The following is a 56,061-nucleotide window of genomic DNA, read 5'->3' as shown; positions in this document are numbered from 1 at the left end:
TGCGCGCGCTCACCGCGCCGCTCGGCATCGAGGAACTGGTCCTGGACCCCCGGCTGGTCGCCCCGCCGGTGGGCGCCGCCGGCCCCGGCGCCCGCCCGGCCGCCGGGCGCACCGCTCCCCGCCCCGGCGCCCGGCTCCAGCGCCGGTGAGCGCGCTCCACCTCGTCCCCGGCGCGCCGCAGCCCGAGCCGGCCCGCCCGCTCCACGCCCTCGCCCGGGTGAGCTACGGCCCGGTCCCGCTCGACTTCGACCGGCTGGCCGCCGAGCTCCCGGCGGTGCAGAGCGGCCTGGCGCTGGCCGGCGACGCCGACCTCGAACTGCGGCTCGCCTGCACCGGCCCGGAGGAGTTACGCGCCGTCTCCGCCGCGCTGCTGCGCGCGGGCGCCGCCCACGTCCACGTCGACCTGGTGCTGCGCGCCCTCGTCCCCGCCCAGCCGACCCTGCGCCCGGTGCCCTGACCGGACGCGGCCGCGCGGGCGCGGGCCGGACCCCGGCGGGCGCCTTGCGGGCCGGGCCGGGGCCGGCCCGACCCGCAGGACAGGCCCCAGGGGTCGTCTTCACACCCCCACCGTCCGCCCGGAGGGCGGGCCGGGCGGCGTCCGGGTGCGTGCATCGCAAGGCGGAGGAGGGAGTCCATGCGGTGGGGGCACCTCCCGGCCGCCAGGCTGGGGGCCATCGGCGACCGACGACAACGCGGCGCGGGGGTGCCTCCCGGCCGGAGGCCGGGGGCGTGCGTGCCCAGGTGTCGCCCGGCAGGCGGGGGTGCGGAGACGAGCCCTAGCGGCGGGTGAGCGCGGCGATGGCGGTCAGCAGCAGGGCGGAGCCCGCCAGCAGGGCGAGGGTGAGCGGCTCGCCGAAGAAGGCCACCCCGAGGGCCGCGGCGGCGGCCGGTTCGAGCAGGACCAGGACGGCCGCGGTCGCCCCCGGGACGACGGTCAGGCCGGCGAAGTACCAGCGGTAGGCGAGCAGGGTCGGCACCGTGCCCAGGAACAGCAGGGCGGCGGCCGTCGGCAGCGGCGCCCCGGCGGTCGGCAGCACACCGCCGTCCACCGTGAGGGCGAGCGGCAGCAGGCAGAGCAGGCCGGTGGCGAACGCCCCGGTCGAGGCGCGGGCCGTGCCGCCCGCCCGGGCCCACAGGGTGAGGCCGCTCTGCCCGGCGCCGGCCAGGGCGGCGAGCGCCACCCCGAGTGCGGGCCGCGGGCCGCTCGCCGGGCCCGCCACCAGCAGGACCAGCCCGCCCAGGGCGAGCAGGTTGGCGGCCGCCGCCCGGCCGGTGAGCCGTTCGCCGAGCAGCAGATGGGCGCCGAGGCTGGTGAGCACCGGCCCGGCGCCGATGGTCACCAGGGTGCCGAGGCCGAGCCCGGCGTACCGCACCGAGCCGAAGTAGGCGCACTGGCTGACCGCCAGCCCGAGCCCGGTGAGCACGGCGGCGCGGCGAGACCCGGCGGCGGCCCGGGCGGGCAGCAGGGCGAGGCAGCCGGCGGCGACGGCGAACCGCCAGGCGCAGACGGCGACCGGGCCGAGCCCGGCGGCGCCCATCAGCAGGGCGGCCACGGCCCCGCCCGCGCCCCAGGCGACGGCGGCGGCCGAGATGGACAGCAGGCCGTGCCGGAACGGCACGGCGGCATGAGTGGTCATGCGTTCGATCTCCACGACGGGGTGCCGGGCGGGGCCCGGCCGGATGAGGTCCACCGGCGCAGCGGGCGGCACTCGTCGGCCCGGGAACGGCGCGGCCGCCGGGCTGGGTGCGTGGAGTGGGCCGCCCGCTAGCGGACGGGCGGCGGCAGGATCCGGGAACGCATGGGGCCACCCTACGTGACACCCGGAACGGGCTGCATCTCTATACGAACAGCCTGATTTTCATCACCGGTTCCGCCTTATCATCCCGCGCCGGGACCAATCAATGCTCAAATCTGGCTCAAATGCCGAAACTACTCATCCGTCACGTAACGGGTGCATGAACAGATGGCCGCCTACCTGCGGAAATATCCTGCGAAGTAGGTAAACATTCAGTAATGAAATCTGTGCAGATGTCCCTGAATCCGCCTACCGTGTGTCAACTCTCCGAGCTCCGCACGACCGGAGCCCCCACAGCACAGAGAGATTGCGCATGGCCTCCCTCAACCAGCTCTCCCCGCCCGGTTCGGGCACCGGTTCCGGCACCGGAACCACCACCCACCGGTCGCTGCGCCGCGAAGTCGGTCTCATCGGCCTCATGTGGGCCTCGGTCGGCTCGATCATCGGCTCGGGCTGGCTCTACGGCGCGAAGAACGCCGTCGTCGTCGCCGGACCGGCGGCGCTCGTCTCCTGGGGCATCGGCGCGGTCGCCATCGTGCTGCTCGCCTTCGTGCACGCCGAGCTCGGCGGCATGTTCCCGGTCGCCGGCGGCACCGCCCGCTACCCGCACTACGCCTTCGGCGGGCTGGCCGGCATGTCGTTCGGCTGGTTCTCCTGGCTCCAGGCCGCCACCGTCGCGCCCATCGAGGTCGAGGCGATGATCGGCTACGCCGGGCACTGGGAGTTCGCGCAGGGCTTCCTCAACGACAACGGCACCCTCACCCCGAGCGGCATGGTCGTCGCCGTACTGCTGATGGCCCTGTTCGTGGCGGTCAACTTCCTCGGCGTCCGGGTGCTCGCCCGCACCAACAGCGCCGCCACCTGGCTGAAGATCTTCGTCCCGCTGTTCGCGATCTTCGTGCTGTCCGTGAGCAACTTCCACGGCTCCAACTTCACCTCGCACGGCTTCGCCCCGTTCGGCATCAAGGGCGTGCTCACCGCCGTCAGCGCCAGCGGCATCATCTTCGCCCTGCTCGGCTTCGAGCAGGCGATCCAGCTGGCCGGCGAGAGCCGCAACCCCAAGCGCGACATCCCGCGCGCCGTGCTCGGCTCGGTCGCCATCGGCACCGCGATCTACGTGCTGCTGCAGGTCGTCTTCATCGCCGCGCTGCCCGCCTCCACCTTCGCCGGCGGCTGGGACAAGCTCGACTTCCCCGGCATCGACGGCCCCTTCGCCGGCCTCGCCACCCTGGTCGGCCTCGGCTGGCTGGCCTGGGTGCTGTACTTCGACGCCATCGTCTCCCCCGGCGGCACCGGCCTCATCTACACCACCTCCACCTCCCGCATCGCCTACGGCCTCAGCAAGAACGGCTACGCGCCGCAGCTGTTCGAGCGGGTCGACAAGCGCGGCGCGCCGTGGTTCGGCCTCCTCATGTCGTTCGTCACCGGCGTCGTCTGCTTCATGCCCTTCCCGAGCTGGCAGGAGCTGGTCGGCTTCATCACCTCGGCCAGCGTGCTCATGTACGCCGGCGCCCCGCTCGCCTTCGGCGCCCTGCGCCGCCGGCTGCCGGCCCGCGAGCGCTCGTACCGCCTGCCCGGCGGCGCGATCATCTCCCCGGCGTCCTTCATCGTCTCCAGCCTGATCATCTACTGGTCCGGCTGGCACACCCTGTCCCGCCTGGGCATCGCGATCGTCATCGGCTACCTGCTGCTCGGCAGCTACGCCACGTACGCGATCCGCAAGGGCCTGCCGAACGCCCCGCACATGGACTGGCGGGCCGCCCAGTGGCTGCCGGCCTACCTGCTGGGCCTGGGCCTGATCTCCTGGCAGGGCGGCTTCGGCGAGGGCACCGGCCGGATCCCGATGTGGTGGGACATGGCGGCGGTCGCGGCGTTCTCCCTGGTGATCTACTACTGGGCGATCCGGGTCGCGCTGCCGGCCGAGATCATCGAGCGGAACATCGAGGACGTCGAGGTCGTCGACGAGGGCGGTCACTGAGACACCGTCCGACACCGCGGAAGGGGCCCGCCGGCCGTGCGGCCGGCGGGCCCCTTCCGCGTCGCGCTACAGCGACAGCACCGACCGCAGGGCGTGCTCCACGGCGGCCTCGGGGTCGTCGGCGGGGTGCTCGGACCGCCAGGCGACGAAGCCGTCCGGGCGCACCAGCAGGGCCCCGTCGGGGCGGACGCCGTGCAGGGCGGCGAAGTCGGCGCCCGGCTCGGGGGCCAGGTCGTCGTCCGCGCCGTCACCGATCCGGTAGGCGTCCAGCGGGACGGCCAGCCGGTCGGCCGCCCGGCGGGCGGCGTCCCGCCAGGCGGTGCCCGCCGAGCCGGTCAGCAGCACCATCGCCTGCTCGTACAGGTCGAGGGTGGACAGCCGCACGCCCGCCCGCAGCAGCCACTGGTGCGGGGCCCGGCTGCCCGGCTCGCCCGCCGACTCGAAGGCCTCCGGGACCACCGGGCCGGCCGGGTCGGTGCCCAGCACCGCGCCCTCCCGGTAGCGGTAGCCGAGCGCCACCGCCAGCACCCCGGCCTGCCGGCCGACGCCCGGGACCACGGCGTAGCCGGGGTGGCTGTGCTCGGCGGAGCGGGCCGAGGCGCGCTCGCCGGTCACCCGGGCCACCGGCCGGCGCTCCTGCCCGTACGTCTCCAGCAGCCCCGGGCCGGCCCAGCCGCAGAGCACCGCGGCCAGCTTCCAGGCCAGGTTGTGCGCGTCCTGGATGCCGGTGTTGGAGCCGAACGCGCCGGTCGGGGACATCTCGTGCGCAGAGTCCCCGGCCAGGAAGACCCGACCCCCGGAGTAGCGCTCGGCGACCCGCTCGGCGGCGTGCCACGGGGCCTTGCCGGTCACCTCGACGTCGAGTTCGGGCATCCCGACGGCGGCCCGGATGTGCCGGGCGCAGCGCTCGTCGGTGAACGCCTCCAGCGGCTCGCCGTGCTCCGGGTGCCAGGGCGCGTGGAAGACCCACTCCTCCCGGTTGTCGACCGGCAGCAGGGCGCCGTCCGCCTCCGGATTGGTGAGGTAGCAGGCGATGAAGTGGCGGTCGCCGACCGCCTCGGCCAGCCGCTTCGCCCGGAAGGTGATGCTGACGTTGTGGAACAGCTCGCCCTGGCCGCTCTGGCCGATGCCCAGCCGGGTGCGGGCCGGGCTGCGCGGACCGTCCGCCGCGACCAGGTACTCCGCCCGGACGACCCGCTCCTCGCCGGTCTCCCGGCTGCGCAGCAGCGCCGTCACCCCGTCGGCGTCCTGTTCGAAGGAGAGCAGCTCGGTGCCGAAGCGGATCTCGGCGCCCAGGTCGCGGGCCGCGCGGCGCAGCACCGGCTCCAGGTCGTTCTGGCTGCACAGGCACCAGGAGCTGGGGCTGAACCGGGCCAGCCGCCCGCCGGGGTCGATCTCCCGGAACAGCCACTCCTGCTCCTCGCCGGTCAGCGAGGGCGCCTGGAGGATGCCGTGGTTGGGGGCCAGCACGGACGCCGCCTCGCGGATCGCCGGCTCGATCCCGGCCACCCGGTAGAGCTCCATCGTCCGCACGTTGTTGCCTCGGCCGCGCGGGTGATGCGAGGTGTCGGCGTGCTTCTCGACCAGCAGGTGCCTGACACCCAGTCGGCCGAGGAAGAGCGAGGCCGACAGCCCGACCAGCGAGCCGCCGACGATCAGGACCGGTACCCGGTCGTCCACCTTCGGATTCATCAATTGCTCCAGCCTGTACGGGAGTTCGGGGCCGAATACGAGGCTCGGCGCAGCCCGCTCGGGGGCTCGCGGGCACGGCGGCCCGGTCCTACCGTCCCCCGCGCCGGGGGCCTTGTGCCGTCTCTTCGCCCGGATGGCCCGCATATCTCGCGCCACCCGGGAGCGCCGCGCACGATCGACCTCAGGCCTGATGGCCGACCGACACCGCAGCACCCCTCCCGCCGGGGGCCGCCCGGCCCCCACCGGCACCGGCGCCGCCGCACGCGGCCCCCGACGCGCGCGGCCCAGAAGCAGAAAGTGGATCATGACGACCCTGTCCGAACCGCCCGCCCGGCAGCACTCCCCCTCCGAGACCCGCCTGCGGGTGGTGCTGATGCTGGAGATCCAGGACGGCGCCCAGCAGCGCTTCATGGACGTGTACGAGAAGCTGCGCCACCAGGTCGCGACCGTCCCCGGCCACGTCAGCGACCAGCTCTGCCAGTCGATCAACGACCCCCGCCAGTGGCTGATCACCAGCGAGTGGGAGGACCAGGAGACCTTCCTGGAGTGGGTGGACAGCCCGGCCCACCGGGAGATGGTCAAGCCGATGCACGGCTGCGTCAGCGACACCTTCCGCTCGCTGCGCTACGCCATCCTGCGGGAGACCTCCGCCGCCGGCGCCACCGGCAGCCGCGCGCCGCTGGAGGTGCCGGCCGACCTGCCGCGCTCCGCCCCGGCCGGGCAGGCCGGCCCGCCGAAGGCGGACCCGGGCCCGGACGGGGTGGTCCGGCACGCGCTCACCTTCACCGTCGAGCCCGGCAGCGAGCCCGAGGTCGCCCGGATCCTGTCCGGCTACGCCTCCCCCCGCGCGGAGGTGGACGGAACCACCCGGCTGCGGCGCACCTCGCTGTTCATGCACGGCAACCGGGTGGTCCGCGCGGTCGAGGTGATCGGCAGCCTGGGCGACGCGCTGCGGCACGTCGCGATGCAGCCCGAGGTGCGCGCCGTCGAGGAGGCGATCAACCCGTACCTGGAGGAGGCCCGCCAACTCGGCGACCCGCAGGCGGCGCGCGCCTTCTTCGCCCGGGCCGCGCTGCCGGCCGCCAACCAGGCGGTGGGCGGCTCCCCCGTCTCCGGGCGGCTGCACCGGCACGCCGTGCTGTACCCGGTGAAGCCCGGCAACGGGAAGGTGGTCACCGACCTGCTCGCCGAGTACGACCTCCTGGCCACCGCCGACCCGACCGGCCCGGTGGCCGGCAGCACCGTCTTCCACCGCGAGGACGTCGTGGTGCGGCTGGTGGACCTGCGGGTGCCGCCGGAGGCGGACCCGGCGGCGGCGCTGGGCGTGGCCGGCGAGCGCGAGGCGACCCTCCTGGGCCGGCTGCTCGACCTCGGTCCGGAGGGCGACCTGCGCACCGACGCCGGGCTGCGCGCCTTCCTCGCCGCCCGCAGCATGAACCCGGTCACCGACCGGACGTCCCAGGACTCCTGACCACCTCCCGCCCCGGCAACAGAAGGAAGAAACCATGTCCACGCAGTACCCACGGATCGTGCACGTCTCCGAGGCCCCGGAGAACCGCCGGCGCGGCGGCGACCTGCGCGCCATGCTCACCCCGACCACCTGCGGCGCCACCAGCGGGTTCATGGGGCTGGCCATCCTGCAGCCGGGCGAGCGGATCGGCGAGCACTACCACCCGTACTCCGAGGAGTTCGTGTTCGTCGTCACCGGCGACCTGGAGGTGGACCTGGACGGCGAGACCCGGGCGCTCAAGCCCGAACAGGGGCTGCTGATCCCGGTCGACATGCGCCACCGGTTCCGCAACGTCGGCGACTCGGTGGCCAAGATGGTCTTCCACCTCGGCCCGCTGGCGCCGCGCCCCGAACTCGGCCACGTCGACACCGAGGAGACCGGGCCGGTGGTCAACTCCGGCCCGCCGGAACACGCCAAGGTGGGCTCGTGAGCCGCCGTCGGGTCGCCGTCACCGGTATCGGCGTGGTCGCGCCCGGAGGGGTCGGGGTCCCGGCGTTCTGGGACCTCCTCACCACCGGGCGGACGGCGACCCGGGGCATCACGCTCTTCGACCCCGCCGGGTTCCGGTCCCGGATCGCCGCCGAGTGCGACTTCGACCCGGCGGCCCACGGGCTCGGCCCGGAGGACGTCCGACGGGCCGACCGCTACGTGCAGTTCGCGATGGTCGCGGCCGACGAGGCGGTCGCCGACGCCGGACTCGACCTGGCCGCCGAGGACCCGTGGCGGATCGCCGTCTCGCTCGGCACCGCCGTCGGCGGCACCACCCGGCTGGAGCACGACTACGCCCTGGTCAGCGCCGGCGGCGCGCGCTGGGACGTCGACCACCGGCTCGCCGAACCGCAGCTGCACCGGGCGTTCGCGCCCAGCACGCTCGCCTCCGCGGTCGCCGAACGGACCGGGGCGCACGGGCCGGTGCAGACCGTCTCCACCGGCTGCACCTCCGGTCTGGACGCCATCGGCTACGGCTTCCAGGCGGTCGAGGACGGGCGCGCCGACATCTGCGTCGCCGGCGCCTCCGACTCGCCGATCTCGCCGATCACCGTCGCCTGCTTCGACGCCATCAAGGCCACCAGCGAACGCAACGACGACCCGGCGCACGCCTCCCGGCCGTTCGACGCCCACCGCGACGGCTTCGTGCTCGGCGAGGGCGGCGCCGTCCTGGTGCTGGAGGAGCTGGAGCACGCCCGCCGGCGCGGCGCGCGGATCTACGGCGAGATCGGCGGCTTCTCGACCTTCGGCAACGCGTACCACATGACCGGCCTCACCCAGGAGGGGCTGGAGATGTCCCGGGCGATCGACCACGCGCTCGACCACGCCCGGATCGACCGCCAGGACGTCGACTACGTCAACGCGCACGGCTCGGGCACCAAGCAGAACGACCGGCACGAGACGGCGGCTGTCAAGCGCTCGCTCGGCGAGCACGCGTACCGGACGCCGATGAGCTCGATCAAGTCGATGGTCGGGCACTCGCTCGGCGCGATCGGCGCGATCGAGGTGGTCGCCTGCACCCTCGCGCTGGACCGCGGGGTGGTGCCGCCGACCGCCAACTACGAGACACCCGACCCGGAGTGCGACCTCGACTACGTGCCGCGCACCGCGCGGGAGCTGCCGCTGCGGAACATCCTGTCGGTCGGCAGCGGATTCGGCGGATTCCAGTCCGCCGTCGTGCTCACAAGAACGGGGTGAGATCCATGACGTCACGTCAGCAGAACCGCCGGGCGGTGATCACCGGCCTGGGCGTGGTGGCACCGAACGGCGTGGGGGCCGACGCCTTCTGGAAGGCCACCCGGCAGGGCGTGAGCGTCCTCGACCGGATATCCCGCGAGGGCTGCGCGGACCTCCCGCTGCGCATCGCGGGCCAGGTGCGGGACTTCGATCCGCGGGCCGCCATCGACAACCGCTACCTGGTGCAGACCGACCGGTTCACGCACTACGCGATGGCCGCCGCCGACCAGGCGGTGGCGGACGCCGGCTTCGTCGCCGACCCCGAACAGCCGTACGCGGTGGGCGTGGTGACCGCGGCCGGCTCCGGCGGCGGCGAGTTCGGCCAGGGCGAGCTGCAGCAACTGTGGGGCAAGGGTCCGCAGTTCGTCGGCCCCTACCAGTCGATCGCCTGGTTCTACGCGGCCAGCACCGGCCAGATCTCCATCCGCGGCGGCTACAAGGGCCCGTGCGCGGTGGTGGCCAGCGACGAGGCGGGCGGCCTGGACGCGCTCGCGCACGCCGCCCGGGCCGTCGAGCACGGCACCGACGCGGTGGTGGTCGGCGCCGCCGAGGCCCCGCTCGCGCCCTACTCGATGGTCTGCCAGCTCGGCTACCCCGAGCTGAGCCTCGCCGACCGGCCCGACCGGGCCTACCTGCCGTTCTCCCCCGACGCGGCCGGCTTCGCCCCCGCCGAGGGCGGCGCGATGCTGCTGCTGGAGGACGAGACGACCGCCCGCCGGCGCGGGGCCGCCGTCCGGGCGTACATCGCCGGCCACGGCGCGACGTTCACCGGGGCCTCCCGCTGGGTGGAGTCCCGCGAGGGCCTGGCGGCGGCGATCCGGATCGCCCTGGAGCGGGCCCGGATCGCGGCGGAGGAGATCGACGTGGTCTTCGCCGACGCCCTCGGCGTCCCGGCCGCCGACCGCGCCGAGGCGCTCGCGCTGGCCGACGCGCTCGGCCCCTACGCCGAGCGGGTCCCGGTCACCGCCCCCAAGTCCGGCACCGGGCGGGCCTACTGCGGCGCCCCCGCGCTGGACACCACCGCCGCCGTGCTCGCCATGGAGGACGGCGTGCTGCCGCCCACTCCCCATGTCACCGAGGTCGCCCACGACCTCGCCCTCGTGACCGGCCGGGCCCGGCCGGCCGAACTGCGCACCGCGCTGGTGCTCAGCCGCGGGCTGATGGGCTCCAACTCGGCGCTGGTGCTCCGGCGCGGCGAGCCGTCCTGAACCCGTCCCGATCCCCTGCTCCGCCCGCTCACCACCGCCCGCCCACCCCCGTCCACCCTCCCCGCTCACCACTCGCTCGCAACGAAGGGACATCCCCGTGAGCAACACCCTCAGCTATCCCGAACTCGCGGCGCTCATCCAGGCCCGGGCCGGCGTCGTGATCGACCCGGCCTCCCTGGAGCGCCCCGGCGCCGCCTTCGACGAGTTCGGCGTGGACTCCCTCGGCCTGCTCGGCGTGGTCGGCGAACTGGAGAACCGGCACGGCGTGAAGGTCACCAACGGCGCGGAGTCGGCCAAGACCCCCGCCGAGTTCCTGCAGTTGGTCAACTCCGCCGTCACCGCGAAGGCGGGTGCCTGAGATGCCCGGACACACCGACAACGAGATCGTCATCGCCGCCCCGCTCGACCTGGTCTGGGAGGTCACCAACGACCTGGAGAACTGGCCGCAGCTGTTCAGCGAGTACGCCTCCGTCGACGTGCTGGAGCGCGACGGCGACCGGGTGCGGTTCCGGCTGACCATGCACCCCGACGAGGACGGCAAGGTGTGGAGCTGGGTCTCCGAGCGCACCACCGACCGCTCCGAACTCGCCGTGAACGCCCGGCGCGTGGAGCCCGGCCCGTTCGAGTTCATGGACATCCGCTGGGAGTACGCCGAGGTGCCGGCCGGCACCCGGATGCGCTGGGTGCAGGACTTCGCGATGAAGCCCACCGCCCCGGTCGACGACGAGGGCATGGTCAACCACATCAACCGCAACTCCCGGATCCAGATGCAGCTGATCCGCGAGAAGGTCGAGAAGAAGGCGGCGGAGGTCTGATCATGGCATCCCCCGTGACCACCCCCGGGAGCGTGCCCGGGACGGCGCAGACCCACCGCGCCCTGATCGTCGCCCGGATGCAGCCGGACGCGGCCGCCGGCATCGCCGAGGTGTTCGCCGACTCCGACAACCGGGGTGAACTCCCGCACCTGATCGGGGTGACCGGACGCAGCCTGTTCCAGTTCGGCGACGTCTACCTGCACCTGATCGAGGCGGACCGCCCGCCGGGCCCGGCCGTCGCCCAGGTGACCGGCCATCCCGAGTTCCGGGCGATCAGCGACGCGCTCGCCGCGTTCGTCCAGGCCTACGACCCGGCCACCTGGCGGGGGCCGAAGGACGCGATGGCGCGCGAGTTCTACCGCTGGGACCGGCGCGGCTGAGCGCGCGCCGGCGGTGACCGGGCGGACACCCCGGGGCCTCACGGTCCCGGGGTGTCCGCCTGCCCGGCGCGCGTGCTCAGCGCGCGGCGGTGCCGACCGTCATCGCGGCGAGGACGGTCCGCCAGTCCTCGCCGGGCTCCGGGCGCAGCGGTCCGGCCAGCGCGTCGGCCCGGTAGTGCCAGGGCCGCAGCAGCTCGGGGTCGGCGTCCGGACCGTGCACGACGGGGCTGGACGAACCGAGCAGCCGGACCAGTTCGGCGGTGAACCCGGCCCAGGGGACATGGCCGGTGACCGCGTTGACGACCCGGCCGGGCGCGAGCGCCGTGCTCGCGGTGACGGCCCGGGCGAGCGCCGCGGAGTGCACCCAGCCGACGCCCGCCCGGCCCCCGTCCGCGGGTGGCAGGAGGATCCGGCGGCCGGCCAGCGCGGCCTGGTAGAGCGTGCCGGTGGCACCCCAGCGCAGCTGGTCGCGCAGCCGGCGGTGCGGGCCCCAGACGATCGGCGGTCGGACCACCGCGACCGGGCCGCGGGCCGCGGGGGCGGCGTCCAGGAGGATCCGCTCGCAGTCGAGCTTGGCCCGGCCGTACGGGCTGAGCGCTCCGGCCGCGGGGGCGCCCTCGGCCACCTCGCCCGGGGCGGGGCGGCCGTAGGCGTCGACGCTGCTGACGAAGACGAACCCGCCGGTGCCGCGCCAGCCGCCGACCAGCGCGCGCATCGCGGCGAGGTCGACGGCGTGCTCGGTGAAGGTGCAGGCGGCGTGGACGACGGTGTCCACGCCCTCGACGGCCCGGCGCAGACTGTCCGGGTCGGCGAGGTCGCCCTCGGCCACCTCGACACCGGCGGCGGCCACCAGGTGGGCCGACTCGGGGCGCACCAGCGCCCGGACGGGGCGGCCCTGGGCGAGGAGTTCCTGCAGGACCGCGGCGCCGACGCCGCCGGAGGCGCCGGTGAGCAGCACCGTCCCGGCGCGCGCGGCGGGCCGCCCGGGCGCCGAGCGACGGCCGGGGGTGGCGCGGCGTTCGGCGGCCCGGGCGGCGAGCAGGACCGCCAGGGCGCGCGGGGTGCGCTGCTCCAGCACGTCCAGACCCGTCAACGGCACACCGACCCGGCCCCGCAGCCGCTCCGCCACCTGCACCGCTGCCAGGGAATGACCACCGAGCCGCAGGAAGTCCCCGTCCGGCGACGAACGCACCCCCAGCACCTCCGCGAACACCTCCACCACCTCCGGCAGGCACATCGGGGCGGCGGTCCGGCCGGGGAGGCGGGCGGGGTCGAGGGTGCCGTCGGGGTGGCGTGGGATGCGGTCCAGCAGGGTGACGGCGAGCGGCAGCCGGTCCGTCTGCGGGAGCCGGCGGCGCAGCGCGGCGCGCAGTTCGGCGCCGCTGGGGGCGACCGGGCCGCGCACGCTCGCGTAGGCGAGGGCCGGGCCATGGCCGGCGAGGTGGAGGGCGGCGTCGGTGACCCGGGGGTCGGCGAGCAGGGCGGTGACGGCGGGGTGTTCGCCGCCGGGCGGCGTGAGGCGTTCGCCGGGCAGTTCGGAGAGCGGGCGGTCGGCGTCGGCGGCGAGGGCGGTGAGCAGGTCGGTGAAGGCGGTGTGCAGACGGCGCGCGGTGGGCTCGTCCAGCACCGCCGGGTCGTGCTGCAGCAGGCTGCGCGGCCGGGGGCCGTCCTCGACCAGCAGGCTCAGGCCGAACTTCGCGAGCCCGAGGTCGACCTCGACGGCCCGCGCCGTGAGGCCGGGCAGCGTCAGCGGCTCCGGGGGGCGGACCAGGTCGCAGCTCACGGCGAGCAGCGGGGTGCCGTCCTCGCCCCGGGCGGCGGGACCGAGGTGCTCGACGACCAGGTCGAAGGGCACCTCGTGGTGCTCCTGGGCGTCGAGCAGGGCGGTGCGCACGGCGGCCAGCACCTCGGTGAAGGCCGGGTCGCCGCCGGGCCGGGGCAGCCGGGCGCGCACGGCCAGGGTGTTGACCTGGAGGCCGATCAGCCGGCGCAGTTCGGGCCTGGCCCGGTGGCCGCCGGCGCAGCCGAGGACGAGGTCGGAGCCGCCGGTGGCGGTGCGCAGGGCGGCGAAGGCGGCGGCCAGCACGACGGTGAACGGGGTCGCGCCGTGCCGGGCGCCGAGCCGGCGCAGGCCGTCGAGGGTCCCGGCGGTGAGCGGGGCGGTGTGCAGGACGGCGCGGCGTTCGGGGGTGCCGGGCGGGACGGCGCGCAGCAGCGGCAGCGGGCGGGCGCCGGCGAGGCGGCCGGCCCGTTCGGCGGCCGCGGCGGCGAGCCGGTCGTCGCGGGCGCGTTCCCAGCGGGCGTAGTCGGCGTACTGGAGGCCCGGTTCGGGCAGGCCGGGCGGGCGGGCGTCGGCGGCGGCCGCGTAGAGCTCGGCGAGTTCGGCGGCGAGGACGGGCAGCGAGCCGCCGTCGACGGCGATGTGGTGGAGGGTGAGCAGCAGGGTGTGGTCGTCGGGGGCGTGCCGGACGACCAGGGCGCGCAACGCCGGGCCGGCGGCGAGGTCGAAGGGCCGGGCCGCCTCGGCGTGCAGCAGGGCGGTGGCGGCCTCGGGGGTGGCGTGCCGGACGGGCAGCGGGACGGGGGTGGCGGGTCCGGTGTCCTGGTGGGGGCGGTCGTCGTGGTGGCCGTAGCGGGTGCGCAGGATGTGGTGGCGGGTGGTGAGGCCGGTCAGGGCGGTGGCGAGGGCGTGGAGGTCCAGCGGGCCGCGCAGCCGGGTGGCCAGCGGGACGTGGTAGCGGGGGCCGCCCTGGCCGAGGCGTTCCATCAGCCACATCCGCTGCTGGGCGTGGGAGAGCGGGGCCGGGCCGGGGGTGCGGGTGAGGGGCGCGCCGGGGTCGGCGGACGCGGCGGCCGAGGCGCGGCGGCGGGCGCGGCGGAGCAGGTCGGCCTGGCTGGTCATCGGGCGGGCTCCTCGGGGGTCTGCGCGGCGGCGGCCTCGGCCCCGTCGTCGGCATCGGCGTCGGCATCGGCGTCGGCATCGGCGGCGTCGGCGTCGGCGGCGTCGGCGTCGGCGTCGGCGTCGGCGGCCAGCAGGGCCCGTTCGACCAGCGCGGCCTGGCCGGCCACGGTCGGGTGGTCGAGGAAGTCGCCGAGCGGCAGGTCGACGCCGAGGTCCTCGCGGAGGTCGTCGACCACCCACATGGCGAGCAGCGAGTGCCCGCCCTCGGCGAAGAAGTCCGCGTCCGGGGCGGTGACCGGGTGCTCCAGGGCGCGCGACCAGGCGGCGGCGACCACCTGCTGGATCGGCGTCAGCGCGCCGGGGGCGGGGGTGGCGCCGGGGGCGGGAGCCGGTGCGCCGTCGTCGGCGGCCAGCGCGCGCCGGTCGACCTTGCCGCTGCCGGTGAGCGGCAGCGCGTCGAGCAGCGTCCAGGCGGTCGGGACGAGGTGGGCCGGGAGCCGTTCGGCGAGCCGGCGGCGCAGCGCCTCGGGCGCCGGGCGCAGGCCCTCGGCGGGGACCACGTACGCGGTCAGCGCGGCGTCCTCCTGGCCGGCCCGGCGCACCACGACGGCCGTCTCGGCCACCTCGGGCAGGCTCCGCAGGGCGTGCTCGACCTCGCCGGGCTCGATCCGGAAGCCGCGCACCTTCACCTGGTCGTCCAGCCGGCCGTGGTACTCCAGGACGCCGTCCGGGCGGCGCAGCACCCGGTCGCCGGTGCGGTAGGCGCGGCCGGTGCCGGGGAGGACGGCGAAGCGCTCGGCGGTCAGGCCGGGCCGGCCGAGGTAGCCGAGCGCCACCCGGGCGCCGGAGATCCACAGTTCGCCGCGGGTGCCGTCGGGGACGGGGCGGCGGTCGGCGTCGAGGACGAGGGTGCCCGCGCCGCCGAAGGGGCGGCCGATCGGCACCGGTCCGGTGCGGTCGGCGGGCCGCACCCGGTGCAGGGTGGTGAAGGTGGTGGCCTCGGTGGGTCCGTAGACGTTGAACAGCCGGAGCCAGGGGAAGGCCCGCAGCACGGCGTCCGCGTGCCCGGCGGAGAGCGCCTCGCCGCCGGCCAGCACGGTGCGCAGCACGCCGAAGACCCGGGAGCGGCGGGCGGCCAGCTGGTGGAACAGCGCGGTGGTGAGGAAGGCGGTGGTGACGCCGAACCGCTCGACGTCGCGGGCGAGTTCCTCGGCGCTGGGGCGCTCGGCCGGGGACAGCGCGACGGCGGCGCCGCGGGCCAGCGGCCCCCACAGTTCGAAGGTGGCGGCGTCGAAGGCGACCGGCGAGTGGTGCAGCACGCGGTCGCCGGGGCCGAGGGCGGGGCCGTCGGCGGCGGTGACCAGGTCGGCGACGGCGCCGTGCGGGACCAGCACGCCCTTCGGGCGGCCGGTGGAGCCGGAGGTGTAGTAGACGAGGGCCGCCGCGTCCGGGGCCGGGGGCCCGGGTGTGCGCGGCGTCCCGGGGCCGGTGCCGGCGATCGTGGTGGGGCCGAGTTCGGTGAGGACGAGGACGTGCTCCTCGGGCAGGCCCGCCTCGGCGAGCAGTGCCTTGTCGCCGAGGGTGAGCCGGGCGCCGGCGTCGTCGAGCATGGCGCGCAGCCGCGGGCGCGGGTACGCCGGGTCGAGCGGGACGACGTGGCCGCCGGCCCACCAGACGGCGAGCTGGGCGACGGGCAGGCGGGCGGCGCGGGCGCAGAGCAGGCCGACGGCGCTGCCCGGGCGGACCCCGCGGGCGGCCAGTTCGGCGGCCAACCGGGCGGCGGCGGTGGCGAGTTCGCGGTAGGTGAGGGTAGTGCTGCCGTCGGTGGCGGCGAGCGCGTCGGGGCGTTCGGCGGCCTGCCGGGCGACGAGCTCGGGGACGGTGGTGACAGGGCCGGTCATGGGCGGGTCCTTCCGGGCGCCCCGGCGGCATGCCGGAGCGCCCTGCGGCGAGGGTCGGGAGGAGGGGCGGCGCGGCGCGGCGGGTCAGCCGGCGGCCCGCTCGTCGAGCAGGAGCGCCACGGCCCGCAGGTCGGGCTGGCGCAGCAGCTGCGGCGCGCGCAGCCGCACCCCGCACTCCTCCTCCAGGGCGGCCAGCAGCCGGGCCGCGGTGACGGACGTGCCGCCCGCGTCCAGGAAGTTGTCGTCGAGGGTGAGAGCGGTGTGCCCGAGCAGGTCGCGGCAGATCCGCAGCACGGTCCGCTCGGTGGGCGTCGTCACCTCCCCGGCGGCCCGGCCGTCCTGCTGGGCGGCCGCTTCCTCGGCCTTGAGCAGCGCGGCCCGGTCGATCTTGCCGTTGGCGTCCAGCGGGAAGGCGTCCACCAGCCGCAGGACGCCCGGCACGGCCTGCTCGGGCAGCCAGGGCCGCACCGCCTCCAGCAGCGGGGCGCCGTCCGCCGGTCCGGCCCCGGCGGCGGTGGGCTGGACGAAGGCGAGCAGCTGGGCGCCGCCGCCGGCCGGGGCCGGGCGGGCGACGACGGCGGCGCGCCGCACCCGGGGGTCGCGTTCGAGGGCCGCCTCGACCTCGGCCGGCTCGATCCGCACACCGCTGACCTTGACCTGGTCGTCCAGTCGGCCGAGGAACTCCAGCACACCGTCCGGGCGCATCAGGACCCGGTCGCCGGTGCGGTAGACCCGGTCGGTGCCGTCGACCTCGTCGGGCGCGGAGACGAAGCGCTCGGCGGTGAGCCCGGCGTCGAGGTAGCCGATGGCCAGGCCCTGGCCGCCGATCCGCAGTTCGCCCGCCTCGCCGAGCGGCAGCGGGTGGCCGTTCTCGTCGGTCACCAGGACGATCGCGCCGGGGATCGGGCGGCCGATCGGCGGCGCGCCGGCGCCGTGGCCGTCGCCGGGCGCCATGGTGTGCACGGTGGTGACCACGGTGGCCTCGGCCGGGCCGTAGGCGTTGTGGACGGTCGCGGTGACGTCCGGGCCGGGGGCGCGGCGCAGCCGGTCGCCGCCGACCATGAGGTGGCGCAGCGGCAGCCCGCCGGGCCACGGGCGGTCCAGGACGGGTTCGGCGAGCGGGGTGGGCAGCACGCCGACGGTGATGCCGGCGGTGCGCCACCAGTCGGTGAGCGCGGCCGGGTCCCAGCGGACGGCCTCGGGGGCGACGACGAGCGCCGCGCCGGAGGCGAGGGCGGCCCACAGCTCCATCAGGTGCGGGTCGAAGGCGACGCCGATGAGCAGGCTGTGCCGGTCGCCGGGGCCGAGGCCGGTCAGCTCGCGGTACCAGGTGAGCAGGGCGCCGAGCGCGGTCTGGCCGACCGCGACGGCCTTGGGCAGGCCGGTGGAGCCGGAGGTGAGCACGGTGTACTGGGTGCCCCTGGGGGCCTTGGCCGCGGCCTCCCCGGTGGTCGCGGGATCGGCGAAGGCGGCCACCGTCCGCCGGGCGCCGGGGGCCGCGAGCGGGCGGTGCAGCCCGTCGCGGTGGGCGGGCGGCAGCAGCTCCGGGTCACCGATCAGGCAGGCGGGGCGCAGCTGTTCGGCGACGGCCCGCAGCCGGCGCTCGCCGGGGCGCGGGCCGAGCGGGAGGTGGACGGCGCCCAGTCTGGCGACGGCCAGGGTGGCGGCGACCAGGGCGGCGGAGTGGTCGAGACAGAGGCCGACCAGGTCGCCGGGGCGCACGTGCCCGGCCAGCTGCCGGGCCACGTCGTCGGCGAGGCGGTCGAGTTCGGCGTAGCCGAGGGTCAGGTCCCCGTCGATCAGGGCGGGGGCGTGCGGGGTGCGGCGGGCCCAGCTGGTGAACAGGTCGAGGACGGCGCCGTCGCGGTGCGGGCGGCCGTGGGCGACGGAGAGGCCGGGCAGCGTCGCGGGCACGGGGCGGGCCGGGGTGGTGGTCATGTGAGTCCTCCGGACGTCGGTCGATGGTCGTCGGTACGGGGTCAGCCCAGGCCCATCGCCCGGGCCACGATCACCTTCTGGACCTCGGAGGTCCCCTCGATGATGGTCGTCATCCGGACGTAGCGGTAGAGGTACTCCAGTGGATGGCCGCGCACCCAGCCCGTGGCGCCGTGCACCTGGAGCGAGCGGTCGACGGCCCGCACGGCGGTCTCCGAGGAGGTCAGCTTGGCGAGCGCCGCGTTCTCGGGGGCCTCGGTGCCGTCGTCGACGAGCCGTGCGCAGGCGAGGGTGAGCAGCTTGGCGGCCTCCACCTCGGCGCGGGTGCGCACCAGGTGCTCCTGGACGTGCTGGTAGTCGCCGATCGGCTGTCCGAAGGCCCGCCGCTCGCGGGCGTACTCGACGCCGAGGCGCAGCGCGTACTCGGCGATGCCGTTGCACATCGCGGCGACCACCAGGCGGCCCCGGGAGAGGCTGTCCATGGCGAGCCCGGTGGCGGCGCCGACGCCCGCCTCGCCGCCGATGACCGAGGCGGCGGGGGCGTGCAGCCGGTCGAGGGTCAGTTCGAACAGCGGCTCGCCGGACATGCCCTCGTAGCGCTGGCCGATGCGCAGCCCGGGGTGGTCCATGGGCAGGACGAAGGCGGTGGCGCCGGCGGTCGGCCCGGCGCCGTCGCCGAGGTCGGTGGCGGCGACGACGAGCGCGAGGTCGGCCCGGTCGGCGTTGCTGACGAAGGTCTTGCGGCCGTTCAGAAGCCAGCCGTCGCCGTCGCGCACGGCGGTGGTGGTGAGCCGGAAGGCGTCGGAGCCGGCCTGCGGTTCGGTGAGCGCGAGGCAGCGGGTGCGTTCGCCGCGCACCAGCGGGACGAGGTGGCGCTCGATCTGCTCGGGGGTGCCGTGCCGCAGCAGCGGGCTGGGGCCGTCGGAGCCGGCCAGCGCGTAGGGGGCGAGCGGGCAGCCGCTGCGGCCGGCCGCGTGGTGGAGCTGGACGACGGCGGTGAACGGCATGCCGGCGCCGCCGAGTTCCTCGGGGTAGTCGCCCGCGTAGAAGCCGAGGGCGGCGGAGCGCTTGCGCACATAGGCCCGCAGGTCGGCCGGCGGCTGTTCGGCGCTCTCCGCCAACTCGGTGGCGAGCGGGTCGAGTTCGCGGCGGACGAAGCTCTCGAAGGCGTCGGTGAGTTCGCGGTGCCCGGCTTCGAGGACGGCGGACGGCGCGGAGAGGCGGACGGTGCCGGTGGTCACTGCTGGGCTCCGGTCAGGGCGCGGGCCTGGTCGGCCAGGACGGGGTGCTGGAAGAGGGTGCGCAGCGGGGGCCGGCCGCCGAGGCGCGGCTCCAGCCAGGCGGCGAGCCGGGCGGCGAGCAGCGAGTGGCCGCCGACCTCGAAGAAGTGCGAGCCGGCGGTGAACCGGTCGTGGCCGAGCACTTCGCGCCAGGCCTCGGCGATCAGCCGCTGGCCGGGGTCGGTGAAGGGCTGCGGCGCGGAGCCGTCACCCGGCGCGGAGCCGTCGTTCGGGGCGGAGCCGTCCGGCGCGGACCCGTTCGGCGCGGCGGGCTCGGGGGCCTCGGCGGCCAGCCGGGCGAGGGCCGTCCGGTCGGGCTTGCCGCCCGGCAGCAGCGGCATGGCGTCGAGGGCCGTCCAGTGGGCGGGGACGAGCCCGGCGGGCAGCCGGCGGGACAGCGCGGCGTGCAGGGCGGCCTGGTCGGGCTGCGGGCCGCCGTCGAGGAAGCCGAGCAGGCGCGGGCCCGTGGTGGCGTCCCGGTGCAGGACGACGGCGCAGGAGCGGCCGCCGAGTTCGGCGGAGGCGGCGGCCTCGATCTCCTCCAGCTCGATCCGGAAGCCGCGCAGCTTGACCTGGTTGTCCAGGCGGCCGAGGAACCGCAGCCGGCCGTCGAGGCCCCGGTAGCCGCGGTCGCCGGTGCGGTAGACCCGCTCGCCGTCGAACTCGGGCAGGGTGGTGAACCGGGCCTCGGTGGCGTCCGGCAGGCCGGGGTAGCCGTCGGCCAGCAGCGCTCCCCCGATGGCGAGTTCGCCGACGGCGCCGGGCGGCAGCGGCTGCCCGGCGGTGTCCAGGACGTGCACCCGGACGCCGGGCAGCTCGGTGCCGAGCGGAATCTCGGCGGCGTCCGCGCCCTCGGCGGCGAGGTCCGCGGCGAGGTCCGCGGCGGTGATCTCGTGCACGGTGGAGGTGACGGTGGCCTCGGTGACGCCGTAGGCGTTGAGGACGGTGAGGGCGGTGCCGTCGGCGCCCTCGGTCCCCGCGACCAGCCCGCGCAGGGCGAGGGCGGGCAGCCGCTCGCCGCCGAGGACCAGCAGTCGCGGGGACCAGCGGCCGTCCGCCAGCGCCTCGCGCAGATCGGCGCGGACGGCGAGGGCGTAGCTGGTGGGCAGGTTGGCGACGGTGACGCCGCGGGCGGCGAGCACGGCGGCCAGTTCGGGCCCGGTCGGCACCTCGCGCTGCGGCACCACCAGCGTGGCACCGGCCACCAGCGAGGGCAGCACCTCCTCCAGCGCCACGTCGAAGGACGGCCGGGCGAACAGCAGCACCCGGTCGGCGGGGCCGAGCCCGTAGCGGGCGGCGATCGCGGTGGTCCAGCGGGCGAGCGCGTCACGGCCGACCAGGACCGGCTTGGGCACGCCGGTGGAGCCGGAGGTGTGGATGAGGTAGGCGGCGCCGTCGAGCACGGCCGTGGGTTCGGCCTTCGGGAACGGCGGGCCGTCCAGCAGCGCCGGGGTGACGGCGGCGGGCAGGGCGAGCGCGCTCTGCCGGGTGGCCAGGACGAGCGCGGGGGCGAGCCGGTCCAGCAGCAGGGCGAGCCGGGCCTGCGGGTCCTCGGCCGACAGCGGCGCGTGGACCGCGCCGTGGCGCAGGCAGGCGAGCAGGGCGACGACGCTGTCGACGCCGCGCGGGAGCACGGTGGCGACCGGCTGGCCGGAGGTCACCCCGGCGGCGCGCAGGCGCTCGACGAGTTCGCCGACCCGGCGGTCGAGATCGCCGTAGGTCAGGCGCTCGGAGCCGGCGAGCAGGGCGAGCGCGGTGGGGTCGTGGGCGGCGGCCGGGTCGAGGCCGGCCGGCTCGGGGACGGCCGGCTCGGGGACGGTCCCGGTGGCGGGCTCCTCCGGGGCGCGGCCGGCCGCCAGGTCGGCGAGCGGGGCGTCCGGGCCGTCGAGGTAGCCGCGCAGCAGGTCGAGCAGCCGCTCGGCGAGCAGGGCCGCGACCGGCTCGCCGAAGAGGTCGGCGTCGTAGTCCCAGATCAGGGTCATCCCGGCCGCGCCGTGCTTCTCGCCGACCACCCGGCGGTCGTCGGGCAGCAGCACCACATCGAGGTCGAAGCGGGTGGTGCCGGTGTTGAACCCCTCGTACAGCGAGATCTCCAGGCCGGGCACCCGGACGTCGGGCAGCGGGGCGTCGTGCGCGCTGAACATCACGTTGAACAGCGGGTTCCCGGTGCCGTCGGTGTGCCGGCCGAGCGCGCGGGTCAGCTCCTGGACGGGCACGTCCTGGTGCGGCAGGGCGCGGAACAGCACGTCGGTCGCCTCGTCCACCGCCTCGGTGCCGGGCGCGGCCGGGTCGAGCCGCAGGCGCAGCGGCACGGTGTTGACGAACATGCCGACGGTGCCCTCGAAGCCGGGCGGGCGGTTGCCGACCGCGGTGCCGATCACCAGGTCGCGGTGACCGCTGTGGCGGCGCAGCAGTTCGGCGAAGAGCGTGAGCAGGGTGGAGAACGGGGTGTGGCCGTCGGCCTTGGCGCGCTCGCGCAGCCGCTCGGCGAGGTCCGCGCCGACCGACTGGCGCAGCTGCCCGCCGCGGTGGCGGCGCGGGGCCCCGGGGCGGGCCAGTCCGGGCAGCGTGAGACCGACCGGCGCATCGGCCAACTCGCCGGTCCAGTAGGCGAGTCCGCGCTCAAGGTCGGCCTGCCGGGCGGCGTCGGCGGCGCGTACGTGGTCCTCGTAGGAGGGGGCGGCGGGCAGCGTGACGGCGTCGGCCGTGCCGAGCGCGTGGGCGCGGTAGACGGTGAACAGGTCGCGCAGCAGGATCGCGAAGGAGTGGCCGTCGTGCACCAGGTGGTGTTCGACGTGGATCAGCCGGTGGTGGTCGGTGCCGAGACGGGCGAGGTGCCAGCGCAGCAGCGGGGCCTCGGTGGTGTCCAGCGGCTCCCCGGCTTCGGCGGCGAGCAGGGCGCGGAACGCGGCCTCCGGGTCGGGCGCGGTGCTCAGGTCGCTGGTGCGCAGCCGCGGCCCGCTCGTGGTGGCGACCCGCTGGAGCGGCAACCCCTCGGCCTGCTCGACGAGTTCGAGCCGCAGTCCGGGGTGGTGGGCGAGTACGGCGGTGAGGCCGGCCCGGAGCGCGTCGGTGTCCAGCGGGCCCCAGAGGTCGAGGGCGGCGGTGAAGTTGTAGGCGCGGCTGCCGGGCAGCAACTGTTCGTGCAGCCAGACGATCTGCTGCGAGGAGGACAGTTCGAACATGGGCAACTTCCTTGTGGTGTCAGGTGGTTGTTGGGTTCGACGGTGCCAGGGGCGGGCAGCGTGGAGCCCGCCCGGGCCGGGCGCGCCGGGGGTGGTGGCGGGCGCGGCGGGGGTGGTCGGGGCGCACCGGGAGGGCGCGCGGACAGGGCGACCCGATGGGGGGCCGGTTGGGGCGGGCCGGTCGGGGCGGCGGGATCAGGCCGCCGCCGCGCCGAGGTGGCGGCGCAGCGTGGCGAGCAGGTCCGCGAAGGCCGACTCCGCCGCGCCCTGCGGGTGGCGCTCGCGGTCCCAGGCCAGCCGGACCAGCAGGTCCTCGCCGTGCGAGGCGGAGACGGCGAGCGGTGCGGCGAGCGGGCGGCCGGCCAGGTGGACCTCCCGCCCGGTGACGCCGTCGAGCACCAGCGGCGGGCGGCGGTGCAGGTCCTCGAAGGTGAGCAGGCCGTCGAGCGTGCCGGACCAGCCCGCCCCGGCCGAGCGGGCGGCGCGCACCACCTCGTCGTACGGGGTGTCCGCGTGGTCGAGGTCGTCCCACCAGGCGGCGCCCAGCGCGTCCAGCTCCCGGGGCGGGCCGGGCGGCGCGGGGTGGACCAGGGTGTTGAGGAAGCAGCCGAGGACGGGGGCCGCGCCGGCCGGGCGGCCGCCCCAGGGGTAGCCGAGCGCGAGCACCCGGTCGCCGCCGTCGCCGAGGTGGTGCGCGGCGGTGGCGACGGCGTCCAGCAGGGCGGGGAACACCCCGCCCCGGGCGGCTCCGGTCACCGCGGGCAGCCGCTCGGCGAGCATGCCGGTCGACCGGGCGGCGCCGACCGGGCCGGCCGCGCCGGCCGCCCCCGGGGGCTCGGCGAGGGCGCCGAGCCGGGCCGCCCAGTGGGCCCGCGCGGCCTCGCCCGCGGCGTTCGCCTCCGCGGCCAACTGGCCCTCCACCGCCGCACGGTAGGCCTCGACGCCGTCGTCCCCGACGGCGCCCGGCACCTCGTCGTCCGCGGCGTAGGCGGCGCCGAGCCCCTCGGTGACCAGGCCGAGCGACTGCTCGTCGCAGGCGGCGTGGTCCAGGGCGACGGCGAGCAGTTCCTCCTCGTCCTCCGGGCCGGCGGCCAGCAGCAGGCGCAGCGCCGGCCCGTCGGCGGACCGCTCCAGCAACGCTCCGCGCAGCGCCGCCCGGGCCGGGCCGTCGGGGTGGTCCGGGGGGTGCGCCGGTCCGGCCGCGATCCGGGCCACCTCGACGGACGGCTCGCCGGGCCGCAGCACCGGGGTACCGCGCAGCACGGTGAACCCGCCGCGCAGCGCCGGGTGCCGGGCGGCCAGCCGGACGGCGGCGCGGTGCAGCCGGGCCGGGTCGACGGTGCCGCGCGGGAAGGCGAAGAACAGCGGGACGACGTCCGTCCGGGCGCGCGGGTCGCGGTGACGGGTGATCAGGAAGCGGCGCTGGGCGCCGGTGAGCGGGAGCAGGCCCGCCGGGGCGGCCTCGGGGGCGCGGGCGAGGGACCGGTAGCGGGCGAGGTAGGCGGCCGTGATACTGGGGTGCACGGGAGGGTCTCCGCTTCGGGTCGGTTCAGGGCGTTCGGATGTCCAGGGGATCCGCGTCGGCGGCGTCGTCGGCCGGGCCGTCGTCCGGGGCCCGGTCCACCGGGGCGGGCGGCAGGTCCCGCAGGCCGCGCAGGGGGGACAGCAGCAGCGGCACCGGCATCACCAGGAAGCCCGCCGCGCAGAGCCAGAGGGCGGCGCGCGGGCCGGCCGCGTCGGCGACGGCGCCGCCGAGCAGGGCGCCGAGCGGCAGGGTGCCCCAGACCAGGAAGCGCATGGTGGCGTTCATCCGGCCGAGCAGCCGGGGCGGGCAGAGGCCCTGCCGGAAGCTCACCTGGGCGACGTTGTAGACCACCGCGCCGAACAGCACCGCCACCCCGCCGACCGCGAACAGCACCGCCCCGGCGGCGCCGTCGGCCAGCGGCCACAGCAGCGCGAACGGCGCGGTGACCAGCGGGGCGAGCCGGATCAGCCGGGCCTGGCCGACCCGGGCGGCCAGGCGCCCGGCGCACAGCGCACCCGCCAGGCCGCCGACCGCCGTGACCGAGAGCAGGATCCCGATCGCGGCCGGCGAGAGCTCCAGCACCCGCACCCAGAAGACGGTCTGCACCGCCATCAGCACGGCGCCGAAGAGGTTGGACAGCGCGGTGGTGGCCGCGATCACCCGCAGCAGCGGGTGCCGTGTGACGAACCGCAGCCCCTCGGCGACGTCGGCGCGCAGCGAGCGTCCGGGCTCGGGCTCGGGCGGCGCCTCCTCGGCGCGGATCCGGGCGAGCAGCGCCGCCGAGAGCAGGTAGCCGGCCGCGTCGGCGACGATCGCCAGTGGTGCGCCGAGCAGTTGGACCAGGCCGCCGCCGAGGCCGGGCCCGGCGATCTGGGCGGAGGAGCGGACCGTCTCGATCGCGCCGTTGCCGGCCACCAGGCGCTCGCGCGGCAGCAGCACCGGCAGGAAGGACTGGTGGGCGACGTCGAAGAAGACCGTCGCCACGCCGGTGACCAGGGCCACCAGGTAGAGCTGGAGCAGGCCGAGCACGTCCAGCGCGGCGGCCGCCGGGATCGATCCGACGGCGAGGCAGCGCAGCACGTCGGCGCGCACCAGGACGGGCAGTTTGCGCATCCGGTCCAGCCAGGCGCCGGCGGGCAGGCCCACCAGCAGGAAGGCGGCGGTCTCGGCGGCGGTCAGCAGTCCGACCTGGAACGGTGTGGCGTCGAGTTCCACCACCGCCACCAGCGGCAGTGCGACCAGGGTGACCTGACTGCCCGCCTGCGCCGCGACGGCTCCGGAGAGCAGGAGCCGGAAGTCGCGGCGGGCCGGCGGACCGGTGCGGGGCGGGGAGGGCTTGTCGTTCATCGGTTCGACTCTCGGTTACCGCTTCGCTACCGGGCAACCGGCTGGCCGGATTCCGGCCCCCGTCCGAATCGACCGGATCCGACCACTGCCCCCGGCCTCCGCTCCCGTGCGGTCCGCACCACCGCTTCCGGCCCGCCGCCCGCCCCCACGGCCGCGACCAGCGGTGACGCGCCGACCGGCCGTCGGCGGCGGAATGTCCAGTGCTACGTCCGGTATGCGGACCACTGTTTTCGCGCCAGCGGACGGGCATCCTCAACTTGGCCGGAACACAAGAGGTGTTGACGCTACGTCACCTGGAGGCGGCCCGGACGTGGTACCCGCACGCGCGCGGCCCCCGGACCGCGGTCGGTCCGGGGGCCGCGGGGGCCGGGTCGGAGCCCGGCGCCGGGTCAGAGCCCGGCGTCGGGGGTGCGGCCCGCCTGGGCCTGCTCGATGCGCGCGACCAGCATCGCGGCGAGCCGCCGGGTGCCCGCCGGGTCGACCGGGCCGCCCTCGGTGGTGACGGTCGCGACCACCGTGCCCGAGCGCAGCACGACCGCCACGCCGTCGCGGCCCGCCAGCTGGCCCTGGAAGGCGCGGCTCTCCGTTCCCAGCGGGCCGATGTCCGCCGGGCCGTACTTGGTGGTGTCGCCGTAGGCGGCGTACGCCTCCTTGAGGCGGTCCTGGGCCTGCGCCCGGCCGGGCAGGGTGTCGACGCCGAAGCGCACGGTCACCTCGCCCGCGCCGAACCGGGCCTGACCGCTCAGCGGCTTGCCGGTGCACGGCGCGGCGGCGGTGCAGGTGGTGGCGTGGTCGGCGGTGTCGACCCGGCGCTTCTCCTCCTCCCAGCCGGTCATCGCCTTCTGGTCGGGCAGGAGCTGCGCGAGGAGCGCGGAGTCGAGCAGCGGGGTGTCCGAGTCGGGGCCGGTGGCCGGCTGCCCGCCGCCGGCCGTCGCTCCGCCGGCCGGTCCGCCGCCGGGGGCGGCGCCGCCCGGTGCGCCCGTCGACGCGCCCGGGCCCGTCGCGCCGCCCGCCGACGCACCGTCCGCCCCGGCAGCGCCCGCCCCGGAAGCGCCCGCCGACGCTCCGGCCGGCGGGGTGCCGCCGGCGGCCGGGGTACCGGCCGGGGTGCCCGCCGCCGGGGGCGCGGTTCCGTCCGCGGGCGCGGGAGTGCCGGCGGGTGCGGCGGCGGTGGCCGCGCCGGCCGTCGCCGCCGGGCTCGCCGACGCTCCCGCCGCGCCCTTCGCCGCGTCCCCGGAGTGCGCCGAGCCCCCCGAGCCGCACGCCGCCACCGCCGCCAGCAGCACTCCCGTCGCCGCCGCGGCGGCCACCTTCCGACCGGCCGTGCCCATGTCCCGCCCCTCTCGTGTCCGTGGACCCTCAAGATAGACGCGCCTGCCGGCGGGCGGTCCCCCGGGGCGACCGCTCGGGACCGCTCAGGGGCTGTCCGGTGCGGCGGCCCCGGGCACGCCCGGCGGCAGCGGCTCGATCCCCCGCACCCGGCTGATCCTGGTCGGCTCGATCAGCACGACCACCCGGCGCTCCCCGGGGATCCCCCACCCGTACCGCTCGACGCCGAGGTAGGTGCGGGCCAGCCGGTCCATGTTCCGTTCGGCCTCCTCGCCCTCGACGAAGCGCACCGCCCGCCCCCGGATCTGCACCCGGTCGTACGGGTCGGCGGGACCGGCCAGCGAGAGGCAGACCCGCGGGTCCCGCCGCAGGTTCCGTTCCTTGACCCGCCCGACGGAGGTGTTGAACAGCAGCAGGTCCCCCTCCAGCCCCACCCACATCGGGCTCACGTGCGGGGACCCGTCGGCGTTGACCGTGCCGACGTACCAGATGTTCCCCGCCGTGATCCGTTCCCGGACGTCCCTCGTGATCTCGACCATGCGCCAAGTGTTCCCACCCGGTCCCCGCGTACTCCGCTCCCCCGCGCGCGGACGTCACCCGGACCGCCCAGGGCACTCGGGTGAACACGCCCGGGACTTCCACCCGAAGGGCTCATCCGCCGGGCCGCCGCTGCCGCCCTCCGGTGGCACCCGCCGCCACCGTGGTTGACGTTGGATCAGGCGCCCGCCCGTGAGTCCCCTGGCCGACGACGTGTCGGCGATCGCGGGTTCCGCGCCGGAAGGATCATCATCATGCGTTCTGCACGCACGCTGCTCGCCGGGGCCGCCGTCGCCGCGGCCCTCACCGTCGGTGCTCCGCTCGCCTACGCCGATGGCGCCTCCGACCAGGGCAAGAACCTGACCTGGCAGGAGAAGCAGGATAAGGCCGCCAGCCCCGAGGGCCAGAAGACCTGGGAGGAGAAGCAGAAGAGCTCCTCCGGCACCGAGGAGCAGAAGGCGTCCGAGGGCAAGGGCTCGGAGGGCAAGGGTTCCGAAGGCAAGGGTTCCGAAGGCAAGGGCTACGAGGGCAAGGGCGAGGAGAAGGCCCCGCACGGCGGCGTGCACACCGGCGGCGGCGGGCTCGCGCTCTCCGGCGGCGGCCTCGCCTCCGGCGCGGTCCTGCTGCTCGGCGGCCTGGGGGCCGGCGCGGTCGCGCTGCGCCGTGGCCGCCGGACCGCCGGCGCCGCCATCTGACCCCGCGCCGTTCCCGCCGCCTCCCCTCCGGAGGCGCGCGGGGCGGCGCTTCGCCGTGTCGGGCCCGCGCCTGCGCGGGGCGGGCCGCGGAGAGGAGTACGAGCGACGATGGCCGGTCCGGTCCCCGGTACCTCCCGGCTGCTGCGCGCGGGCATGGGCGCGGCGGCGGTCGGTCTGCTGCTGATCTACAACTCGGTGGACACCGTCCCGGCGGACGGTTCCGTGCCGGGGCAGGCCGCTCCCCCGGCGGCCACCGCCGCGGCCGTACCGGGCGGTGCCGCCCCCTCGGGCGCGGGCGCGCCCGCCGCACCGGTCGAGGCGGCCCCGCCGCTGAAGCGCGCCAAGCCGACCAGGCTGCGCATCCCGCAGATCAACGTGGACGCCCCCTTCACCGAGCTGGCCCTGAACCCCGCCGGACAGCTCGACGCCCCGCCGCCGGACGACAAGAACCTGGTCGGCTGGTACCGCGACGGCGTCTCGCCCGGCGAGCGCGGCGCCGCGGTGGTCGCCGGGCACGTCGACACCACCAAGGGACCGGCGGTGTTCCTGCTGCTCAGCCTGATGCTGCCGGGCAACAAGGTGGAGGTCCAGCGGGCCGACGGCACCGTCGCCGTGTTCGTGGTCGACGCCGTGGAGACCTTCGCCAAGGACGCCTTCCCCGACCAGCGGGTCTACGGGAGGACGCCCGACGCGCAGCTGCGGCTGATCACCTGCGGCGGCACCTACGACAAGAAGCGCCGGGACTACCTCGACAACGTGGTGGTCTTCGCGCACCTGGAGTCCTCGCGCCCGGCGTGAGCGGCTCCGGCGTCACCGCGACCGCCGGCCCCCTCCTCGGGGGCCGGCGGTCGCGGCGCGTCCGGGGCGGGCGGGTCAGCCGCGCACCACGGCCTCGAAGGCGTGCAGGTACGGGTTGACCGGGCGGACCTCGCGGACGTCGAGCCCGGCCTCGGTCATCAGCCGGACCATGCTCGTCTCGGAGTGCTTGGCCCCGCCGACGTTGAGCATCAGCATGAGGTCCATGGCGGTGGTGAACCGCATCGAGGGGCTGTCGTCGACGAGGTTCTCGACCACCACGACCCGGGCGCCCGGGCGGGCGGCGGCGACCACGTTCGCCAGGGTGCGGCGGGTGCTCCCGTCGTCCCACTCCAGGATGTTCTTGATGATGTAGAGGTCCGCGGCCACCGGGATGTCCTCCCGGCAGTCGCCGGGGACCAGCCGGGCCCGGTCGGCGAACGCGCCGCCGTCGCGCAGCCGGGGGTCGGCGCCGGCCACCACCTTGGGCAGGTCGAGCAGGGTGCCGTGCAGCGCCGGGTGCTTCTCCAGCAGGCTGGCGAGCACATGGCCCTGGCCGCCGCCGATGTCGGCCACCGAGCCGATGCCGGTGAGGTCGAGGTAGCCGGCGAAGTCGGCGGCGGACTGCCGGCTGGAGGTGGTCATCGCCTTGTCGAAGACCTTGGCGGACTCGCCCCCGTCGCTGTGCAGGTAGTCGAAGAACTCCTTGCCGAACAGCTCGGGGAAGACGTTGCGGCCCGAGCGCACCGCCTCGTCCAGCTTGGGCCAGGCCTCCCACGTCCACGGCTCGGTGCACCACAGGGAGATGTAGCGCAGGCTGTTCGGGGCGTCCTCGCGCAGCAGCCGGGACATCTCGGTGTGGGCGAAGCGGTCGCCGTCGAGCTCCTCGAAGATGCCGTAGCAGGTGAGGGCGCGCAGCAGGCGGCGCAGCTGCCGGGGTTCGGTGCCGAGGTCGGCGGCGAGGTCGGTGACGGTGGCGGGGGTGTCGCCGAGCGCGTCGGCGGCACCGAGCCGGGCGGCCGCGCGGACGGCGGCGGCGCAGGCGGCGCCGAAGACGAGCTCCCGCAGGCGCATGGCGGCCTGCGGGGTGGTGGCGGGTGCGGTGGTCATGGACCGTTTCTCTGCTTTCTGCGGGAACGGGATGGCGCGGGGCTTCGGGGTGCTGGGGGCGGGCGGACCGGTCAGCAGTGGCCGGCCGGCTCGGAGACCGCGCACTGGTTGCGGGCGAAGGCGTTGTCGGTGCCGGTGTCGCGGTCGGCGAGGTCGGCCGGGCCGTTGCCGAGCACGAGGTTGTCGGCCACGGTGTTGCGGGCGTTGGCCACGCCGACCACGCTGCGGACGAGCACGATGCCGCCGGAGAACGGTGAGGCGCCGACGTTGTCGCGGACCTCGTTCTCCGTCACGGCCGTCTCCTCGGCCCCGGTGAGGACGATGCCGGCGCCCTGGATGTGGTCAAGCCGGGGGTTGGGCGGGCAGTAGCGGTTGTTGGCGAGCACCTGGTTGCGGAAGACGGTGAGCGCGCCGGCCCGGGGCACGCCCTCGTCGCCGACGACGAAGATGCCGCCGCAGTTGCCGTGGATCCGGTTCTGCTCGATGCTCAGGTCGCGCAGCCGGCGCACGGTGACGCCGATCCGGTTGTCGGTGAGCAGGTTGCCGCTGACCAAGGTGCCGTCGGCGGACAGGGCGCCGCCCTCGCTGTCCACGGTGTTGGCGAGGAAGACGCCGGACTGGCCGTTGCGGGCGGACTCGTTGGCGGTGATCACGCCCCGGGTGGACTTCTCCTGGCTGATGCCCTGCTGGCCGTTGTCGTGGACGTAGGTGGCGCGGACGGTCAGGCCGGTGGTGCCGGTGGCGTTGATGCCGTTCTTGCGGAAGCCGGTGACGGCGAGCGCCTCGACGGTGACGCCCTCCAGCAAGCGGTCGTCGGTGCCGGCCACGCAGAGGCCGTGCCCGGCGGCGGAGCAGGCGGCGGCCAGGTCGGCGGCGGTGGCGGGAGCGGCGGCGGTGGTGGTGGCCGCGGCGGGCGCGGCGGCGGACGTCGAGGAAGCGGGGGCGGCGGGCGCGGCGGCGGTGGCCGGGGCCGCCGCCTCGGCGGGAAGGATCACGCTCTCCGGGCCGGCGCCGCGCAGGGTGACGCCGGGTGTGGTGATCCGGACGCTGCCCCGGTACTCGCCGGGCAGCAGCTGCACGACGTCGCCCGGCCGGGCGGCGTCGAGGGCCTGCTGGATCGATCCTCCGGGTGGCACCACCTGCAGTTCCCCGTCGGCGTGCGCGGGCGCGGCGCCGACGGCGGTGAGGACGGTGGTCAGGGCGGTCGTGGCGGCGGCGGTGGCCGCGGCGAGGTGGTGGACCCGTCGCGTGGGCATGAGTGATGACCTCTTTCTGGCACGCCGCCGCGTGGGAGCCCCGACGCGCTCGTGGGGGCCATCGGCACGGTGACGCAAGGTGAGCGGGGGATGACGGCCGGTGGGTGTCGGCCGAATCGACGCTAGGGGCGCGCCGATGCCCCCGCCACCAGGGTTGGGCTGCCGGACTGACGGGGCGTCGGGCCGGGCGTGTCCGGGGCCGCGCCCGGCGGCGGCCCGGCGGCGGTCCGGCGTCCGGTGGCGGCCCGTCAGCCGGCGCGGACCCCCGGCGCCGACCCCCGGCCGGAGCGGCGGGCGGAGCGGCGGGGCGGAGCGGCGGGCGGGAACCGGCCGAAGGCCCCGGCGTGCCGTCCGTCCCGCTCCGCGTGCCATGCTCGGAGCCATGAGCACCACCAGCCCCGCCCCCGTGATCCCCGCACCGGCCGCCGCCCCCGGCCCGCCGTCCCCGGCCGCCCGCCGCAACCCGGTCGGCGCCCATGTGCCGGTGGCGGCCCGGGGCCTGGCGGGGACCGGCCTGGCGTACGCCCGCCGGGTGGGCGCCGAGACGGTGCAGGTGTTCGTGGCGAACCCGCGCGGCTGGGCGACCCCGGCCGGCAACACGGCGCAGGACGAGGAGTTCCGCGCGGCCTGCGCCGAACGGGCGCTCCCCGCCTACGTCCACGCGCCGTACCTCATCAACTTCGGCTCGGACAACCCGGCCACCCGTGAGCGCTCGGCCGACTCGCTGCGCCACTCGCTGCTGCGCGGGCACGCGATCGGCGCGCTGGGCGTGGTGCTGCACACGGGTTCGGCGGTCGGCACGGCACCGGACGGCGGCTCGCGCCGGGCCGAGGCGATGGCCCAGGTCCGGGCCGACGTCCGCCCGCTGCTGGACGAGCTGGACGCGCTCGGCGAGGACGCGCCGTGGCTGCTGCTGGAGCCGACCGCCGGCCAGGGCCGCTCGCTCTGCTCGCGGATGGAGGACCTCGCCGAGTACCTGGACGCGCTGGACGGCCACCCCCGGGTCGGGGTCTGCCTGGACACCTGCCACGCCTTCGCGGCCGGGCACGACCTGGCGGCGCCGGGCGGCGTCCGGGAGACCCTGGACGCACTGGTCGGGGCCGCCGGCCCGGGCCGGCTGCGGCTGATCCACGCCAATGACTCCGAGGACGCGGTCGGCGCGCGCAAGGACCGGCATGCCAACATCGGTGACGGCCTGATCGGCGCCGAGCCGTTCCGCGAGCTGTTCGAGCACCCGGCCACGGCCGGCGTCCCGCTGATCGTGGAGACCCCGGACCGCAAGCACGGCGGCGACGGCACCGGCCATGCCCGGGACATCACCGCGCTCAAGGCGCTGCGGGCCCGCGCCGCCGCCCTGCCCGGCGAGGTCCGCCCCGCGCCGCCCCGCCGCCTCCCCCGGTAGCACCTCCCGGGCTGCCGGTGCGCGGCCCCGATGGCAGGCTGGGACGCGTTCACGCGTCCCGAGGACGGGGGGTCTCCCGATGAGCCCGACCCGGAGGTTGGCCGAGCTGCCGTGCGGACGCCGCAGCAAGTGGGTGGTGCTGGCCCTGTGGCTGGTGCTGCTGGTGGTGGCGGGCCCGCTGGCGGGCAAGCTCGCCGACGCCGAGGACAACCAGGCCTCCAGTTGGCTTCCGAGCAACGCCGAGTCCACCCGGGTGCTGAACGAGCAGCGGGCGTTCCAGCCGGTGGACACCGCCCAGGCGGTGGTGGTCTACGTACGCGACGGCGGGATCACGCCCGCCGACCGGGCCGAGGCGGCCCGGGACGCCGAGGCCTTCGCCGCCGCCCCGCACGTGCTCGGCCGGATCACCGGACCGGTGGAGTCGGCCGACGGCCAGGCGCTGCAGACCATCGTGCCGGTCGACATCGGCACCGGCGGCTGGCAGGACCTGCGCCCGGCCGTGGACAGCCTGCGCGCCACCGCCGCCGGGAACAGCCTCGGCATGACCACCCATGTCACCGGCCCGGCCGGGGTCGGCGCCGACCAGGCGGAGGCCTTCGCCGGGATCGACTCCACCCTGCTCGCGGCCACCGTCAGCGTGGTGATCGTCCTGCTGCTGCTCACCTACCGCAGCCCGGTGCTGTGGACGCTGCCGCTGTTCTCGGCGGCCGGGGCGCTGGTGGTCGCGCAGGCGGTGATCTACCTGCTGGCCGACCACGCCGGGCTGACCGTCAACGCGCAGAGCGCCGGCATCCTCATCGTGCTGGTGCTCGGCGCGGGGACGGACTACGCGCTGCTGCTCACCGCCCGCTACCGGGAGGAGCTGCGCCGGCACGAGGACCGGCACGAGGCGATGGCCTTCGCCCTGCACCGGGCCGGGCCCGCCATCCTGGCCTCCTCGGCGACCGTGGTCGTCTCGATGCTCTGCCTGCTGGTCGCCGAGATGAACTCGACCAGCGGGCTCGGCCCGGTCTGCGCGATCGGCGTGCTGGTGGCGCTGGCCGCGATGCTGACCCTGCTGCCGGCCCTGCTGGTGATCGTCGGCCGCTGGGTGTTCTGGCCGGTGCGGCCGGCGTTCGGCACCCCGGAGCCGACCCGGACCGGGCGCTGGGCGCACGTCGGGGCCTGGATCGGGCGCCGTCCGCGCAAGGTCTGGACCGGCACCGCGCTGGCGCTGGCGGTCTGCTGCGTCGGGCTGGTCTCGCTGGACGCGACCGGTCTCAGCACGGCCGGCACCTTCACCGGCAGGCCGGACTCGGTGGTCGGCCAGGAGGTGCTGGCGGAGCACTTCCCGGCCGGCACCGGCGCGCCGCTGACGGTCGTCTCGGCGGCCGGCGAGGCCGGGGCGGTGCGCGCGGTGACGCAGCGGACGCCCGGGGTGGCGGGCACCACGGAGCCGGTGACCCACGAGGACCGGGCGATGTTCCAGGCGACGCTCACCGATCCGCCGGACAGCGGCCCGGCCAAGGACACCGTGGACCGGCTGCGCACCGCCGTGCACGCGGTGCCGGGCGCCGACGCCGAGGTGGGCGGCTCGACGGCGGTGATCCTGGACGCGGGGCGGGCCGCGTCGGCCGACAACCGGACGATCATCCCGCTGGTCCTGGGCGTCGTCCTGGTGATCCTGGCGCTGCTGCTGCGCGCGGTCACCGCGCCGCTGGTGCTGATCGCCACCGTCGTGCTGTCCTACGCGGCGGCGCTCGGCATCAGCGCGTTCTTCTTCGCGCACGTCTTCCACTTCGAGGGCCAGGACAACGCCTTCCCGCTCTTCGTCTTCGTGTTCCTGGTCGCCCTCGGCATCGACTACAACATCTTCCTGATGACCCGGGTCCGCGAGGAGGCCGCCCAGCACGGCACCCGGCGCGGCGCGGTGACCGGTCTGGCCGCCACCGGTGGCGTGATCACCTCGGCCGGTCTGATCCTCGCCAGCACCTTCGCCGTGCTCGGCACGCTGCCGATCGTCGGCTTCGCCGAGATCGGCTTCGCGGTGGCCCTCGGTGTCCTGCTGGACACCCTGGTGGTGCGCTCGGTCCTGGTCACGGCGCTGACCCTGGACCTGGACCACCGCATGTGGTGGCCGAGCAGGTTGTCCAGGCAAGTTCCTCCGCCCGAGGAGGAGTTGGCCAGACAGCTTTAAGTTACCAATGAGTTCATATGGTTATCGTTCGCCGTCTGGACGACCGTGGCCCGGCGTCGCTTGACTGCGGGCATGCCAACTCCCTCCGTGCGCCTCGCCGCCGCCTGCGCGGCCGCCGCAGCACTGATCGCCCCGCTCGCCGCCGCGCCGGGCGCGTACGCCGCCCCCGCCGAGAGCGCCTCCGTTCCCGCGCTCAAGGTGCTGACGTACAACGTCTTCCTGATGAGCAAGAACCTCTACCCCAACTGGGGCCAGGACCACCGGGCGAAGGCGATCCCGGCCGCCGCCGTCTTCCAGGGCCAGGACGTCGTGGTGCTCCAGGAGGCCTTCGACAACGCCGCCTCCGATGCGCTGGTCGCCCAGGCCTCGGCCGCGTACCCGTACCACACCCCCGTGGTCGGGCGCTCCACCAGCGGCTGGGACGCCACCTCCGGCGCCTACAGCTCCGCCACCCCCGAGGACGGCGGCGTCACCCTGCTCAGCAAGTGGCCGATCCTGCGCAAGGAGCAGTACGTCTTCAAGGACGCCTGCGGCTCGGACTGGTTCTCGAACAAGGGCTTCGTCTACGCCGTGCTGAACGTCAACGGCCTGCGCACCCACGTGATCGGCACCCACCTGCAGTCCACCGACACCGGCTGCTCCGCGGGCCAGCCGGCGGCGATCCGGGCCGCCCAGCTCAAGGCGATGAAGGCGTTCGTGGACGCCAAGAACATCCCCGCCGCCGAGCCGGTCGTGCTCGCGGGGGACCTCAACATCGACGCGCACGGCGGCGAGTACCCCGCGCTGCTGGCCAACGCGGGCGTCGCCCCGGCCACCACCCGCGACGGCTGGGCGAACTCCTTCGACACCGCGGACAACTCGATCGCCGCCTACCGCTACCCGGGCGAGCCCAAGGAGGACCTCGACCACGTCCTCTACCGGGCCGACCACGCGCGCCCGGCGAACTACGTCAACACGGTGGTCCGCTTCCACAGCGCGCCGTGGACGGTGAGCAGTTGGGGCACCAGCTACACCTACCAGGACCTGTCCGACCACTACCCGGTCACCGCGGGCTGACCGGCCGGCGGCGGCGGTTCACCGGGGTCGGCCGGCCCCGGTGAACCGGCGGTAGGCGGCGGCGAGCGCGGCGTCCGGCGAGCGGCCGCGGGAGGTGGGACCGGGCGGGCCCAACTCGTCCAGCGCGGTGGTCACTCCGCCCTCCGGCTCGTCGCCCTGGCCGGGCACCGTACCCTGCCAGAAGACGTCGAGCAGCTCGGCGAGCGGGCGTTCGCCGAGGGCGGCATCGAGCCCTGTCCCGTCGAGGTCCGCGGCGTCGAAGGCGGTCACGGTTCACTCCCCCGTCACGTCGGCGGACAGCGTCAGCAGCTCGCGCAGCCGCTCGGCCGGCAGCTCGGCCAGCCACTGCTCGCCCTCGCCCACCACCGCCTCGGCCAAGGTCCGCTTGGCGTCGAGGAGTTCGCCGATCCGCTCCTCGACGGTACCGGCGCAGACCAGCCGGCGCACCTGCACGGCGCGGCGCTGGCCGATCCGGTGCGCGCGGTCGGTGGCCTGGTCCTCGACCGCCGGGTTCCACCAGCGGTCCAGGTGGATCACCTGGTTGGCGGCGGTCAGGTTGAGCCCGGTGCCGCCCGCCTTCAGCGACAGCAGGAACACCCGCGGCCCGTCCGGCGACTGGAACCGCGCGACCATCTCCTCCCGCCGCCCGCGCGGCACCGCGCCGTGCAGATAGAGCACCTCCTCGCCCAACGTCCGCCGCAGGTAGGGCCGGAGCATGGTGCCGAACTCCGCGTACTGGGTGAAGACCAGCACCCGGTCACCCTCCGCCAGCGCCTCCGTCAGCAGCTCGACCAGCCGCTCCACCTTGCCCGAGCGCCCGGCCACCGCCGTGCCGTCGTGCAGGAGTTGGGCCGGGTGGTTGCAGACCTGCTTGAGCCGGCCGATCGCCGCCAGCACCGCGCCCTTGCGCTCGACGCCGCGCAGCCCGCCGAGCCGCTCCAGCAGGTCGGCCACCACCGCGCGGTAGAGCCCGGCCTGTTCCGCCGTCAGCAGGCAGGAGACGGTGAACTCCTGCTTGGCGGGCAGGTCCTGGACGATCAGCGGGTCGTCCTTGCGCCGGCGCAGCAGGAACGGGCCGGTGACCCGGCGCAGCCGGGCCGCCGCGTCCGGGCTCCCGGTCTGCTCGACGGGGATCGCGAAGCGCTCCCGGAACGCCTCCGGGCTGCCGAACAGCCCGGGGTTGGCGAAGTCCAGGACGGCGTGCAGATCGGCCAGCCGGTTCTCCACCGGGGTGCCGGTGAGGGCGATCCGCGGGCCGGAGCGCAGCGAGCGCAGCGCCCGGGACTGCCGGGCCGAGCGGTTCTTGATGTGCTGGGCCTCGTCGGCGACGATCCGCCGCCAGTGGACGGCCCGCAGCTCGGCGGCGTCCCGCTGGACCAGGCCGTAGGTGGTGATGACCAGGTCGGCGGCCGCGTCGGGCGCGGTGCGGCCGGGCCCGTGGTGGACGTGCACCCGCAGGCCGGGCGCGAACCGGGCGGCCTCGCGCTGCCAGGTGCCGACCATCGACATCGGGCAGACCAGCAGCACCGGCCCGCGCTCGCCGCGCTGCCGCTCCAGGGCGAGCAGGGCCAGGGTCTGCACGGTCTTGCCGAGGCCCATGTCGTCGGCGAGCACGGCGCCGAGGCCCAGCCGTCCGAGCGCGTCCAGCCAGGCCAGCCCCCGTCGCTGGTAGGGGCGGAGGGTTCCGGTGAAGTCCTCGGGCAGCTGCGGGGCGCGCTCGGCGGTCCCGGTCCGGCCGGCCAGCAGGTCGCCGACGGGGCCGGTGGCGTGCACGGCGGTGACCGGCAGCCCGTCCACCACCGCGCCGTCCTCCACGGCCAGCCGCAGCAGCTCGACCGGCTCCATGGTGCCGGTGCCGTGCTCGGCCAGGAACCTCACGGCGGCGGCCAGTTGGGCCTGGTCGACCTCGATCCAGCGGCCGCGCAGCCGGACCAGCCCCTGCTGGGCCGCGGCGAGGTCGGCGAGCTCCTGCTCGGTGAGCATGGACTCTCCGAGGGCGAGGCGCCACTCGAAGGCGAGCACGGCGTCCCGGTCGACCTGCGCGGTGCGCGCCACCGCGGACGGGTCGCCGGCCGGGGCGCCTGCCGTCAGCACCAGGCCGAGCCGGGGGCGGCGCTGCCACCAGGCGGGCAGCAGGACCCCGAAGCCGGCGCGGGCCAGCGCGGGCGCGCCCTCGCGCAGGAAGCGCAGGGCGTCCTCCCGGTCGAGCCGGGCCTCGGTCGGGAAGGTGCCCGCGAGCCGTGGCCGCAGCCCCGGGTCCACCCGGAGGGCCCGGGCCAGCTCGGCCCGGTAGGCCTCGGCCGGGTCGCCCGACCCGGCGGGCAGGGCGCGGACGAGTGCCTGGTACCCCGGGTCGGCGGCGGCGCCCGGCCTCAGGGCTGCGGCGGGGACCACCAGGGAGGGGCGGGCGGCGGCGCGGACCAGCAGGTCGAGCCGCCAGGTGTCGGCGCGCACCCCGCCGTCGGGGGCGTCCGGGTCGGGGCCGAGCGGTTCGGTGAGGCGGAAGTCGAGCCGCAGCGGCGCGTCCGCCGGGCGGACGGCCTCCCAGGCGGCGAGCCGCTCGGTCAGGGCGGCGGGCGGGGCCTCGGCGAGCCGGCCGTCGGGGCCGTGCAGGGCGGCGAGGAACGGGTCGGCGGGCGGGTCGAGGTCCGCGAGGGCGACCCGGGCCTCCTGGTCGACGAGGGTGTCGAGCAGGGCGGTGAACAGGGCGGCGGCCGAGGGGGCCGGTGCGGTCGGGGGCGGTGCGGCCGAGGGCGGGGTCGGGGCGGTCGGGGTCGGGGTCGGGGCGGCCGGCGAGGGCCGGGCGGCCGGCGCGGGCAGGGCGGCGGGGTGTTCGGCGCGGCAGACCGGCGGGCAGCCGGCGATCAGCGCGGCCGCCTCCCGGCGGGCCGGGGCGTCCGGGGCGGGCCGCCAGCGGGCGTACCACTGCCCCGTCTCCTCGGTCAGTGCCGGCAGCAGCCGTCCCCGCCCGACCAGCCGCCAGGCGAGGTCGTGCACGGCGGCCAGCCAGCGCACCGAGGCGCCGTACGCCAGCTCGGCCGCGGTACCGTCGGGCCGCCGGACGGTGGCGCCCGGCCAGTGCGGGTCGTGCAGCGCGCCGAGCAGCTGGGCGGTCTGCGCGGGGTCGAAGAGCAGTGCGGGCACCCGGCACGGCGCGAGCGTCACCGGGCGCGGCAGCGCGCCCACTGGAAGGTCCGGGGAGGGCGTCGGCCGCCCGCCGAGGGCCGGCAGCAACAGCCCGGTCCACCGCTCGGCGGCCTGCTCGGCCAGCCAGCCGAGCCCCGGTCCGACCTCCCCCAGCAGCCGCGCCACCTCACCGGCCGGGCAGGCGAACGGGTGCGCCGTGCCACCGCGCCCGCCCGGAGCGGGCGCCTCCCCGCGGTACACCGCCGCGTCCTCCGCCCAGACGGCGAGCCGGCCGTCGGCGCGCCAGAGCGCGTGCAGGGCGTACATCGGGGGGTGGCACCTCTCGGGGGCGGAAACGGAACGGGCTTCCCACCCTAGTCCGCGCCAACGACAGCGCGGCCCGCCGTCGGGAGGACGGCGGGCCGCGCGATCACCGGAGGGCGGTCACCTGGGAGTGATCTCGCCCATCTCCCCCCAGCCGTCCATGCCGGGGATCTCGATCGAGACGATCCGCGGCTTGCCGGCCACCGCGTACGACATGTCCTCCATCGCCTTCACGAAGTGCGCGGACTCCACGTGCGCCTTGCCCGCGTCGCCGTCCCGGAACGCCTCGACCAGGACGAACTCGTGGGGGTCGTCGACGCTGCGGGACCACTCGAAGAAGAGGTTGCCGGGCTCGTCGCGGGTGGCCCGGGTGAAGTCGTCGACGAGGCCGAGCCATTCGTCGGCGCGCTCCGGGCGGACCGCGAACTTGACGGTGATGAAGATCATGGGACTTCCTTTCGTTCCACGCCCGCCCGCGGCCGTCCGGGAAGCGACGGCCTCTCAACGGGCGCAGGGGCCATTCTCCCAGGTCGGAGCGGGCACCGGGGCCCGCGGTGGTCCGCCGGGCGGGCGCACCCGGCGGACCCGTACCCGGATGGATCATCTGGCGCGCGGGGCAGGGGATGTGCCCCTACGGTGCGGTGCGAGGGGGCTTCCTGAACGAGAGGTGTCAACTGCCATGGCGGGAAAGTTCGAGCTGTACACCGATGAGAGCGGCATGCACCGGTTCCGGCTCAAGGCGAGCAACGGATCGATCGTGGTGACGGGCGACCCGCAGGAGAACCGGGACGACTGCCTGAAGAGCATCGAGTCGATCCGCAAGCTCGCCCCCTACGCGGAACTGAAGGAGGCGGCCGCCGGGTCGGCGTCCTGAGGGCTCCGAGGGCGCGCCGAACGGGTTCGGCGGCGCCAGGGACCGCGCGGAACGCGGGTCGGCGGGACAATTCGCCGACCCGCGTTCGTTTGTACGACAGATCCCTTTGGCCGCGTGCACGCCGGACGCGGACAGAACACAGGCATGCGTGTCGTCATCGTCACCGAATCCTTTCCCCCCGAGGTCAACGGCGTCGCCCACAGCGTGCTGCGGACCGCCGAGCACCTGCTCCGCCGGGGGCACCAGCCGCTCGTCGTCACGCCGGCGCCCGCGCGCGGCGCCCAGAGTCCCTCGCACACCTTCGGCGCCGGCGGCGTGCCGCAGGAGCTGCCGGTCGTGCACGTCCCCTCCCTCCCGCTGCCCGGCTACCCGCAGGTCCGGATCGCGCTGCCCAGCCGGCAGCTCGCCGCCGCGATCCGGGGGCACCGGCCCGACCTCGTCCACCTGGCCAGCCCGTTCGTGCTCGGCGCGCGCGGCGCGCAGGTCGCCGCCCGGCTCGGGGTGCCGGTGGTCGCCGTCTACCAGACCGACCTCGCCGGCTACGCGCACGCCTACCGGGCCGGGCGCGGCCTCGGCGAGGCGGCCGCCTGGCACCGGATCCGCACCGTCCACGGCCTCGCCGCCCGCACGCTCGCGCCGTCCACCCCCGCCGCCCAGGACCTCACCGCGCACGGCGTCGCCAGGGTCCAGCTGTGGCCGCGCGGCGTGGACTCCGTCCGCTTCCACCCGCGCCACCGCGACGAGGCGCTGCACCGGGCGCTCGCCCCCGGCGGCGAGGTGCTGGTCGGGTACGTCGGGCGGCTCGCGCCGGAGAAGCGGGTCGACCTGCTCGCCCGGACCTCGACGCTGCCCGGGGTGCGGGTGGTGGTCGTCGGCGACGGGCCCTCCGCCCCCGGGCTGAAGGCCGCCATGCCCGGCGCCGTCTTCCTCGGCCGGCGCACCGGCGAGGAGCTCGCCCGATGTTTCGCCACCCTGGACGTCTTCGTGCACACCGGGCCGCTGGAGACGTTCTGCCAGACCATCCAGGAGGCGATGGCCAGCGGGGTCGCGGTGGTCGGCCCGGCCGCCGGCGGTCCGCTCGACCTGGTCGCGCACCACCGCACCGGCCTGCTCGTCCCGCCCCGGGACGGCGCGGCGGTGGCCCGGGCGGTGACCGCCCTCGCCGGGGACGCCGAGCTGCGGGCCGCGTACGGGCGCGCGGGACGGGCGGAGGTGACCGCCCGCACCTGGGAGGCGGTCGGGGACCTGCTGCTGCGGCACTACGCCGAGGTGCTCGCGGAGCACCACGGGGCGGTGGCCCCCGGGAGCGGGCCGGCGGCTCCGTCCTCCGCCGACGAGACCGGCCGGCCGGCCGCCCCGCTGACGGAGGAACTGTCCGCATGACCGCCGGCTCGCTGCGGATCGTCCGGGTGGCCAACTTCGTCACCCCCGTCTCCGGCGGACTGCGCACCGCGCTGCGTCACCTCGGCGCGGGCTACCGGGCCGCCGGACACACCCCCGTGCTCGTCGTGCCCGGGGAGCGGCGCACCGTCGAGGAGGACGAACAGGGGCTGGTCGTCACGCTGCCGGGCCCGGTGCTGCCCGGCAGTGGCGGGTACCGGCTGCTCACCGACCGGCGGGCGGTGGCCGCCGAACTCGAACGGCTCGCCCCCGACCGGCTGGAGGTCTCCGACCGCACCACGCTGCGCTGGACGGGTGCCTGGGCCCGGCGGCACGGCGTGCGGTCGGCGATGGTGTCGCACGAGAGCGCCGTCGGGCTGCTGCGGACCTGGGGCGCGCCCGGAGCGGCCGCCGACGCCGCCGCCGACCGGCTCAACGGCCGGACCGCCCGGTCGTACGACACGGTGATCTGCACGACCGAGTGGGCCGCCGCCGAGTTCCGGCGGCTGGGCGTGCGGAACCTTGCGCGCGCCCCGCTCGGCGTGGACCTCGCCGCCCTGCGCCCGCCCACCGCCGCCGACCGCGCGGCGGAGCGGGCCCGGTACGCGGCCCCGGAGCAGGTGCTGCTGGTGCTCTGTTCCCGGCTCTCCACCGAGAAGCGCCCCGCGCTCGCCCTCGACGCCCTGGCCGCGCTGCGCTCCGCCGGGGTGGACGCGGTGCTGGTGGTGGCCGGCACCGGGCCGCTGCGCTCGCGCCTCGCCGCCCGGGCCGCGCGGGAACGGCTGCCGGTGCACCTGCTCGGCCACCTGGCCGGCCGGGACGCCGTCGCCCGGCTGCTGGGCTGCGCGGACGCGGTGCTGGCGCCGGGGCCGGTGGAGACCTTCGGGCTGGCGGCGCTGGAGGCGCTCGCCTGCGGCACCCCGGTCGCCGTCAACCGGGGCTCCGCCCTGCCCGAGCTGGTCGGCACGGCGGGTGTGGCCGCCGAACCGACCGGCGCGGGCTTCGCGGACGCGGCGCGCGAACTGCTCGCACGCCCCGAAGCGGCCCGGCGCGCCGCCGCCCGCGCCCGGGCCGAACGGTACGGCTGGCCCGCGGCCGTGGCGGCCTTCCTCGCCGCGCACGGCGCGGCGCCCGTCACCGCCGCCGTCGACGTCGCCGTCGACGTCGCCCCGAGGAGCGGGAGGGAGGCCCGGTGAACACCGTCGCCGCAGTGGACGGAGGGGGCGGCACCGTCCCGGACGCCGCGTACGGCGCGACCCGCGGGGACGGGCGGCGGACCGGCGAGCCGGTGCGGTTCGTCGCCCTCGGCGACTCGCTCACCGAGGGCATCGGCGACCCGATCGCCGACGGCTGGCGCGGCTGGGCTGCCCTGCTCGCCCGGTCCCTGGCCCCGCCGCAGGCCGGGGTCGAGTTCACCAACCTCGCCCGCAGCGGCGCACTCACCACCGATCTGACGACGGAGCAGCTGCCGGCGGCGATCGCGCTGCGGCCGCAGTTCGCCGCCGTGGTGGCCGGCGGCAACGACACCCTGCGGTCCGGCTTCGACGTCGGCCGCACCACCACCGCCCTGGACACCGTCCTCGGCCGGCTCACCGGCAGCGGCGCGGTGGTGCTCACCGCCTGCCTGCCCGACCCGGGCGCCCTGCTGCGCCTGCCCCGCCCGCTCGCCCGGCCGCTGGCCCGGCGGATGCGGGCGGTGAACACCGTGGTGCACGCGCTCTCCGCCCGCCACCGGGCGGTCCACCTGCACATCGCCGAACTGCCCTGGACGGCGCAGCGCCGGCTGCTCAGCGTCGACCGCCTCCACCCGAGCGCCGAGGGCCACCACCTGATCGCCCGCGGCTTCCACGAACTCCTCGCCACCGCCGACCGCCCGCTCGGCCCGGCCCCCGCCCCGGAACCCGCCGAACCCCCGCCCGGCACCCTGTCCGACGTCTGGTGGATGGCCACCAAGGGCACCCGCTGGATCGCCGACCGCAGCACCGACCTGCTCCCCGGCCTGGTCGTCCTCGCCGCCACCGAGGGCTACGCCCGCCTCCGCGGCACCACCGACCATCAGGACCGCCACATGACCCACGCCACCACCACCGCCCTCTCCACCCTCCCACCCCACCCCACCCCGTAACCCCCAAAGCCGCCCCCCGCAAGCAGAAACGTTTCCTCCCCGCCAGCCCCTCCCACCCACCCGCCGGAGCAAGAAGTCGACGTGACCGACTTCCCACTCCCCTCCCAACCGGCGAACGGCATGGAGCACACGCGAAGTGCGCAGCCGGGGGGGGCGGCCGCCCTTGCCCGACCACAGGAACAGAAAGTCGGCCACACCGACTTCCCACTCCACCCCAACCAGAACACCCCAGCGCCGAGCTGAAGGAACGTTTCCCCCCACGTGGAGAGCGGACCCCTGAGGCCACTTTCACGCAGCCGCCGGAGTGGAAAGTCGGCCACATCGACTTCCCACTCCACCCCAGCCGGCGAATGAGGTGAAGCTCGCACGAAGTGCGCAACCAGGAGGGCGGCCACCCTCGGGCGGCCGCGGGAGCAGAAAGTCGGCCACACCGACTTCCCACTCCACCCCAACCGGAACACCCGAGCGCCGAGCTGAAGGAACGTTTCCTCGGACGTGGCGGACGGATCGCGACAGTCCCTTTCATGTGATCGCTGGAGTGGGAAGTCGGCCACGTCGACTTCCCACTCCACCCCAACTGGCCGGCTGGAAAGCCGAGATGCAGGAACGTTTCCTCGGACTTGGCGAGCGGATCGCGGCGGCCGCTTTCACGCAGCTGCTGGAGTAGGAAGTCGGCCAGATCGACCTTCCGCTCCAGCTCAACCGGCGAATGAGGTGAAGCATGCGAGAGGGTGATGGGTAGCTGCTGGAGTAGGAAGTCGGCTACGTCGACTTCCTACTCCGGGCCGAACGGTGGAACGGGGGGCGGGGTGGGGAAAGGTTTCTGCTGGTGTGGGGGGCGGGATGGGGGGACAGGCGGCGTCCCGCCCGTCCACACTGGCACCATGGAGAACACGCAGCACGTGAGGCGCTCCGAGGACGCCCTGGTCGGTCGGCGGGTGACGGGGGTGCGCGGGGGCGACCGGCTCGATCTGGTGCTCGACGGGCCGGTGACCGTCCAGGTGACGCAGGAGTTCCGCCTCGCCGGGGCGACCGGGGTCGGGATCTTCTACCCGGCGCTGACCTTCCGGCCCACCCGACCACTGCTCGGTCTGGTCGGCCGGACGGTCTCCTCCGCCCGCGTCACCCCGGCCGGAGGGCTGGAGCTGGTCTTCGCCGGCGAGGGCGGCGGGACGCTGTCCGTCCCGCCGCACGCGCTGCTGGCGCCGTGGCGCGTGGTCACGCCCGACGGCACGCTCTGCGCGGGGCTCCCCGGCGGCGAGGTGGTCCGGTCCGAGGGACCGGACCCGGTCAGACCTCCAGGTCGGCCTCGATCCTGGTGAGCTGGTGGCGGGCCATCGCGAGGTTGGCCCGGCTCTTGTCCAGCGCGAGGTAGAGGAACAGGCCCTTGCCGCTGCGGCTGGTGAGCGGGCGGATCAGGTGGTACTGGCTGCTGAGGGTGATGAGGATGTCCTCGATCCCGTCCGTGAGGCCCAGCATGTCCATGGTGCGCATCTTGGCGCGGACCACGTCGGTGTTCCCGGCGGCGGCCACGTTGAGGTCCAGGCCGCCGGGGCCGTCGAGGGTCGCCAGCGCCATGCCGCTGTTGTAGTCGACCAGGGCCGCGCCGATGGCGCCCTCGATCACGGTCATGGTCTGCTTCAGCGCGCCTGCGGCGTCGGTCATCTCGGTGTCTCCGGTTCGTCGGTGAGTGAGCGGGTAGGTGAGCGGGTGAGTGAGCGGGCGGACGAGTGGGGACGGCCGGGGCCGTCAGAGCTCCCGGGCGTCCTTGGGCAGCAGTGCGTCGTTCAGGAGCGCGGCGATCCGCCGGGCGGAGCGGCGGGCCTCCAGGTGCAGGCGGCCGACGTTCGCGTCCGGGTGGGCGAGCAGGGTGAGCACGCAGCTGCCACCGGCCGCGTAGATGGCGACGTAGCCGTTCTCGCCGCGCACCAGTGACTCCCGGAACTCGCCCTGGCCGGTGCTGTCGGCCAGCCGTTGCGCCAGGCTGAGCGAGGCGGCGGTCATCGCCGCCAGGCCCGAGGGCTCGGTCCCGTGGGTGTCGTGGGCGACCAGCAGGCCGTCCACGCTCGCCACCAGACCGCCCGCGAGGTGCGGCATCCGGTGCTTCACGGCGCGGAGTTCGGCCAGCAGCTCGGTCTCCAAGGCGATCAGTTGTCTCCTTCCGACACGCTGCTTGAGCGCCCGCCTCATGACCGTGCGGGCGGGGTCGCGGGCGGAGCGTGGTTCAAAGTCGGGCCTCCAGAAGGGTTCGGACCCGGACCAGCAGCGCGACGTCCGGATCGTTGGCGGTGAGCGGGGCGGCGCCGGGCTCCGGTCCGCGCCGCCCGCGACTGAGGGCGGCGAGCGCCGCGCCGGGCACCCGCCGGTGCAGCCCGCCGGGGCCGCGCGGCGCCGGCACCCCGTCGCCCGTGCCCGGCAGCGTCCCCGCCGCGCAGCCGGCGCCCGCTCCCGCACCGGTGGCCGGGCCGGTGGCCGGGCCGGTCAGCAGGCCGGCGGCGGCGAGCCGGCGGACGTCCGCCGTGGTGGCGAACGCGGAGCGGCCGAGCAGCCGGGCCAGTTCGGCCGGGGTTCTCCGGCCGTCCGCGTGGTCGAGCAGCTCGCACTGGCGCCGGGTCGGCGGGCGGAGCCGGCGGGCATGGCGTGCGGGGGCGGCGGTGGTCGGCGGGGCGGCGGTCCGGCACAGCGGCGCGGTGTCGAACTGCGCCGAGGGCAGGATGCGGTCCAGCAGGTGCCGTCGGCGCTCGGCCTCCCGGCGCAGCCGGTGGGCACCGACCGCGGCCACCGGGCCGAGCCAGTGCCGCACGCCCGGCGCGAACGTCCAACGGGCCGGGGCGGCAAGGGTGGTGGCGGGCGCGTCGAGCAGGAAGCAGGCGGCGTCGAAGAGCGCGCCGAGGTGGCAGAGTTCGAGCTCCCCCCGGGTCAGCCGGCCCTGCTCGACCAGGCCCTCGCCGACCCGCCCGTGCGGGCCGAACCGCCGGACGGCGTCCTGCCAGGCCTCAGGGCTGAGCCGGCCGCAGGCGGTGAGCAGGGTGGCCAGGTCGGGCGCCCGGTCGGACTCGGCGTGGGCGACCAGGCCGTCGACCAGGTAGACGGTGCCGGCGGGGCCGCGCAGCGCACCGGTGGCGCGTTCACCGGCGAGCCGTTCGACGACGGCGCCCGGGGTCCACCCGGCCTCACCCGGGGGCCGCCCCTGCCCACCCGGTGGCCGGAACCCGACGGCGGTGCGCGCCGCCTCCGTGCCGGGGCGACCCGCCACGGGGGTCGCGTCGGAGTTCGTCATCCGAGCACCAGTTCCTCGGCTATCGACTGGAGACGGAACCGGGCGACGGCGAGGTTGCCCTCCGCGCGGTCGAGCCACAGATGCAGCACGAGCCGGCTGTCGAAGACGGTGTCGATGAAGCACAGCAGGTGGTAACTGCGCCCGGCGGTCACGATGATGTCCTGCAGCGGTGCCGTGCGGTCCTCCGCCCCGGTGAAGGTCGCCCCCTCAACGGCCGCCCGCACCAAGTCGGTTGCTTCCGCGGCCGTGGTGTCGTGGTCGCCGGTCGGACCGACTCCGGCGCTGCCCAGCGCCAGCCCGCTGGTCCAGTCGATCAGACTCGCCGCACGGGCGCCGGCGATCGCCATCGCCCGGGACAGGCACTCGTCGATACCCGGCACTCGGGCTCCTTCGGAGGGTTCGGGGAGGAAACGGCACGTCGGGCCGTGATCGCCGGCCACCGGCCGGACTGCCACGACCCGTGGCGGGTTCGACACGGAAGGCTACTGATGGAATCCATGCAACGAACATTCCGATGGCATATTCACACCACAACGATGCGTTTTCGGCCATCCTTCGAGGCGTCGTCGGTCCGGCCCGGACGGCATCGCCGCTGACCGCACACCCGTGCGCGACACGAACGAACGATCCACCTGGGGCGCCACCTTGGCCGGTTGTCGGTCGCTCCGGCGCGTTTCGGACCGCGCATGCGATAGAACCGGTGGGCCCGGCGCCACCGCGGGCCGGCCCCGGGGAACGACGAAGCGGCCGCCCCCCGCAGGGGAACGGCCGCTTCCGGTGGAGCGCCAGGCCCGGGTTGCACGGACTCTCCCTACTGAAAGTAGGGCGTGCTCTGGTAGCACCGCTGACGCCTGGTCGAACCGGTCCCGATCCCCGCTCCGCGAAGATCGTTCCCTTTCGACGAGATGAACACTAGCAGGCCATCACGCCTGGTCAGAAATCGGATCCCCGGCCGCCGCACCCGGCCCGCGACCGGCGGGCAGCAGCGCGGCGTAGCCGGCGACCAGCGCCGTGAGCCCGGTCTCGAAGGCCTGGTCGGCCCGGCGCCGCCCGGCCGGGACGGCGGCCAGCGCGTCGGCCAGCCGCGGCGTGACGGCCCGGTCCACGGCGTCGACCATGACGGCGGGCGCGACGAGGTCCAGCGCCGAGCCGAGGATGAAGCTCTCCAGGGCGGTGATCATGCCCATCACATCCTCCGCCGCGAAGCCCGCCGCCTCCAGGGTGGCCACCGCCCGCTCGTAGAGCTCGTGCATGAACGGTTCGGCGAGCGGCGCCGTCGCCAGCAGCCGGATGATCCCGGGGTGTTCGGCGAAGGCCTCGCGGTAGGCGCGGGCCCAGCCGCGCAGCGCCTCGTCCCACGGCCGGTCCCAGAGCGAGCGCTCACCGATGACCCGGACGAGTTCGCCGCGCATCAGGGCGACGATCTCGGCGCGGCCGCTGACGTGGTGGTAGAGCGCGGACGGGCTGACCTTGAGCGCCCCGGCGAGGGCGGGGATGGTGAGGTCGCCGGCCTCGTCGACCAGCCGCAGCGCGGTGTGCACGATGCGCTGCCGGTCCAGCAAGGGTGTGCGCGGCCTGGCCATGGGGGTTCCCGTCCCTCTCCGCGAGCGCGGTGTCGGTGTCGCCGCGGGGAGCGGCACTACGATCATCGCGCAAGATCATCGTGATGAAAACGTAATCGAATGACTTTCAATAAAACTCTTCCGCGCCCCGCCCGGCCGCGCCTACGGTTACCGAATCCCATTCAGTTAACCAGGTCACACCAGACCGCACCGGGAGAGGACGCACCCGCATGCGCGCCGACACGATCTTCACCGGAGGCCGGATCCACACCGGCGACCCGGCCCGCCCCGTCACCGACGCCCTCGCCGTCACCGCCGGACGGATCACCGCCCTCGGCGCCGCGGCGCACGCCCTGCGCGACGAGCGGACCGAGACCGTCGACCTGGCCGGCGGCGCCCTGCTGCCGTCCTGGGGCGACGGCCACGTCCACCCGCTGATCGGCGGGCTCGGCCTGCGCGGCGTCCCGGTCCGGGACTGCACCAGCCTGGCGGAGGTGGTCGAGGCGGTCCGGGTCTGGGCCGAGGAGCACCCCGAGGCCGAGTGGATCACCGGCGACGCCTTCGACCCGTGGCTCGCCGAGGGCGGCCTGTTCGACGCCGCGCTGCTCGACGCGGTCGTCCCCGACCGGCCGGTGCTGCTGCGCACCATGGACCACCACACCGGCTGGGCCAACAGCGAGGCGCTGCGCCGGGCCGGCTTCACCGCCGCGACGCCCCAGCCGGCCCACGGCGAGATCGTCCGCCGGGCCGACGGCAGCCCGCTCGGCACCCTGCGCGAGTTCGGCGCGCTCAACCCCGTGCTCGCCCTCGTCCCGCTGCCGGACCTCGACGAGCAGGTCGACGCGCTGCACGGGACGGCCCGGACGCTCGCCTCGGCCGGGGTGACCTGGATCCAGGACGCCTGGGTGGAGCCCGGCCAGGTCGACACCTGGCTCGCCGCCGTCGCCGACGGCCGGGAGCTCGCCGTACGGGCCAACCTCGCGCTGCTGCTCGAACCCGACGACTGGCGCGGGCAGCTCCCCCGGCTCGCCGCCGACCGGGAGCGGGTCGACGCCGCCGGCCGCGGCCAGGTCACCGCGCGCGCGGTCAAGTTCTTCGCCGACGGCGTCCTGGAGTCCGGCACCGCCGCGCTGCTGGAGCCGTACAGCGACTGCCCGCACTCGCACGGGGCCGCCAACTGGACCGGCGCGGAGCTGGCCGACGCCGTCACCGCCGTCGACGCGCTCGGCTTCCAGCCGCACATCCACGCCATCGGCGACCACGGCGTGCGGATCGCCCTGGACGCGATCGAGGCCGCCGCGCGCCGCAACGGACCGCGCGCCCGCCGCCCGGTGATCGCCCACGTCCAGCTGGTCGACCCGGCCGACCTGCCGCGGTTCGCGGAACTCGGCGTGATCGCCAACTTCGAGCCGCTCTGGGCGCAGCCGGACCAGCTGATGACCGAGCTGACCCTGCCCCGGATCGGCCCCGAGCGCGGCGCCCGGCAGTACCAGATCGCCGCCCTGCTGCGCGACGGCGCGCGGGTCTCCTTCGGCAGCGACTGGCCGGTCACCCGCTACGAGCCGCTGGCCGGGCTGGCCACCGCCGTCACCCGGCAGACGCCCGACGGGCTGCCGGAGGGCGGCTGGCTGCCGGAGGAGCGGATCGGGCTCGACGAGGCGCTCGCCGCCTACTCGGCGGGCGTGGCGCACCAGGCGTTCGAGGAGGACGCCTGGGGCGAGCTGCGGATCGGCCTGCGGGCGGACCTGGTGCACCTGGCCGCCGACCCGTACGCCGTCCCGGCGGGCGAACTGGCCGGGGTCGCCGTCCTGGGCACCTGGCTGGGCGGGCGCCGCACGCACTGAGCGCCGGCGCCGACGACGCCGCGCGCCCCCATCGACAGCGCTGCGCCCCGGGCGCGCGCCAAGGCCGTTCGCGCCCCCACTCGGGCGGCCTCCTCTACTCTCGACCGCACGACCCTCAGGAGAGCTCCCCCCATGCACCTGCCCTCCGACACGACCGCCGCGACCACGCCCCCGGCACCGGCCCAGGCCCGGGCCCAGGCACCGGCCCCCGGGCTGGAACGCGGTGTCCTCGGCACCGGCGACATCGTGTTCTTCGTCGTGGCCGCCGCCGCACCGCTCACCGTGATGGCCGGGGTCGCGCCCTTCGCCATCGCCTTCGGCGGCATCGGCGCCCCGGCCGCCTACCTGGCCACCGGCCTCGTGCTGGCCCTGTTCGCGGTCGGCTTCACCACCATGACTGCGCACGTCCGCAACGCCGGCGCGTTCTACGCCTACGTCACCCGCGGCCTCGGCCGGCCCGCCGGGCTCGGCGCCGCCCTGCTCGCGGTGCTGTCGTACAACGCGATCCAGATCGGCATGTTCGGTGCCTTCGGCTACTTCGCCAAGGAGACCGCCGACGACCTGCTCGGCCTGGACCTGCCCTGGCCCCTCTGGGCACTGACCGGGGTCGCGGCGGTCTGGTTCCTCGGCTACCGCTCGATCAACCTCGGCGCCAAGGTGCTCGGCGCGCTGCTGATCGCCGAGACCGGCATCCTGCTGGTGCTCGCCGTCGCGATCCTGGCCAGGGGCGGCGCGCACGGCCTCTCGCTCGCCTCGTTCTCCCCCGGCAACGTGACCACCGGCGGCATGGGCGGCGTGCTCGGCCTGTCCTTCGCCGCGTTCGTCGGCTTCGAGGCCACCGCGATCTACCGCGAGGAGGCGCGCGCCCCGCACCGCACGGTGCCCCGGGCGACGTACGCGGCGATCGCCTTCCTCGGGCTGTTCTACACCTTCATCACCTGGACGATCGTGCAGGCCTTCGGCGACTCCGGGGCCGTGGAGGCCGCGACCGCCGACCCGGCCGGGATGTTCTTCACCGCGATGACGGACTACGTCGGCGGCTGGGCGACGGACCTGCAGCGCGTCCTGATCGTCACCAGTCTGCTGGCCGCGCTGCTCGCCTTCCACAACACCATCACCCGCTACGGTCACGCGCTGGCCACCGAGGGCGCCGCACCGGCCGCGCTCGCACGCATCCACCCCCGGCACCGCTCGCCCTGGATCGGCGGGATCGCCCAGAGCCTGCTGGCGGCGGGCGCCGTGGTGGTGGCGGCGCTGATCGGCGCGGACCCGTACAACCAGTTCTTCCTCTGGGTGAACTCCCCCGGGGTGGTCGGCATCCTGCTGCTCCAGGCGCTGGCCGGGCTCGCGGTGTACGCGTTCTTCCGGCGCGAGCGGGCGGCCGCGGCGAGCGCGGGCCGGCTGCGCACGGTGGTCGCCCCGCTGCTGTCCACGGCGCTGCTGTGCGGGGCGACCGGGCTGGTGGTCTGGCGTCTGGACCTGTTCACGGCGGCCGGGCCGGAGGTCAACTGGCCACTGGTGTCGGTGGTTCCGGTGGTGTTCCTGACCGGGGTCGGCCTCGCCCTGCGGCTGCGCTCGCGCCGTCCGGAGGTGTATGCCCGGCTCGGCGCCAGCGACACCGAGGGGACGGCCGACGTCACCACCGACGTCACCACCGACGTCACTGCCGGCACCACCGCCGAAGGGGCCGCCGAGGGGGTGCCCGCTGGCCGCTGAACCCCCCGCGACGCCGACCGCGGGCCCGTTCGCACGGGCCCGCGGTCGGCGTACGCTCGAACTGCGGCGCCCCCGCGCGCCCCTCGGCGGATCGTCGGGCGCTGCGGCGCCCCGCCCGGGCCGGCCGCCGGCCCGCACGCCCCCTGCTCTGCACGGCCCACCTCCTGTTCGAACCGTCCCGGGGAGCATGCCAAGCAATGTTCGGACACCTGTTCGATTCTCGGCGTAGGCTGGAGCCATGAGCACCACCCCCGCCCTCCACCTCCAGCCGTCGCTGTTCGACGACCCCGGCCCGGCCGGACCCGTGCTGGGGCCCCTGACCGGCCTGCGCCGGGAGGTCCTGGGCTCGGGCGCCTGGGTCGACCTGCTGCCCGGCTGGCTGCACGGGGCGGACCGACTGTTCGAACAACTGGCCGCCGAGGTGCCCTGGCGCGCCGAACGGCGCGAGATGTACGAGCGCACCGTCGACGTCCCCCGGCTGCTCGCCTCCTACCGGGAGCACGACACGCCCCCGCACCCGGTGCTCGGCGCCGCCCGCACGGTGCTGAGCAGCCACTACGCGCCCGAACTGGGCGAGCCGTTCCTCACCCTCGGGCTCTGCTACTACCGCGACGGCCGGGACAGCGTGGCCTGGCACGGCGACCGCCTCGGCCGCGGCGACCGCGAGGACACCATGGTGGCGATCCTCTCCGTCGGCGAGCCCCGGTCCCTGCTGCTGCGCCCCCGGGGCGGCGGCGGACCCGTGCTGCGGCACCGGCTCGGGCACGGGGACCTGCTGGTGATGGGCGGCTCCTGCCAGCGCACCTGGGAGCACGCGGTGCCGAAGACGGCCCGGCCGACGGGCCCCCGGATCAGCATCCAGTTCCGGCCGCGCGGCGTCTCCTGAGACCGCCGGCGGACCCCACCCCTGCCGACCCCGGCCGACCCCCCGGCCGACGCCGACCGACGAGCGGACAGACGGGCGGACAGACGGGCGGACGAGCGGACGGACGGACGAGGAGGGCGCGGCATGCCGAAGGCGGGCAGGTACCACGAGGGCGTCCCCTGCTGGGTCGAGCTCGGCACGGCGGATCCCGGGCGGGCCCGGCGCTTCTACGGCGGGCTGTTCGCGTGGGAGTTCGTCGAACTGCCCGGCTGGACCGTCGCCACGCTGCGCGGCGCCCAGGTCGCGGGCCTCGCCCCCGGGCCACCGGGAGCCGGAGCGCGCTGGACGACGTACCTGGCGGTGGCCGACGCCGCGCGCACGGCCGCGAAGGTCCGCGAGGCCGGCGGGCGGGTGCTGCGGGAGCCCTACGAGGTGGCGCCCGAACAGGGCTGGGCGGCGCTCGCCGCGGACCCGGCCGGCGCGGTGTTCGGACTGCGGCAGGGGCTGCTCTGGCAGGGCGCCGGACTCGTCGACGAGCCGGCCGCGTTCAGCTGGAGCGAGCAGCACTCCCCCGACCCGGACACCGCCCGGGCGTTCTACCGGCGGGTGTTCGGCTACGCGTACGGCCGGGAGAGCGACGGCGCCACGCCGTTCCGGATCGACGGCCTGCCCGCCGGTGCGATCGCCCGGCGGCCCGAGGCCGGCTGGTCGGTCCAGTTCGGCGCCGCCGACACCGACCTCGCGGTGGAGAGGGTCCGCGCACTCGGCGGAACCGTCCTGGCCGGCCCCGAACCGACGCCCTACGGCCGCCGTGCCGTGGTCCGTGACGACGCCGGCGCGGCGTTCACCCTGATCGGCCTCCCGTCGGCGCAGGAGCCCCTGGCCGCCTGACACCCCGGCCGCCTGACACCCCGGCCGCCGATCATCCGAGGGGCCGACCGTCCGCAGAGTCGAACGCCCGCCCGTCGGGCCCCCGCCCGTCCAGCGCCCGCCCGCCGGCCCCTCGCCCATCCAGTGCCTCCCGCAACCGGGCGATGTCCGCGGCGTCCTTCGCCCGGCGCGGACGCCGCGGGTCCCACACCGGCATCATCCGCTTGATCTCGATCTGCGCCTGCGGCGCGACGATCGGGCAGACCAGTCTCCCGAGCCGCCCCGGCGGCCCGTCCAGCAGCCCGGCCGGCCAGGCCGTCCCCGCCCAGGGGCCGCCCGCCACCAGCACCCGGCCGTCCGGCGCCGGGTCGACCAGCGCGAAACTCGACTCCAGGCCGTCCCGGACGAAGTCCAGCTGCTGCCCCGGCGCGTCGCCCGGCAGCGGACGGTACCCGAGGGCGCGCAGCCCGGCGGCGAGCGCCCCGGCGTCGGCGGCCGGGGCGAACCAGTCGACGTCCTCGTGGTCCCGGGTCCACTCACCGAGGAAGAAGTCCATCGCCCAGCCGCCGCGCAGCCAGACACGGGTGCCGAGACGGCGGGCGAGGCCCACCGTCTCGGCGATCTGCGCGAGTTGCCCGTCGGCTCGCTCCCGGTCCATGGACCCCACCTCCACGGTCCCGGATGCTGAACCCGCCGCAGCCCCTCCGTCGCGGGATTTCCGTCAAGGCCCGCGTCTCAGTCCTTGACCGCGCCCGCCAGCCCGGAGACCAGCTTGCGCTGCACCGCGATGAAGAAGATCAGCACCGGCACGGTCATCAGCGTGGAGGCCGCCATGATGCCGCCCCAGTCGTTCTCGTCCGGCTTGAAGAACACCAGCAGCGCCGAGGGGAGGGTCTGGTTCTCGGTCGCGCTGATGATGAAGGTCTTGGCGAAGACGAAGTCGTTCCACGCCGCGATGAAGGAGAACACGCTGGTCGCGGCCAGCCCGGGGGCGACCAGCGGCAGCAGGATCGTCCACAGGATGCGGGCCCGGCTGGCGCCGTCGATCTGCGCGGCCTCCTCGATCGACACCGGCACGGCGGCGACGAAGCCCCGCATCATCCAGATCCCGAAGGGCAGCGAGAACGCCAGCTGGACCAGGATCAGCGACGCCAGGGTGTTGAGCCCGATGCCCGGCGCGAACCGGCCCGCGTCGCGGAACATGAAGAACAGCGGGATGGTCAGCGCCTCGACCGGGATCATCTGGGCGATCAGGAACATCACCATGATGGTGGTGCGGAAGCGGAACTTGAACCTGGTCACCGCGACCGCCGCGAGGAAGACCACCAGCGCGGAGAGCACCACCACCGACAGCGCGATCACCAGGCTGTTGACGAAGTACCGGCCGAAGCCGTCCACGCTGAGCACCTGGCGGAAGCTCTCCAGCGTCGGGTGCGCCGTCCACGGGCGCGGATTGAGCGACTGCACCTCGCCCTTCGGCTTGAAGGCCGAGAGCACCATCCAGAAGATCGGGAAGGCGGTGACGACGGCCACCAGGAGTGCGGTGGTGTTGGCGCCCAGGCGCCAGCGGCTACGGGCGTTCACAGTTCGTTCCCCGTCCTGCGCAGCGAGCGGATGTAGAGGACGGTCGGGATCACCAGGATCAGCAGCATGATCACACCGATGGCCGCGCCGAGCCCGTACTGGGAGGAGGCGAAGGCCTTCTGGTAGGCGTAGACGTTGAGCACCAGGTTCTGGCCGGCGATGCCGCCGCCCTCGGTCATCACGTAGATCTGGGTGAAGACCTTGAAGTCCCAGATGACCGACTGGATGACCACGATGGTCAGGATCGGCCGGAGCATCGGGGCGGTGATCCGGCGGAACGTGGTCCAGGTGCCGGCCCCGTCCAGCGCCGCCGCCTCCATGACCTCGGTCGGGATCGCCTTGATGCCCGCGTACAGCGTCACCATGACGAACGGGAAGGAGTGCCAGACCACGACGGCGCCGACGATGAGGAAGGCCGTCCACTTGTCGTAGAACCAGTTGTACTCGTGGAAGCCGTCCAGGCCGATGCCCACCAGGGTCTTGTTGACCAGGCCCAGGTTGGTGTCGAACAGGAAGCTCCACACCGTCGAGCCGGTCATCGCCGGCGCCGCCCAGGCCGCCATCGCGGCGGTGGTCAGCACCAGCCGGGGCACCCGGCCCACCCTGGTCAGCAGCACCGCGAGGGTCGCGCCGACGGCCAGGGTGGCGACCACGCAGAACGCGGCGAAGCCGATCGTCTGCAGCAGCACCGACCAGAACTGCCCGTCGCTCAGGATCTTCTGGTAGTTGCCGAAGCCGACGAAGCTGGTCGGCACGCCGCCGGAGGCCTGGGCCTGGCCGAAGTCCAGCACGGACAGCAGGCCGAGCTGGTAGATCGGGTAGGCGACCAGCGGGATCATGATGACCGCCGCCGGCAGCAGGAGCAGCAGCGGGGGTCGGCGTGGGGGGGGGGGGGGGGGCGCGGGCCCCCCGGCAGCCCGGCCCCCCGGACGGGGGAGGGGGGCCGGCCCGAGGGGGGTGGGGGGGGGTGGGGGGA

The 56,061-nt window shown here is 75.9% G+C and carries 48 protein-coding genes (1 of these 48 only partly in view); 24 read left to right on the top strand and 24 right to left on the bottom strand.

Features of this window, described 5'->3' with window-relative positions:
- Together ACFVVL_RS17190 and ACFVVL_RS17185 are read left to right on the top strand one after the other, a co-directional pair.
- On the top strand, nucleotides 1–149 hold the end of the coding sequence (locus ACFVVL_RS17190; RefSeq protein ID WP_387675888.1) for an SAV_915 family protein. The gene continues 175 nt to the left of window position 1, outside the view; only the last 149 of its 324 coding nucleotides appear in the window; the start codon falls outside the window, past its left edge; its stop codon occupies nucleotides 147–149.
- Complete coding sequence (locus tag ACFVVL_RS17185) at nucleotides 146–457, top strand: hypothetical protein (RefSeq protein ID WP_380298487.1); 312 nt, start codon at nucleotides 146–148, stop codon at nucleotides 455–457. The genes ACFVVL_RS17190 and ACFVVL_RS17185 overlap by 4 nt, the downstream gene beginning before the upstream one ends.
- 319 nt (nucleotides 458–776) lie before the next feature.
- On the opposite strand, the gene ACFVVL_RS17180 is transcribed toward ACFVVL_RS17185, so the two are convergent.
- Nucleotides 777–1,637 (bottom strand): EamA family transporter, encoded by an 861-nt coding sequence (locus ACFVVL_RS17180; protein WP_387675884.1) that lies wholly within the window; start codon nucleotides 1,635–1,637, stop codon nucleotides 777–779.
- Between the two features lie 472 nt (nucleotides 1,638–2,109).
- Here ACFVVL_RS17180 and ACFVVL_RS17175 point away from each other — a divergent pair, with 472 nt between their 5' ends.
- Nucleotides 2,110–3,774, top strand: coding sequence for an APC family permease (locus ACFVVL_RS17175; protein WP_387675881.1), 1,665 nt, complete (start codon nucleotides 2,110–2,112; stop codon nucleotides 3,772–3,774).
- Nucleotides 3,775–3,840: 66 nt separating this feature from the next.
- Here the strand turns inward: ACFVVL_RS17175 and ACFVVL_RS17170 are convergent, their stop codons facing one another.
- Entirely contained in the window at nucleotides 3,841–5,466 is a 1,626-nt protein-coding gene (locus ACFVVL_RS17170; protein ID WP_380294908.1) for an FAD-dependent oxidoreductase, read from the bottom strand.
- A 304-nt stretch (nucleotides 5,467–5,770) separates the two neighbouring features.
- Between ACFVVL_RS17170 and ACFVVL_RS17165 the strand changes: the two genes are divergently transcribed.
- The 7 genes from ACFVVL_RS17165 to ACFVVL_RS17135 all read left to right on the top strand — a co-directional run bounded on the left by ACFVVL_RS17165 (nucleotide 5,771) and on the right by ACFVVL_RS17135 (nucleotide 11,104).
- Nucleotides 5,771–6,937, top strand: a complete 1,167-nt coding sequence (locus ACFVVL_RS17165; protein WP_380294910.1) for a SchA/CurD-like domain-containing protein — start codon at nucleotides 5,771–5,773, stop codon at nucleotides 6,935–6,937.
- A 34-nt stretch (nucleotides 6,938–6,971) separates the two neighbouring features.
- Nucleotides 6,972–7,406 carry a cupin domain-containing protein gene (locus ACFVVL_RS17160; protein WP_380294912.1) on the top strand — a complete coding sequence of 145 codons (435 nt, stop codon included), beginning with the start codon at nucleotides 6,972–6,974 and terminating at the stop codon, nucleotides 7,404–7,406.
- Nucleotides 7,403–8,662: a beta-ketoacyl-[acyl-carrier-protein] synthase family protein gene (locus ACFVVL_RS17155; protein ID WP_387675876.1), complete on the top strand. Its 1,260-nt coding sequence runs from the start codon at nucleotides 7,403–7,405 to the stop codon at nucleotides 8,660–8,662. Before ACFVVL_RS17160 ends, ACFVVL_RS17155 begins: the two co-directional genes overlap by 4 nt.
- A 5-nt stretch (nucleotides 8,663–8,667) precedes the next feature.
- Complete coding sequence (locus ACFVVL_RS17150; RefSeq protein WP_380294915.1) at nucleotides 8,668–9,909, top strand: beta-ketoacyl synthase N-terminal-like domain-containing protein; 1,242 nt, start codon at nucleotides 8,668–8,670, stop codon at nucleotides 9,907–9,909.
- Between the two features lie 97 nt (nucleotides 9,910–10,006).
- Complete coding sequence (locus ACFVVL_RS17145; RefSeq protein ID WP_380294916.1) at nucleotides 10,007–10,267, top strand: acyl carrier protein; 261 nt, start codon at nucleotides 10,007–10,009, stop codon at nucleotides 10,265–10,267.
- A 1-nt stretch (nucleotide 10,268) separates the two neighbouring features.
- Nucleotides 10,269–10,724: an SRPBCC family protein gene (locus ACFVVL_RS17140; protein ID WP_380294918.1), complete on the top strand. Its 456-nt coding sequence runs from the start codon at nucleotides 10,269–10,271 to the stop codon at nucleotides 10,722–10,724.
- A 2-nt stretch (nucleotides 10,725–10,726) separates the two neighbouring features.
- Nucleotides 10,727–11,104, top strand: a complete 378-nt coding sequence (locus ACFVVL_RS17135) for a TcmI family type II polyketide cyclase (RefSeq protein WP_387675871.1) — start codon at nucleotides 10,727–10,729, stop codon at nucleotides 11,102–11,104.
- A 76-nt stretch (nucleotides 11,105–11,180) separates the two neighbouring features.
- Here the strand turns inward: ACFVVL_RS17135 and ACFVVL_RS17130 are convergent, their stop codons facing one another.
- The 9 genes from ACFVVL_RS17130 to ACFVVL_RS17090 form a co-directional block, all read right to left on the bottom strand.
- Nucleotides 11,181–14,006 (bottom strand): condensation domain-containing protein, encoded by a 2,826-nt coding sequence (locus ACFVVL_RS17130; protein ID WP_387675869.1) that lies wholly within the window; start codon nucleotides 14,004–14,006, stop codon nucleotides 11,181–11,183.
- Complete coding sequence (locus tag ACFVVL_RS17125; RefSeq protein ID WP_387675866.1) at nucleotides 14,003–15,907, bottom strand: amino acid adenylation domain-containing protein; 1,905 nt, start codon at nucleotides 15,905–15,907, stop codon at nucleotides 14,003–14,005. The genes ACFVVL_RS17130 and ACFVVL_RS17125 overlap by 4 nt, the downstream gene beginning before the upstream one ends.
- Nucleotides 15,908–15,991: 84 nt before the next feature.
- A complete protein-coding gene (locus ACFVVL_RS17120; protein WP_387675863.1) occupies nucleotides 15,992–17,845 on the bottom strand; it encodes a non-ribosomal peptide synthetase in 1,854 nt (617 codons plus the stop codon).
- A gap of 41 nt (nucleotides 17,846–17,886) precedes the next feature.
- Nucleotides 17,887–19,083, bottom strand: coding sequence for an acyl-CoA dehydrogenase family protein (locus ACFVVL_RS17115; RefSeq protein WP_380294925.1), 1,197 nt, complete (start codon nucleotides 19,081–19,083; stop codon nucleotides 17,887–17,889).
- Nucleotides 19,080–22,307, bottom strand: a complete 3,228-nt coding sequence (locus tag ACFVVL_RS17110) for an amino acid adenylation domain-containing protein (RefSeq protein WP_387675860.1) — start codon at nucleotides 22,305–22,307, stop codon at nucleotides 19,080–19,082. Before ACFVVL_RS17110 ends, ACFVVL_RS17115 begins: the two co-directional genes overlap by 4 nt.
- A 195-nt stretch (nucleotides 22,308–22,502) precedes the next feature.
- Entirely contained in the window at nucleotides 22,503–23,831 is a 1,329-nt protein-coding gene (locus ACFVVL_RS17105; protein WP_387675857.1) for a non-ribosomal peptide synthetase, read from the bottom strand.
- Between the two features lie 25 nt (nucleotides 23,832–23,856).
- The gene (locus tag ACFVVL_RS17100) at nucleotides 23,857–25,179 is read right to left on the bottom strand and encodes an MFS transporter (RefSeq protein WP_387675854.1); all 1,323 of its coding nucleotides are present in this window, start codon (nucleotides 25,177–25,179) and stop codon (nucleotides 23,857–23,859) included.
- A gap of 389 nt (nucleotides 25,180–25,568) precedes the next feature.
- Nucleotides 25,569–26,510 carry a hypothetical protein gene (locus ACFVVL_RS17095; RefSeq protein WP_387675851.1) on the bottom strand — a complete coding sequence of 314 codons (942 nt, stop codon included), beginning with the start codon at nucleotides 26,508–26,510 and terminating at the stop codon, nucleotides 25,569–25,571.
- 84 nt (nucleotides 26,511–26,594) lie between these two features.
- Entirely contained in the window at nucleotides 26,595–27,047 is a 453-nt protein-coding gene (locus ACFVVL_RS17090; RefSeq protein ID WP_387675848.1) for a PPOX class F420-dependent oxidoreductase, read from the bottom strand.
- A 252-nt stretch (nucleotides 27,048–27,299) separates the two neighbouring features.
- Here ACFVVL_RS17090 and ACFVVL_RS17085 point away from each other — a divergent pair, with 252 nt between their 5' ends.
- The gene (locus ACFVVL_RS17085; protein WP_387675845.1) at nucleotides 27,300–27,740 is read left to right on the top strand and encodes a hypothetical protein; all 441 of its coding nucleotides are present in this window, start codon (nucleotides 27,300–27,302) and stop codon (nucleotides 27,738–27,740) included.
- A 108-nt stretch (nucleotides 27,741–27,848) separates the two neighbouring features.
- Nucleotides 27,849–28,538 (top strand): class F sortase, encoded by a 690-nt coding sequence (locus ACFVVL_RS17080; protein ID WP_387675842.1) that lies wholly within the window; start codon nucleotides 27,849–27,851, stop codon nucleotides 28,536–28,538.
- Nucleotides 28,539–28,613: 75 nt separating this feature from the next.
- Here ACFVVL_RS17080 and ACFVVL_RS17075 read toward each other — a convergent pair whose 3' ends face one another.
- Nucleotides 28,614–29,645, bottom strand: a complete 1,032-nt coding sequence (locus ACFVVL_RS17075) for a methyltransferase (protein WP_380298573.1) — start codon at nucleotides 29,643–29,645, stop codon at nucleotides 28,614–28,616.
- 71 nt (nucleotides 29,646–29,716) lie between these two features.
- Nucleotides 29,717–30,901, bottom strand: a complete 1,185-nt coding sequence (locus ACFVVL_RS17070) for a right-handed parallel beta-helix repeat-containing protein (RefSeq protein WP_387675839.1) — start codon at nucleotides 30,899–30,901, stop codon at nucleotides 29,717–29,719.
- Nucleotides 30,902–31,283: 382 nt separating this feature from the next.
- Here ACFVVL_RS17070 and ACFVVL_RS17065 point away from each other — a divergent pair, with 382 nt between their 5' ends.
- The 3 genes from ACFVVL_RS17065 (at nucleotide 31,284) to sph (ending at nucleotide 35,535) form a co-directional block, all read left to right on the top strand.
- Nucleotides 31,284–32,303, top strand: a complete 1,020-nt coding sequence (locus ACFVVL_RS17065; RefSeq protein WP_387675836.1) for a deoxyribonuclease IV — start codon at nucleotides 31,284–31,286, stop codon at nucleotides 32,301–32,303.
- Between the two features lie 79 nt (nucleotides 32,304–32,382).
- Entirely contained in the window at nucleotides 32,383–34,479 is a 2,097-nt protein-coding gene (locus ACFVVL_RS17060) for an MMPL family transporter (protein WP_380296679.1), read from the top strand.
- A 72-nt stretch (nucleotides 34,480–34,551) separates the two neighbouring features.
- Nucleotides 34,552–35,535: a sphingomyelin phosphodiesterase gene (gene sph / locus ACFVVL_RS17055; protein WP_387675833.1), complete on the top strand. Its 984-nt coding sequence runs from the start codon at nucleotides 34,552–34,554 to the stop codon at nucleotides 35,533–35,535.
- Nucleotides 35,536–35,553: 18 nt separating this feature from the next.
- On the opposite strand, the gene ACFVVL_RS17050 is transcribed toward sph, so the two are convergent.
- The 3 genes from ACFVVL_RS17050 to ACFVVL_RS17040 form a co-directional block, all read right to left on the bottom strand.
- A complete protein-coding gene (locus tag ACFVVL_RS17050; RefSeq protein ID WP_380296675.1) occupies nucleotides 35,554–35,805 on the bottom strand; it encodes a hypothetical protein in 252 nt (83 codons plus the stop codon).
- Between the two features lie 3 nt (nucleotides 35,806–35,808).
- Entirely contained in the window at nucleotides 35,809–38,988 is a 3,180-nt protein-coding gene (locus tag ACFVVL_RS17045) for a DEAD/DEAH box helicase (protein WP_387675830.1), read from the bottom strand.
- A 117-nt stretch (nucleotides 38,989–39,105) separates the two neighbouring features.
- Entirely contained in the window at nucleotides 39,106–39,432 is a 327-nt protein-coding gene (locus ACFVVL_RS17040; RefSeq protein WP_380296671.1) for a putative quinol monooxygenase, read from the bottom strand.
- A gap of 232 nt (nucleotides 39,433–39,664) precedes the next feature.
- Here ACFVVL_RS17040 and ACFVVL_RS17035 point away from each other — a divergent pair, with 232 nt between their 5' ends.
- The 5 genes from ACFVVL_RS17035 (at nucleotide 39,665) to ACFVVL_RS17015 (ending at nucleotide 44,686) form a co-directional block, all read left to right on the top strand.
- A complete protein-coding gene (locus ACFVVL_RS17035) occupies nucleotides 39,665–39,859 on the top strand; it encodes a YegP family protein (protein WP_380296669.1) in 195 nt (64 codons plus the stop codon).
- Between the two features lie 144 nt (nucleotides 39,860–40,003).
- Nucleotides 40,004–41,242 (top strand): glycosyltransferase family 4 protein, encoded by a 1,239-nt coding sequence (locus tag ACFVVL_RS17030; protein WP_387675826.1) that lies wholly within the window; start codon nucleotides 40,004–40,006, stop codon nucleotides 41,240–41,242.
- Nucleotides 41,239–42,435 (top strand): glycosyltransferase, encoded by a 1,197-nt coding sequence (locus tag ACFVVL_RS17025; protein WP_387675823.1) that lies wholly within the window; start codon nucleotides 41,239–41,241, stop codon nucleotides 42,433–42,435. Before ACFVVL_RS17030 ends, ACFVVL_RS17025 begins: the two co-directional genes overlap by 4 nt.
- Complete coding sequence (locus tag ACFVVL_RS17020; protein ID WP_387675821.1) at nucleotides 42,432–43,364, top strand: SGNH/GDSL hydrolase family protein; 933 nt, start codon at nucleotides 42,432–42,434, stop codon at nucleotides 43,362–43,364. Before ACFVVL_RS17025 ends, ACFVVL_RS17020 begins: the two co-directional genes overlap by 4 nt.
- Nucleotides 43,365–44,248: 884 nt before the next feature.
- Nucleotides 44,249–44,686 (top strand): DUF6188 family protein, encoded by a 438-nt coding sequence (locus tag ACFVVL_RS17015; protein WP_387675818.1) that lies wholly within the window; start codon nucleotides 44,249–44,251, stop codon nucleotides 44,684–44,686.
- Here the strand turns inward: ACFVVL_RS17015 and ACFVVL_RS17010 are convergent.
- The 5 genes from ACFVVL_RS17010 to ACFVVL_RS16990 form a co-directional block, all read right to left on the bottom strand.
- A complete protein-coding gene (locus ACFVVL_RS17010; protein ID WP_380296659.1) occupies nucleotides 44,655–45,029 on the bottom strand; it encodes a hypothetical protein in 375 nt (124 codons plus the stop codon). The two genes, ACFVVL_RS17015 and ACFVVL_RS17010, sit on opposite strands and share 32 nt — an antisense overlap.
- Before the next feature lie 84 nt (nucleotides 45,030–45,113).
- The gene (locus tag ACFVVL_RS17005) at nucleotides 45,114–45,506 is read right to left on the bottom strand and encodes a roadblock/LC7 domain-containing protein (protein WP_380296658.1); all 393 of its coding nucleotides are present in this window, start codon (nucleotides 45,504–45,506) and stop codon (nucleotides 45,114–45,116) included.
- A gap of 82 nt (nucleotides 45,507–45,588) precedes the next feature.
- Complete coding sequence (locus ACFVVL_RS17000) at nucleotides 45,589–46,644, bottom strand: hypothetical protein (RefSeq protein WP_387675815.1); 1,056 nt, start codon at nucleotides 46,642–46,644, stop codon at nucleotides 45,589–45,591.
- Nucleotides 46,641–47,024: a hypothetical protein gene (locus ACFVVL_RS16995; protein WP_387675812.1), complete on the bottom strand. Its 384-nt coding sequence runs from the start codon at nucleotides 47,022–47,024 to the stop codon at nucleotides 46,641–46,643. Before ACFVVL_RS16995 ends, ACFVVL_RS17000 begins: the two co-directional genes overlap by 4 nt.
- A 543-nt stretch (nucleotides 47,025–47,567) precedes the next feature.
- The gene (locus tag ACFVVL_RS16990; RefSeq protein WP_387675809.1) at nucleotides 47,568–48,227 is read right to left on the bottom strand and encodes a TetR/AcrR family transcriptional regulator; all 660 of its coding nucleotides are present in this window, start codon (nucleotides 48,225–48,227) and stop codon (nucleotides 47,568–47,570) included.
- Nucleotides 48,228–48,436: 209 nt separating this feature from the next.
- Here ACFVVL_RS16990 and ACFVVL_RS16985 point away from each other — a divergent pair, with 209 nt between their 5' ends.
- From ACFVVL_RS16985 to ACFVVL_RS16970, 4 genes are all read left to right on the top strand, one after another.
- Complete coding sequence (locus ACFVVL_RS16985) at nucleotides 48,437–50,050, top strand: amidohydrolase (protein ID WP_387675806.1); 1,614 nt, start codon at nucleotides 48,437–48,439, stop codon at nucleotides 50,048–50,050.
- Between the two features lie 132 nt (nucleotides 50,051–50,182).
- Nucleotides 50,183–51,766, top strand: coding sequence for an APC family permease (locus ACFVVL_RS16980; protein WP_387675803.1), 1,584 nt, complete (start codon nucleotides 50,183–50,185; stop codon nucleotides 51,764–51,766).
- Nucleotides 51,767–52,004: 238 nt separating this feature from the next.
- Nucleotides 52,005–52,652: an alpha-ketoglutarate-dependent dioxygenase AlkB gene (locus ACFVVL_RS16975; RefSeq protein ID WP_380298439.1), complete on the top strand. Its 648-nt coding sequence runs from the start codon at nucleotides 52,005–52,007 to the stop codon at nucleotides 52,650–52,652.
- Between the two features lie 123 nt (nucleotides 52,653–52,775).
- The gene (locus ACFVVL_RS16970; protein WP_387675800.1) at nucleotides 52,776–53,522 is read left to right on the top strand and encodes a VOC family protein; all 747 of its coding nucleotides are present in this window, start codon (nucleotides 52,776–52,778) and stop codon (nucleotides 53,520–53,522) included.
- Nucleotides 53,523–53,553: 31 nt separating this feature from the next.
- Here the strand turns inward: ACFVVL_RS16970 and ACFVVL_RS16965 are convergent, their stop codons facing one another.
- The 3 genes from ACFVVL_RS16965 to ACFVVL_RS16955 all read right to left on the bottom strand — a co-directional run.
- Entirely contained in the window at nucleotides 53,554–54,159 is a 606-nt protein-coding gene (locus tag ACFVVL_RS16965) for a nucleotidyltransferase domain-containing protein (protein WP_387675797.1), read from the bottom strand.
- A gap of 77 nt (nucleotides 54,160–54,236) precedes the next feature.
- A complete protein-coding gene (locus tag ACFVVL_RS16960) occupies nucleotides 54,237–55,085 on the bottom strand; it encodes a carbohydrate ABC transporter permease (RefSeq protein ID WP_380298445.1) in 849 nt (282 codons plus the stop codon).
- The coding region (locus tag ACFVVL_RS16955) for a carbohydrate ABC transporter permease (RefSeq protein ID WP_387675794.1) at nucleotides 55,082–56,061 on the bottom strand (980 nt) is incomplete at its 5' end. The genes ACFVVL_RS16960 and ACFVVL_RS16955, both read right to left, overlap by 4 nt.

Source organism: Kitasatospora sp. NPDC058115 (assembly GCF_042884635.1).
Taxonomy (GTDB): Bacteria; Actinomycetota; Actinomycetes; order Streptomycetales; family Streptomycetaceae; genus Kitasatospora.
The sequence above is the reverse complement of the archived record's forward strand: the minus strand, read 5'-3'. Positions and strand labels throughout refer to the sequence as shown.

Excerpts from the sequence above, each read along its gene's own strand:
- ACFVVL_RS17170 (WP_380294908.1), bottom strand. The coding sequence starts at position 5,466 with ATGAATCCGAAGGTGGACGACCGGGTACCGGTCCTGATCGTCGGCGGC.
- ACFVVL_RS17065 (WP_387675836.1), top strand. The coding sequence starts at position 31,284 with ATGAGCACCACCAGCCCCGCCCCCGTGATCCCCGCACCGGCCGCCGCC.
- ACFVVL_RS17140 (WP_380294918.1), top strand. The coding sequence starts at position 10,269 with ATGCCCGGACACACCGACAACGAGATCGTCATCGCCGCCCCGCTCGAC.
- ACFVVL_RS17000 (WP_387675815.1), bottom strand. The coding sequence starts at position 46,644 with ATGACGAACTCCGACGCGACCCCCGTGGCGGGTCGCCCCGGCACGGAG.
- ACFVVL_RS17160 (WP_380294912.1), top strand. The coding sequence starts at position 6,972 with ATGTCCACGCAGTACCCACGGATCGTGCACGTCTCCGAGGCCCCGGAG.
- ACFVVL_RS17090 (WP_387675848.1), bottom strand. The coding sequence starts at position 27,047 with ATGGTCGAGATCACGAGGGACGTCCGGGAACGGATCACGGCGGGGAAC.
- ACFVVL_RS17100 (WP_387675854.1), bottom strand. The coding sequence starts at position 25,179 with ATGAACGACAAGCCCTCCCCGCCCCGCACCGGTCCGCCGGCCCGCCGC.
- ACFVVL_RS17070 (WP_387675839.1), bottom strand. The coding sequence starts at position 30,901 with ATGCCCACGCGACGGGTCCACCACCTCGCCGCGGCCACCGCCGCCGCC.
- ACFVVL_RS16980 (WP_387675803.1), top strand. The coding sequence starts at position 50,183 with ATGCACCTGCCCTCCGACACGACCGCCGCGACCACGCCCCCGGCACCG.
- ACFVVL_RS17015 (WP_387675818.1), top strand. The coding sequence starts at position 44,249 with ATGGAGAACACGCAGCACGTGAGGCGCTCCGAGGACGCCCTGGTCGGT.
- ACFVVL_RS17125 (WP_387675866.1), bottom strand. The coding sequence starts at position 15,907 with ATGACCGGCCCTGTCACCACCGTCCCCGAGCTCGTCGCCCGGCAGGCC.
- ACFVVL_RS16985 (WP_387675806.1), top strand. The coding sequence starts at position 48,437 with ATGCGCGCCGACACGATCTTCACCGGAGGCCGGATCCACACCGGCGAC.
- ACFVVL_RS17110 (WP_387675860.1), bottom strand. The coding sequence starts at position 22,307 with ATGTTCGAACTGTCCTCCTCGCAGCAGATCGTCTGGCTGCACGAACAG.
- sph (WP_387675833.1), top strand. The coding sequence starts at position 34,552 with ATGCCAACTCCCTCCGTGCGCCTCGCCGCCGCCTGCGCGGCCGCCGCA.
- ACFVVL_RS17035 (WP_380296669.1), top strand. The coding sequence starts at position 39,665 with ATGGCGGGAAAGTTCGAGCTGTACACCGATGAGAGCGGCATGCACCGG.
- ACFVVL_RS17120 (WP_387675863.1), bottom strand. The coding sequence starts at position 17,845 with ATGACCACCACCCCGGCCCGCCCCGTGCCCGCGACGCTGCCCGGCCTC.
- ACFVVL_RS17025 (WP_387675823.1), top strand. The coding sequence starts at position 41,239 with ATGACCGCCGGCTCGCTGCGGATCGTCCGGGTGGCCAACTTCGTCACC.
- ACFVVL_RS17040 (WP_380296671.1), bottom strand. The coding sequence starts at position 39,432 with ATGATCTTCATCACCGTCAAGTTCGCGGTCCGCCCGGAGCGCGCCGAC.
- ACFVVL_RS16965 (WP_387675797.1), bottom strand. The coding sequence starts at position 54,159 with ATGGACCGGGAGCGAGCCGACGGGCAACTCGCGCAGATCGCCGAGACG.
- ACFVVL_RS17075 (WP_380298573.1), bottom strand. The coding sequence starts at position 29,645 with ATGACCACCGCACCCGCCACCACCCCGCAGGCCGCCATGCGCCTGCGG.
- ACFVVL_RS17180 (WP_387675884.1), bottom strand. The coding sequence starts at position 1,637 with ATGACCACTCATGCCGCCGTGCCGTTCCGGCACGGCCTGCTGTCCATC.
- ACFVVL_RS17165 (WP_380294910.1), top strand. The coding sequence starts at position 5,771 with ATGACGACCCTGTCCGAACCGCCCGCCCGGCAGCACTCCCCCTCCGAG.
- ACFVVL_RS16990 (WP_387675809.1), bottom strand. The coding sequence starts at position 48,227 with ATGGCCAGGCCGCGCACACCCTTGCTGGACCGGCAGCGCATCGTGCAC.
- ACFVVL_RS17095 (WP_387675851.1), bottom strand. The coding sequence starts at position 26,510 with ATGGGCACGGCCGGTCGGAAGGTGGCCGCCGCGGCGGCGACGGGAGTG.
- ACFVVL_RS17045 (WP_387675830.1), bottom strand. The coding sequence starts at position 38,988 with ATGTACGCCCTGCACGCGCTCTGGCGCGCCGACGGCCGGCTCGCCGTC.
- ACFVVL_RS16975 (WP_380298439.1), top strand. The coding sequence starts at position 52,005 with ATGAGCACCACCCCCGCCCTCCACCTCCAGCCGTCGCTGTTCGACGAC.
- ACFVVL_RS17130 (WP_387675869.1), bottom strand. The coding sequence starts at position 14,006 with ATGACCAGCCAGGCCGACCTGCTCCGCCGCGCCCGCCGCCGCGCCTCG.
- ACFVVL_RS17150 (WP_380294915.1), top strand. The coding sequence starts at position 8,668 with ATGACGTCACGTCAGCAGAACCGCCGGGCGGTGATCACCGGCCTGGGC.
- ACFVVL_RS17060 (WP_380296679.1), top strand. The coding sequence starts at position 32,383 with ATGAGCCCGACCCGGAGGTTGGCCGAGCTGCCGTGCGGACGCCGCAGC.
- ACFVVL_RS16970 (WP_387675800.1), top strand. The coding sequence starts at position 52,776 with ATGCCGAAGGCGGGCAGGTACCACGAGGGCGTCCCCTGCTGGGTCGAG.
- ACFVVL_RS17080 (WP_387675842.1), top strand. The coding sequence starts at position 27,849 with ATGGCCGGTCCGGTCCCCGGTACCTCCCGGCTGCTGCGCGCGGGCATG.
- ACFVVL_RS17135 (WP_387675871.1), top strand. The coding sequence starts at position 10,727 with ATGGCATCCCCCGTGACCACCCCCGGGAGCGTGCCCGGGACGGCGCAG.
- ACFVVL_RS17085 (WP_387675845.1), top strand. The coding sequence starts at position 27,300 with ATGCGTTCTGCACGCACGCTGCTCGCCGGGGCCGCCGTCGCCGCGGCC.
- ACFVVL_RS17030 (WP_387675826.1), top strand. The coding sequence starts at position 40,004 with ATGCGTGTCGTCATCGTCACCGAATCCTTTCCCCCCGAGGTCAACGGC.
- ACFVVL_RS17010 (WP_380296659.1), bottom strand. The coding sequence starts at position 45,029 with ATGACCGACGCCGCAGGCGCGCTGAAGCAGACCATGACCGTGATCGAG.
- ACFVVL_RS17175 (WP_387675881.1), top strand. The coding sequence starts at position 2,110 with ATGGCCTCCCTCAACCAGCTCTCCCCGCCCGGTTCGGGCACCGGTTCC.